The 53,216-nt window shown below is 66.6% G+C and carries 62 protein-coding genes, 2 tRNA genes and 3 pseudogenes (1 of these 67 running past the window's edge); 29 read left to right on the top strand and 38 right to left on the bottom strand.

From position 1 onward, the window contains the following. Both ACFQI8_RS18450 and ACFQI8_RS18445 read left to right on the top strand, forming a co-directional pair. Positions 1–439, top strand: partial view of a lipoate--protein ligase family protein gene (locus tag ACFQI8_RS18450; RefSeq protein WP_390247411.1) — the 3' portion only. It extends 248 nt beyond the left edge of the window; the window shows 439 of its 687 coding nt (coding positions 249–687); the start codon falls outside the window, past its left edge; its stop codon occupies positions 437–439. An 88-nt stretch (positions 440–527) separates the two neighbouring features. After that, positions 528–1,817 carry a dihydroorotase gene (locus ACFQI8_RS18445; protein WP_390247409.1) on the top strand — a complete coding sequence of 430 codons (1,290 nt, stop codon included), beginning with the start codon at positions 528–530 and terminating at the stop codon, positions 1,815–1,817. 33 nt (positions 1,818–1,850) lie between these two features. Here the strand turns inward: ACFQI8_RS18445 and ACFQI8_RS18440 are convergent, their stop codons facing one another. After that, on the bottom strand, positions 1,851–2,303 hold the full coding sequence (locus ACFQI8_RS18440; protein WP_390247407.1) for a hypothetical protein: 453 nt from the start codon (positions 2,301–2,303) through the stop codon (positions 1,851–1,853). Positions 2,304–2,434: 131 nt separating this feature from the next. Between ACFQI8_RS18440 and ACFQI8_RS18435 the strand changes: the two genes are divergently transcribed. Continuing rightward, complete coding sequence (locus ACFQI8_RS18435) at positions 2,435–2,956, top strand: DUF7529 family protein (RefSeq protein WP_390247405.1); 522 nt, start codon at positions 2,435–2,437, stop codon at positions 2,954–2,956. Between the two features lie 66 nt (positions 2,957–3,022). On the opposite strand, the gene ACFQI8_RS18430 is transcribed toward ACFQI8_RS18435, so the two are convergent. Then, positions 3,023–3,844: a DUF5806 family protein gene (locus ACFQI8_RS18430; RefSeq protein WP_390247403.1), complete on the bottom strand. Its 822-nt coding sequence runs from the start codon at positions 3,842–3,844 to the stop codon at positions 3,023–3,025. A gap of 120 nt (positions 3,845–3,964) precedes the next feature. On the opposite strand from ACFQI8_RS18430, the gene ACFQI8_RS18425 reads away from it, so the two are divergent. Together ACFQI8_RS18425 and ACFQI8_RS18420 are read left to right on the top strand one after the other, a co-directional pair. Beyond that, entirely contained in the window at positions 3,965–4,333 is a 369-nt protein-coding gene (locus ACFQI8_RS18425) for a universal stress protein (RefSeq protein WP_390247401.1), read from the top strand. Continuing rightward, complete coding sequence (locus tag ACFQI8_RS18420; protein WP_390247400.1) at positions 4,330–4,884, top strand: GNAT family N-acetyltransferase; 555 nt, start codon at positions 4,330–4,332, stop codon at positions 4,882–4,884. The genes ACFQI8_RS18425 and ACFQI8_RS18420 overlap by 4 nt, the downstream gene beginning before the upstream one ends. 36 nt (positions 4,885–4,920) lie before the next feature. Here the strand turns inward: ACFQI8_RS18420 and ACFQI8_RS18415 are convergent, their stop codons facing one another. Next, positions 4,921–5,376, bottom strand: a complete 456-nt coding sequence (locus ACFQI8_RS18415) for a universal stress protein (protein ID WP_390247398.1) — start codon at positions 5,374–5,376, stop codon at positions 4,921–4,923. 101 nt (positions 5,377–5,477) lie between these two features. On the opposite strand from ACFQI8_RS18415, the gene ACFQI8_RS18410 reads away from it, so the two are divergent. Continuing rightward, positions 5,478–5,939, top strand: a complete 462-nt coding sequence (locus ACFQI8_RS18410; RefSeq protein ID WP_390247396.1) for a universal stress protein — start codon at positions 5,478–5,480, stop codon at positions 5,937–5,939. Between the two features lie 99 nt (positions 5,940–6,038). Continuing rightward, positions 6,039–7,277 (top strand): DHH family phosphoesterase, encoded by a 1,239-nt coding sequence (locus tag ACFQI8_RS18405; protein ID WP_390247394.1) that lies wholly within the window; start codon positions 6,039–6,041, stop codon positions 7,275–7,277. A 76-nt stretch (positions 7,278–7,353) separates the two neighbouring features. On the opposite strand, the gene ACFQI8_RS18400 is transcribed toward ACFQI8_RS18405, so the two are convergent. From ACFQI8_RS18400 to ACFQI8_RS18390, 3 genes are read right to left on the bottom strand one after another with little or no spacing between them, the layout of a single operon-like run. Further along, on the bottom strand, positions 7,354–7,782 hold the full coding sequence (locus tag ACFQI8_RS18400) for a DUF5807 family protein (protein WP_390247392.1): 429 nt from the start codon (positions 7,780–7,782) through the stop codon (positions 7,354–7,356). Between the two features lie 54 nt (positions 7,783–7,836). After that, complete coding sequence (locus tag ACFQI8_RS18395) at positions 7,837–8,274, bottom strand: DUF7112 family protein (RefSeq protein ID WP_390247390.1); 438 nt, start codon at positions 8,272–8,274, stop codon at positions 7,837–7,839. A gap of 24 nt (positions 8,275–8,298) precedes the next feature. After that, positions 8,299–8,700, bottom strand: coding sequence for a 30S ribosomal protein S6e (locus tag ACFQI8_RS18390; RefSeq protein WP_390247388.1), 402 nt, complete (start codon positions 8,698–8,700; stop codon positions 8,299–8,301). A gap of 154 nt (positions 8,701–8,854) precedes the next feature. On the opposite strand from ACFQI8_RS18390, the gene ACFQI8_RS18385 reads away from it, so the two are divergent. Then, complete coding sequence (locus tag ACFQI8_RS18385; protein ID WP_390247386.1) at positions 8,855–9,133, top strand: rubrerythrin-like domain-containing protein; 279 nt, start codon at positions 8,855–8,857, stop codon at positions 9,131–9,133. Positions 9,134–9,136: 3 nt separating this feature from the next. Here ACFQI8_RS18385 and ACFQI8_RS18380 read toward each other — a convergent pair. Beyond that, positions 9,137–9,361, bottom strand: a pseudogene (locus ACFQI8_RS18380) (high-potential iron-sulfur protein); the annotation flags it as partial. 173 nt (positions 9,362–9,534) lie between these two features. Beyond that, positions 9,535–10,629 carry an aminopeptidase gene (locus tag ACFQI8_RS18375; protein ID WP_390247384.1) on the bottom strand — a complete coding sequence of 365 codons (1,095 nt, stop codon included), beginning with the start codon at positions 10,627–10,629 and terminating at the stop codon, positions 9,535–9,537. Positions 10,630–10,798: 169 nt separating this feature from the next. On the opposite strand from ACFQI8_RS18375, the gene gnd reads away from it, so the two are divergent. The 10 genes and pseudogenes from gnd (at position 10,799) to ACFQI8_RS18325 (ending at position 17,931) form a co-directional block, all read left to right on the top strand. Beyond that, entirely contained in the window at positions 10,799–11,698 is a 900-nt protein-coding gene (gnd, locus tag ACFQI8_RS18370) for a phosphogluconate dehydrogenase (NAD(+)-dependent, decarboxylating) (RefSeq protein WP_390247382.1), read from the top strand. A gap of 231 nt (positions 11,699–11,929) precedes the next feature. Continuing rightward, positions 11,930–12,511, top strand: coding sequence for a 2Fe-2S iron-sulfur cluster-binding protein (locus tag ACFQI8_RS18365; RefSeq protein ID WP_390247380.1), 582 nt, complete (start codon positions 11,930–11,932; stop codon positions 12,509–12,511). 183 nt (positions 12,512–12,694) lie between these two features. Further along, positions 12,695–14,161, top strand: coding sequence for an MATE family efflux transporter (locus ACFQI8_RS18360; RefSeq protein WP_390247378.1), 1,467 nt, complete (start codon positions 12,695–12,697; stop codon positions 14,159–14,161). 62 nt (positions 14,162–14,223) lie between these two features. Beyond that, positions 14,224–14,296: transfer RNA gene (locus ACFQI8_RS18355), tRNA-Arg, on the top strand. 165 nt (positions 14,297–14,461) lie between these two features. After that, positions 14,462–14,833: a hypothetical protein gene (locus tag ACFQI8_RS18350; RefSeq protein WP_390247376.1), complete on the top strand. Its 372-nt coding sequence runs from the start codon at positions 14,462–14,464 to the stop codon at positions 14,831–14,833. Further along, on the top strand, positions 14,834–15,163 hold the full coding sequence (locus tag ACFQI8_RS18345; protein ID WP_390247374.1) for a hypothetical protein: 330 nt from the start codon (positions 14,834–14,836) through the stop codon (positions 15,161–15,163). A gap of 245 nt (positions 15,164–15,408) precedes the next feature. Continuing rightward, complete coding sequence (locus ACFQI8_RS18340; protein WP_390247372.1) at positions 15,409–16,026, top strand: DUF7437 domain-containing protein; 618 nt, start codon at positions 15,409–15,411, stop codon at positions 16,024–16,026. Further along, positions 16,016–16,537 carry a hypothetical protein gene (locus tag ACFQI8_RS18335; RefSeq protein WP_390247370.1) on the top strand — a complete coding sequence of 174 codons (522 nt, stop codon included), beginning with the start codon at positions 16,016–16,018 and terminating at the stop codon, positions 16,535–16,537. The genes ACFQI8_RS18340 and ACFQI8_RS18335 overlap by 11 nt, the downstream gene beginning before the upstream one ends. Positions 16,538–16,762: 225 nt before the next feature. After that, positions 16,763–17,452, top strand: a complete 690-nt coding sequence (locus tag ACFQI8_RS18330) for a nucleotidyltransferase domain-containing protein (protein WP_390247368.1) — start codon at positions 16,763–16,765, stop codon at positions 17,450–17,452. Beyond that, positions 17,445–17,931: pseudogene (locus ACFQI8_RS18325) on the top strand (DUF8154 family protein). Before ACFQI8_RS18330 ends, ACFQI8_RS18325 begins: the two are co-directional and overlap by 8 nt. A gap of 427 nt (positions 17,932–18,358) precedes the next feature. On the opposite strand, the gene ACFQI8_RS18320 reads toward ACFQI8_RS18325, so the two are convergent. Together ACFQI8_RS18320 and ACFQI8_RS18315 are read right to left on the bottom strand one after the other, a co-directional pair. Next, on the bottom strand, positions 18,359–19,075 hold the full coding sequence (locus tag ACFQI8_RS18320) for an ABC transporter permease (protein ID WP_390247366.1): 717 nt from the start codon (positions 19,073–19,075) through the stop codon (positions 18,359–18,361). Continuing rightward, positions 19,072–19,800, bottom strand: coding sequence for an ABC transporter ATP-binding protein (locus ACFQI8_RS18315; RefSeq protein ID WP_390247364.1), 729 nt, complete (start codon positions 19,798–19,800; stop codon positions 19,072–19,074). Before ACFQI8_RS18315 ends, ACFQI8_RS18320 begins: the two co-directional genes overlap by 4 nt. A 64-nt stretch (positions 19,801–19,864) precedes the next feature. Here ACFQI8_RS18315 and ACFQI8_RS18310 point away from each other — a divergent pair, with 64 nt between their 5' ends. Beyond that, positions 19,865–19,987 (top strand): hypothetical protein, encoded by a 123-nt coding sequence (locus ACFQI8_RS18310; RefSeq protein WP_390247491.1) that lies wholly within the window; start codon positions 19,865–19,867, stop codon positions 19,985–19,987. A gap of 185 nt (positions 19,988–20,172) precedes the next feature. On the opposite strand, the gene katG is transcribed toward ACFQI8_RS18310, so the two are convergent. Further along, a complete protein-coding gene (katG, locus tag ACFQI8_RS18305; RefSeq protein ID WP_390247362.1) occupies positions 20,173–22,329 on the bottom strand; it encodes a catalase/peroxidase HPI in 2,157 nt (718 codons plus the stop codon). Between the two features lie 438 nt (positions 22,330–22,767). Here katG and ACFQI8_RS18300 point away from each other — a divergent pair, with 438 nt between their 5' ends. Beyond that, a complete protein-coding gene (locus tag ACFQI8_RS18300; protein ID WP_390247360.1) occupies positions 22,768–23,013 on the top strand; it encodes a hypothetical protein in 246 nt (81 codons plus the stop codon). Between the two features lie 50 nt (positions 23,014–23,063). Here ACFQI8_RS18300 and ACFQI8_RS18295 read toward each other — a convergent pair whose 3' ends face one another. Then, positions 23,064–23,861 (bottom strand): TrmB family transcriptional regulator, encoded by a 798-nt coding sequence (locus ACFQI8_RS18295; RefSeq protein ID WP_390247358.1) that lies wholly within the window; start codon positions 23,859–23,861, stop codon positions 23,064–23,066. 387 nt (positions 23,862–24,248) lie between these two features. On the opposite strand from ACFQI8_RS18295, the gene ACFQI8_RS18290 reads away from it, so the two are divergent. Continuing rightward, entirely contained in the window at positions 24,249–25,046 is a 798-nt protein-coding gene (locus tag ACFQI8_RS18290) for a TrmB family transcriptional regulator (RefSeq protein ID WP_390247356.1), read from the top strand. A 177-nt stretch (positions 25,047–25,223) separates the two neighbouring features. On the opposite strand, the gene ACFQI8_RS18285 is transcribed toward ACFQI8_RS18290, so the two are convergent. The 13 genes from ACFQI8_RS18285 to ACFQI8_RS18225 all read right to left on the bottom strand — a co-directional run bounded on the left by ACFQI8_RS18285 (position 25,224) and on the right by ACFQI8_RS18225 (position 37,555). Further along, positions 25,224–25,880 (bottom strand): aspartate/glutamate racemase family protein, encoded by a 657-nt coding sequence (locus ACFQI8_RS18285; protein ID WP_390247354.1) that lies wholly within the window; start codon positions 25,878–25,880, stop codon positions 25,224–25,226. Beyond that, positions 25,880–26,839 (bottom strand): nitroreductase family protein, encoded by a 960-nt coding sequence (locus ACFQI8_RS18280; RefSeq protein ID WP_390247352.1) that lies wholly within the window; start codon positions 26,837–26,839, stop codon positions 25,880–25,882. Before ACFQI8_RS18280 ends, ACFQI8_RS18285 begins: the two co-directional genes overlap by 1 nt. Continuing rightward, the gene (locus tag ACFQI8_RS18275) at positions 26,836–27,783 is read right to left on the bottom strand and encodes an aminopeptidase (protein WP_390247350.1); all 948 of its coding nucleotides are present in this window, start codon (positions 27,781–27,783) and stop codon (positions 26,836–26,838) included. Before ACFQI8_RS18275 ends, ACFQI8_RS18280 begins: the two co-directional genes overlap by 4 nt. A 1-nt stretch (position 27,784) precedes the next feature. After that, entirely contained in the window at positions 27,785–28,444 is a 660-nt protein-coding gene (locus ACFQI8_RS18270; RefSeq protein ID WP_390247348.1) for an AroM family protein, read from the bottom strand. Position 28,445: 1 nt separating this feature from the next. Then, on the bottom strand, positions 28,446–29,363 hold the full coding sequence (locus tag ACFQI8_RS18265) for a DUF1177 domain-containing protein (RefSeq protein ID WP_390247346.1): 918 nt from the start codon (positions 29,361–29,363) through the stop codon (positions 28,446–28,448). An 8-nt stretch (positions 29,364–29,371) separates the two neighbouring features. Beyond that, positions 29,372–30,547 (bottom strand): DUF917 domain-containing protein, encoded by a 1,176-nt coding sequence (locus ACFQI8_RS18260; RefSeq protein WP_390247344.1) that lies wholly within the window; start codon positions 30,545–30,547, stop codon positions 29,372–29,374. Next, a complete protein-coding gene (locus tag ACFQI8_RS18255; protein ID WP_390247342.1) occupies positions 30,544–30,906 on the bottom strand; it encodes a hypothetical protein in 363 nt (120 codons plus the stop codon). The genes ACFQI8_RS18260 and ACFQI8_RS18255 overlap by 4 nt, the downstream gene beginning before the upstream one ends. Then, positions 30,903–31,967: an ABC transporter ATP-binding protein gene (locus tag ACFQI8_RS18250; protein ID WP_390247340.1), complete on the bottom strand. Its 1,065-nt coding sequence runs from the start codon at positions 31,965–31,967 to the stop codon at positions 30,903–30,905. The genes ACFQI8_RS18255 and ACFQI8_RS18250 overlap by 4 nt, the downstream gene beginning before the upstream one ends. After that, positions 31,964–33,091, bottom strand: a complete 1,128-nt coding sequence (locus ACFQI8_RS18245) for an ABC transporter ATP-binding protein (RefSeq protein ID WP_390247338.1) — start codon at positions 33,089–33,091, stop codon at positions 31,964–31,966. The genes ACFQI8_RS18250 and ACFQI8_RS18245 overlap by 4 nt, the downstream gene beginning before the upstream one ends. A 1-nt stretch (position 33,092) precedes the next feature. Beyond that, on the bottom strand, positions 33,093–33,998 hold the full coding sequence (locus tag ACFQI8_RS18240; protein WP_390247336.1) for an ABC transporter permease: 906 nt from the start codon (positions 33,996–33,998) through the stop codon (positions 33,093–33,095). A 2-nt stretch (positions 33,999–34,000) separates the two neighbouring features. Further along, complete coding sequence (locus tag ACFQI8_RS18235; protein ID WP_390247334.1) at positions 34,001–35,020, bottom strand: ABC transporter permease; 1,020 nt, start codon at positions 35,018–35,020, stop codon at positions 34,001–34,003. Positions 35,021–35,071: 51 nt separating this feature from the next. After that, positions 35,072–36,769: an ABC transporter substrate-binding protein gene (locus ACFQI8_RS18230; RefSeq protein ID WP_390247332.1), complete on the bottom strand. Its 1,698-nt coding sequence runs from the start codon at positions 36,767–36,769 to the stop codon at positions 35,072–35,074. A 303-nt stretch (positions 36,770–37,072) separates the two neighbouring features. Then, complete coding sequence (locus ACFQI8_RS18225; RefSeq protein WP_390247330.1) at positions 37,073–37,555, bottom strand: DUF7529 family protein; 483 nt, start codon at positions 37,553–37,555, stop codon at positions 37,073–37,075. Positions 37,556–37,747: 192 nt separating this feature from the next. On the opposite strand from ACFQI8_RS18225, the gene ACFQI8_RS18220 reads away from it, so the two are divergent. Then, the gene (locus ACFQI8_RS18220) at positions 37,748–38,287 is read left to right on the top strand and encodes a winged helix-turn-helix transcriptional regulator (RefSeq protein ID WP_390247328.1); all 540 of its coding nucleotides are present in this window, start codon (positions 37,748–37,750) and stop codon (positions 38,285–38,287) included. A gap of 361 nt (positions 38,288–38,648) precedes the next feature. On the opposite strand, the gene ACFQI8_RS18215 is transcribed toward ACFQI8_RS18220, so the two are convergent. From ACFQI8_RS18215 to ACFQI8_RS18205, 3 genes are read right to left on the bottom strand one after another with little or no spacing between them, the layout of a single operon-like run. Then, positions 38,649–38,882 (bottom strand): DUF7123 family protein, encoded by a 234-nt coding sequence (locus tag ACFQI8_RS18215; RefSeq protein ID WP_390247326.1) that lies wholly within the window; start codon positions 38,880–38,882, stop codon positions 38,649–38,651. Further along, positions 38,879–39,145: a DUF8036 family membrane protein gene (locus ACFQI8_RS18210; protein WP_390247324.1), complete on the bottom strand. Its 267-nt coding sequence runs from the start codon at positions 39,143–39,145 to the stop codon at positions 38,879–38,881. The genes ACFQI8_RS18215 and ACFQI8_RS18210 overlap by 4 nt, the downstream gene beginning before the upstream one ends. Further along, on the bottom strand, positions 39,138–39,431 hold the full coding sequence (locus tag ACFQI8_RS18205) for an ArsR/SmtB family transcription factor (RefSeq protein WP_390247322.1): 294 nt from the start codon (positions 39,429–39,431) through the stop codon (positions 39,138–39,140). The genes ACFQI8_RS18210 and ACFQI8_RS18205 overlap by 8 nt, the downstream gene beginning before the upstream one ends. A gap of 516 nt (positions 39,432–39,947) precedes the next feature. Here ACFQI8_RS18205 and ACFQI8_RS18200 point away from each other — a divergent pair. Further along, entirely contained in the window at positions 39,948–40,922 is a 975-nt protein-coding gene (locus ACFQI8_RS18200; protein WP_390247320.1) for a DUF7551 domain-containing protein, read from the top strand. A 61-nt stretch (positions 40,923–40,983) separates the two neighbouring features. Here the strand turns inward: ACFQI8_RS18200 and ACFQI8_RS18195 are convergent, their stop codons facing one another. Further along, a complete protein-coding gene (locus tag ACFQI8_RS18195; RefSeq protein WP_390247318.1) occupies positions 40,984–41,985 on the bottom strand; it encodes a lysylphosphatidylglycerol synthase domain-containing protein in 1,002 nt (333 codons plus the stop codon). Positions 41,986–42,134: 149 nt separating this feature from the next. Between ACFQI8_RS18195 and fer the strand changes: the two genes are divergently transcribed. Together fer and ACFQI8_RS18185 are read left to right on the top strand one after the other, a co-directional pair. Beyond that, entirely contained in the window at positions 42,135–42,899 is a 765-nt protein-coding gene (fer, locus tag ACFQI8_RS18190) for a ferredoxin Fer (protein ID WP_390247316.1), read from the top strand. A gap of 63 nt (positions 42,900–42,962) precedes the next feature. Next, entirely contained in the window at positions 42,963–43,436 is a 474-nt protein-coding gene (locus ACFQI8_RS18185) for an FKBP-type peptidyl-prolyl cis-trans isomerase (RefSeq protein ID WP_390247314.1), read from the top strand. Positions 43,437–43,535: 99 nt separating this feature from the next. On the opposite strand, the gene ACFQI8_RS18180 is transcribed toward ACFQI8_RS18185, so the two are convergent. The 7 genes and pseudogenes from ACFQI8_RS18180 to ACFQI8_RS18150 all read right to left on the bottom strand — a co-directional run bounded on the left by ACFQI8_RS18180 (position 43,536) and on the right by ACFQI8_RS18150 (position 47,693). Beyond that, the gene (locus ACFQI8_RS18180; protein ID WP_390247312.1) at positions 43,536–44,417 is read right to left on the bottom strand and encodes an ABC transporter ATP-binding protein; all 882 of its coding nucleotides are present in this window, start codon (positions 44,415–44,417) and stop codon (positions 43,536–43,538) included. Continuing rightward, positions 44,417–45,532 (bottom strand): FecCD family ABC transporter permease, encoded by a 1,116-nt coding sequence (locus ACFQI8_RS18175; protein WP_390247310.1) that lies wholly within the window; start codon positions 45,530–45,532, stop codon positions 44,417–44,419. The genes ACFQI8_RS18180 and ACFQI8_RS18175 overlap by 1 nt, the downstream gene beginning before the upstream one ends. Positions 45,533–45,639: 107 nt before the next feature. Continuing rightward, positions 45,640–45,807, bottom strand: a pseudogene (locus ACFQI8_RS18170) (NAD(P)-binding protein); the annotation flags it as partial. Between the two features lie 227 nt (positions 45,808–46,034). Further along, the gene (locus tag ACFQI8_RS18165) at positions 46,035–46,571 is read right to left on the bottom strand and encodes a quinol oxidase (protein WP_390247308.1); all 537 of its coding nucleotides are present in this window, start codon (positions 46,569–46,571) and stop codon (positions 46,035–46,037) included. A gap of 135 nt (positions 46,572–46,706) precedes the next feature. Then, complete coding sequence (locus ACFQI8_RS18160) at positions 46,707–47,066, bottom strand: hypothetical protein (RefSeq protein ID WP_390247306.1); 360 nt, start codon at positions 47,064–47,066, stop codon at positions 46,707–46,709. Positions 47,067–47,176: 110 nt separating this feature from the next. After that, positions 47,177–47,359 carry a DUF8073 family membrane protein gene (locus ACFQI8_RS18155; RefSeq protein ID WP_390247304.1) on the bottom strand — a complete coding sequence of 61 codons (183 nt, stop codon included), beginning with the start codon at positions 47,357–47,359 and terminating at the stop codon, positions 47,177–47,179. Positions 47,360–47,495: 136 nt separating this feature from the next. After that, positions 47,496–47,693, bottom strand: coding sequence for a CopZ family metallochaperone (locus tag ACFQI8_RS18150; protein ID WP_004976528.1), 198 nt, complete (start codon positions 47,691–47,693; stop codon positions 47,496–47,498). Positions 47,694–47,824: 131 nt separating this feature from the next. On the opposite strand from ACFQI8_RS18150, the gene ACFQI8_RS18145 reads away from it, so the two are divergent. From ACFQI8_RS18145 to ACFQI8_RS19545, 3 genes are all read left to right on the top strand, one after another. Beyond that, a complete protein-coding gene (locus ACFQI8_RS18145) occupies positions 47,825–48,424 on the top strand; it encodes an AsnC family transcriptional regulator (protein ID WP_390247301.1) in 600 nt (199 codons plus the stop codon). Positions 48,425–48,565: 141 nt separating this feature from the next. Beyond that, complete coding sequence (locus ACFQI8_RS18140) at positions 48,566–51,148, top strand: heavy metal translocating P-type ATPase (protein ID WP_390247299.1); 2,583 nt, start codon at positions 48,566–48,568, stop codon at positions 51,146–51,148. A 57-nt stretch (positions 51,149–51,205) separates the two neighbouring features. Then, on the top strand, positions 51,206–51,376 hold the full coding sequence (locus ACFQI8_RS19545; protein WP_465261728.1) for a DUF8123 family protein: 171 nt from the start codon (positions 51,206–51,208) through the stop codon (positions 51,374–51,376). A gap of 12 nt (positions 51,377–51,388) precedes the next feature. On the opposite strand, the gene ACFQI8_RS18135 is transcribed toward ACFQI8_RS19545, so the two are convergent. Continuing rightward, entirely contained in the window at positions 51,389–52,243 is an 855-nt protein-coding gene (locus tag ACFQI8_RS18135; protein ID WP_390247297.1) for a hypothetical protein, read from the bottom strand. Positions 52,244–52,406: 163 nt separating this feature from the next. On the opposite strand from ACFQI8_RS18135, the gene ACFQI8_RS18130 reads away from it, so the two are divergent. Then, positions 52,407–52,586, top strand: a complete 180-nt coding sequence (locus tag ACFQI8_RS18130; RefSeq protein WP_390247295.1) for a hypothetical protein — start codon at positions 52,407–52,409, stop codon at positions 52,584–52,586. Between the two features lie 306 nt (positions 52,587–52,892). On the opposite strand, the gene ACFQI8_RS18125 is transcribed toward ACFQI8_RS18130, so the two are convergent. After that, positions 52,893–52,969 (bottom strand) — tRNA-Cys (locus ACFQI8_RS18125). Positions 52,970–53,216 lie beyond the last annotated feature (247 nt).

Here is a 53,216-nt window from a genome sequence, read left to right as displayed (position 1 = left end):
CACCGTCGCGTTCGCCCACGCGCTCCCGCTCGACGACGCCCGGGCCGGGCTGGACGCGCGGTACGAGGCCGGAACGACCGCCGTCGTCCGCGCCCTCCGAACGCTCGGCGTCCCCGCGCATCGAGGCGAGCCCCCGGCGTCGTACTGCCCCGGCGACCACTCGGTCCAAGCGGGCGGGAAGCTCTGCGGCCTCGCCCAGCGGGTCCGTAGGGAGAGCGCGCTTGTCTCCGGCGTGGTCGTCGTCGCCGACCGGGACGAGATAGCCGACGTGCTCGCGCCCGTCTACGAGGCCATCGACGTCCCCTTCGACCCGAAATCGGTGGGGAGCGTCGCCGACGCCGGCGGCCCGGCGAGTCCGGACGCGGTCTGCGACGCCCTCGAAGCCGTCTTCGTCGGCGACGCGGACATCCGAGTCGAAGACGCGGCCGACCTCGCGTGAGCGACTGACCCCGACCACTTCACGAACCGCCGGACCCTTCACTCCACGAACCGCCGGACTTAGCACCCGGCGCGTCGCACCCCCTCGTATGCGAATCGAGAACGCGACGCTGGCCGACGGCCGCGCCGTCGACGTCCGCGTCGAGGACGGGACCGTCGAGGCGGTCGGCGACCTCGACCCCGTCGCCGACGAGGAGACCGTCGACGCCGAAGGGAACCTGCTTCTGCCGGGCGCTATCGACGTGCACGTCCACTTCCGCGAACCGGGCTTCGAACACAAAGAAACGTGGGAGACGGGCGCGCGGAGCGCCGCCGCCGGCGGCGTGACGACCGTCGCCGACCAGCCGAACACCGACCCGACCACGACCGACGGCGCGGGCTTCGACGCGAAGGCCGAACGCGCCGCGACGTCCTGTATCGACTACGGCATCAACGGCGGCGTCACCGCCGACTGGGACCCCGACAGCCTGTTCGAGCGCCCGCTTTTCGCCCTCGGCGAGGTGTTCCTCGCCGACTCGACCGGCGACATGGGCATCGAGGCCGACCTGTTTTCCGAGGCCGCGGCGCGCGCCGGCGAGGCGGGCGTTCCCGTCACGGTCCACGCCGAGGACGCCGACCTGTTCGACGAGTCCGCAATCGAAGGCGACCTCGGCGGGGTCGGCCGCGACGCCGACGCCGACGCGTGGAGCGCCTACCGGACCGCCGAGGCCGAGGCGGTCGCCGTCGAGCGCGCCGTCAGCGTCGGCGGCGAGACCGGCGCGCAGATTCACATCGCCCACACGAGCACGCCCGAGGGCGTCGACGCCGCCCGCGACGGCGGCGCGACCTGCGAGGCGACGCCGCACCACCTGTTTCTGTCCCGCGACGACCTCGCCGAGTTGGGCACCTACGGCCGGATGAACCCGCCGCTTCGCTCCGAGGCGCGCCGCGAGGCCATGTTCGAGCGCCTCGCCGACGGCCGCATCGACATGGTCGCCACGGACCACGCGCCGCACACGCGCGAGGAGAAAGAACAGTCGCTCCTCGACGCCCCGAGCGGCGTCCCCGGCGTCGAGACGATGGTGCCCCTGCTTCTCGGCGCGGTCGTCGCAGGCGACCTCACCGCCGAGCGCGTCCGCGACGTGGTCGCCGCGAACCCCGCCGAGGTGTTCGACCTGCCGCGCAAGGGCCGCGTCGAGGCGGGCGCTGACGCCGATCTCGCGCTGTACGACCTCAACGCCGCCCGCGAGATTCGCGGTGCGGACCTCCACTCGAACTGTGAGTGGACGCCGTTCGAGGGCCACACCGGCGTCTTCCCCGAGTGGACGATGCTCCGCGGCGAGTTCGTCTGGGACGGCGAGGGTTTCGGCGAGGTCGCGGGCGAGAACGTCCGCGACTGACCGGAGACGGGAACCGACCGAGGACCGACCCGCTCAGAACCGCGCGGCCGCGACTTGCGCGCCCCTCCAGCCGACGCCGACGAGCACCGCGAGCGGCGCGGTCAGGGCGACCAGCGAAACTGCCGACCCGGCGAGGCCGCCGAGTCCGCCGACTGCGGCCGACAGGACGACGGTCGCGAGGAAGCCGCCCACGGCGAGGACCGGCGCGACCAGCGCGTAGGCAAACAGCCAGCGCTGTCTGCGAGTGAAGTGGATGCCGTATCCCGGCCCGGGCGGGATGAGCAGGCCGCCGGCGAGGAGGACGAACCCGGCGACCCCGAACACGAGGAGGAAAAAGCCGGCGAGTCCGTGGGCGAAGCCGTCGCTTCCGGGCGGCGGCGGCGGCATCGTGACGGCGGTCCGCCAGACGAACGCGAGGAGGACGGTCCCGGCACCGGCGACGGGGAGCTGGAGCGACCCGAGGACCGCGCGAAGTGACCAGCGCATCGGGCCGACTGTCGGCGGGGAGACAGATAGCAGTTCCGTCGTCACCGGGGGTCAGGGTGTCGGTCGGGAGCCGGACGACCCCGATGCAAGCGAATCCTTTTCCCGTTCGACACCCCGAGTGAGTGACACACATGACCGACGAGCGGACGCCACCGCGAGACCGCGACCCGGAGGCGGACGAGTCACCCGAACTCACGGGGTTGCTATCGTTCTGGGAGACGGTCGTAGAGGACGCCGAGGCGACCGCGGCCGAGTACGAAGCCGAGGGGTGGGAGACGCTCGTGGTACACCCCGGCGACGTGACGGTGTTGCCGCCGGCGAACCTACCCGAGGCGACGGAGCGCGTCGGCTTCGACGTGCTCGTCCCCGGACGCGAGTTCGAGTCGCTGTCGTCGTGGGTCGAGTCGGCCGCGTTCGACCGCTACGACGTCTACCGCGCCCGCGAAGGCGACACCGCGTTCGTCGTCTCGGTCGTACAGGACGCCGCGTCGTCGAAGGCCGTCGTCGTCCCGCTGTACTACGGACTCGACGAGGTGGACGCGATGGCGACGAAGGCGCGAGAACGGGGCGAACTCCGACTCTACGTCCGTCCGGTCGAGGCCGACCGACGCGTCGAGTTAGTCCAGTCGGAACCAGAGCCGCTTTTCCCCTGAATTCGAGTCGGCGCGGCATCGGTTCGGGAAGTCAGAGCCGGTGCGGAGTCGTACGGGCCGCGGGCGTCACTCCTCGTCCGACAGCTCTTCTTTCCGCAGGTCGGTGCTCGCCTCGCGCACCTCGCGCATGACGCTCGAAATGCGCTCTTCGGCCTCCAGTTCCTCTTCGACCGAGAGGTCCACGCCCTCGACTTCGAGCAGGAACTTGGCGATTTCCGTCACCTCGTACATCATCTCGTCGAGCTCCTCGGCCGTGAAGAAGCCCGACATCGCGCCGTAGAGGAACGTCGCGCCCGACTTCCGGACCTTATCGCGGAACGCAGAGCGGGCCTGATTGACCGCCTGCGGCGTGTAGGTGTCGGTCATGAAGGGGACGAGTTCGGGGAGGTTGTTCCCGATTTTCGTCATCTCGACGCCCGTCTCGGTCCGGAAGTCGGCGCAGAGTCGCGCGATTGCCCACTCGCGGGCGGTCACGTAGGTCCGCTCGCGGAGGAAGTCGTTGACGCGGTCGTACTGCGCGCCGTCGACCTTCTTGAACCGGGCGTACTTCTGGACGTCCTCGGGAACCGCGTCGTCGGCGTCCGGGCCGGCGTCTTCGGTGTCTGCTCCGACGTCATCGGCGTCGTCGGCGTCCGGGCCGGCGTCTTCGGTGTCTGCTCCGACGTCATCGGCGTCGTCGGCGTCCGGGCCGGCATCACCTCCGGCCGCGTCCGTTGATTCCGCACCCGTCGATTCCGCGTCTGCCGATGCCGAAGTTTCGGTCTCCGCGTCTACCGCCGTCGCGTCCCCCGCCGCTTCGTCCGCTCCCGCTTTCGGATCCGCGTCGGGGCGAGCCGTCTCCTCGGCGTCGCTCGCGCCCGTTTCGAACTCGTCGGACTCGTCTGTCATACCGCGGGCTACCGCGGCACGGCCGAAAAGGGTTCCGCGACGTTCGGTCCCCTGCCGACGGGGGTATCACCCCCCGTTTCCGGGTAAGGGTTTTCTATCGCGCCCGCGAGATTGGGAATCATGAAGGTACTGCTCGGAATCGGTGGCAGCGACGATTCCATGCGGGCGCTCGAAACGACGGTCGAACGGACGGCCGAGGTCGGCGACGACCTCACGGTCGCCATCGTCGACAACCCGTCCGGCGAGCGCTCGCGCGAGGAGATGGAAGCGCGGGTGACGGAACTGCTCGACGAGCGCGGCGTCGACGCGACCGTCCGCGCGCTCGACGGCGAGCCGGGGAGCGCCCTCGTGGACCTCGCCGAGAACGAGGGGTTCGACCAACTGGTGCTCGGCGGCGGCGAGACGAGCCCGATGGGGAAGATACAGATCGGCAACATCGCGGAGTTCGTCCTCCTGAACTCCCACGTGACCGTCACCCTAGTACGATGAGCGACCGAACGTTCTCCGACGCCGTCGCCGACCCGTACGACGCGCCGCCGCTGTCGTTCACCGACAAGGAAGACCGTACCATCGAGGTGCGCGCGCACGACGGCTCCGACGAGGAACAGGAGGCGCTCGTCGAGATGTACGACGCGTTCGACCCCTCAGACCGCGCGCAGGGCATCCCGCCGGGCCGCGAGGACCGCATCCGCGACTGGCTGGAGAACATCCTCGACGAGGACTGCCTGAACGTCATCGCGTGGGACGGCGACGAGGTGGCCGGCCACGCGACGCTCGTCCCCGACGGCGACGCCTACGAACTCGCCATCTTCGTCCACCAGACCTACCAGCGCGCCGGCATCGGCACGCGGCTCATCAAGGCGCTTCTCGGCTACGGCCGAGTGTCCGGCATCGAGAAGGTGTGGCTCACGGTCGAGCGCTGGAACCGCGCGGCGGTCGGCCTCTACCAGACCGTCGGCTTCGAGACGAGCGACGCCGAGAGCTTCGAACTGGAGATGACCATCCGGCTCGCCGAACCGCCGGACGAGGAAGGCGGCTGAGGGCGGCGGCGAGTCACGACGACACCGACCCGCGATTCAGACCGAGAGGACGGGCTGGCTGGCGTACAGGAGGACGTACTCGGCGGCCTTGGCGAGGACTTCGCCGGGGTCGCCCGAGACCGGCTCTCGGGGCACGACGATGAAGTCCGCGTCGAGTTCTTCTGCGGTGTCGAGGACGACGCTCCCGGGGTGGCGGAGCTTGCTCGTCCGCGAGAAGCCGTAGGCGACCGACGTGGTGACGGGAACGTCGGCGGTTTCGGCGAGGGCCGACACCGTGTCGGTGACGGCCTTGCTGTCTTCGGCGACGGCGTCCTCGTCGACGACGCCCTGCTCTATGGCGCGGACGACGTCCTCGCCGAGGACGTGGACGGCGTGGACCGCGGCGTCGTACTCGGCCGCGACGGCGGCGGCGTACTCCGCCGCGCGCGTCGCCTCCTCGCTTTGGTCGACCGGCACGAGGACGAGGTCGATAGAGAGCGGGCGCGATGACATGTCCCCACCTGCGTCGGGGGACGACAAAAAACTCACCCCACGGTCCCGGCGGCCGGCCGCCTCAGACTGGTTTTATGCCGCCGCGCCGTGAACCCGAGGATATGTTCGACACTATCGTCATCGCCACCGACGGCTCGGCGAGCGTCCGCCGGGGGGTCAGCGTCGCCGTCGACCTCGCAGAGCGGTTCGACGCGTCGGTCCACGCGCTGTACGTCGTCGACGCCGGCGACGTTGAGACCGCGCCGGAGCGACTCCGCGACGAGATGCGCGACGCGCTCACCGAGCGCGGCGAGGAGGCACTCGCCGAAGTCGAGGCCGCGACCGACCGCGAGGTGACCGTCGCGGTGCGAGAGGGCCGCCCCGCGGCCGAGATTTCGAACTACGCCCGCGAGGTGGACGCCGACGCCGTCGCCATGGGCACCCGCGGCCGACACGGCGAGAACCGCTTTCTCATCGGGAGCGTCGCCGAGCGCGTCGTCCGGACCTGTCCGGTGCCGGTGCTGACGGTCCGCCAGTTGGAAGCGGGGACGGCGGACTCCCTGCTGAGCGACGAGGCCGCCTGAGCGGTCAGCGGTCCGTCGGCGACAGGTCGGCGACCAACGGGCCACCGGCGAGGCGACCGAATCGGGAGGAGTTTTCCCCGTCGCGCCCGAGTTCGGCGTATGGAAGACGAGCTCATCGACAGTTCTCGGCTCTCGCTCCCCCGCAAGTCCGTGCTCCCCGGAGCCGGATTCTTCTACCCCGAGTCGTTCGACGAGGAACGCGCCGAAGAGCGCGCCAAGGAGAAACTCGAAGACGCCTCGGTCGCGGTCGTCACCGACACCGACGCCGACGGCCTCGGCTGTGTCGCTCTCCTCCGGGAAGCGTACGACGCCGCCCTCGACGTGGCCGACTTCGAGGACCGAATCGAGGAGAGACTCGGCGACGACGAAGGCGACGAGGACGAAGACGGCGAAGACGAACCCGCCCTCGCCGAGGAGGACGAGGACGAACGCCCGAAATCGCCGGTCGCGCTGATGGGGTCGAGCCCGTACTCGCTCGAAGACGACCTCCAGCGCGTCGCCGACTACGCACCCGAGGGCATCGAGGTGTACGTCTGCGACCTCTGTCCGGACAAGTTCGAGTACGTCGAGGAGGAGCTCGCCGCGCTCGTCGAGACGGCGGGCGAGATTCACTGGTACGACCACCACCAGTGGAAGCCCGAGGTGGCCGAAGCGGTCCGCGAGGCCGGCGTCGACCTCGTCGTCGGCGAGTCCGACGAGGAGTGTTCGACCGACGTGACGCTCCGCGAACTCGACTACGCGTTCGACGAGCGGTTCTCGGAACTCGCGGCCGTCACCCGCGACCACGACCTCTGGCTGAACGAAGACGAGCGGAGTCAGGACCTCGCGGACTACGCCTACTGGACCTCGAAAGAGGAGTACGTCGCCGTCGTCGGCGCGTACGGCGCGGACCTCCCGCCGGTCGTCGAGGAGTACATCGCCCACCGCCGCGTCGAAAAGGAGAACCTCATTCAGGCGGCCGTCGACCGCGCCGAACTGAAGACCGTCGGCGACTGGACGGTCGGCGTCACCTACGGCCGATGCTCGCAGAACGAGGTCGCGGACGCCCTCCGCGAGGCGGGCGCGGACGCGGCGGTCGTCGTCAAGCCCGCCGGGAGCGCCTCCATCCGCGGCTCCGACGACTTCGAGCGCTGTCACGAGGTCGCGGACCTCGTCAACGGCGGCGGCCACCCGAAGGCCGCCGGCTGTAAGCCCGACATCTACGACGACATGCTCGACTACGCCCACCACTGGACGACGCAGGGCGCGACGACGAAGCGCGTCATCCTCCGGGCGTTCGAGCAGGTCGCCGACGCGGTCGCGGACGCGGACGACGAAGGCGTCGAGACCGAGCGCTAACGTCGAACGCGAAGGCGAATCTGAATCCGAATCCGAACCTGAATCGGAAAACCAGCGCTGAACCCGAATCGGGCGGTTACGCGTCGTCGACGACCCAGCGGTCGGAGTACGTCGTGCCGCAGGTACATTTGGCGTAGGCGTGGACCACGTCGCCGTCCTCGTAGATGCCGCCGACCTCCTCGTTTTGCGCCTCGGCGAACGAGAAGATGAACTTCACCTCGTGGGTCTCCTCGGTGGCCACCTCGGGGCAGGTGCCGCCGCTGAGGTCGTCGTCGATGTCGCCGTCGTTGCCCATGGCGGTCTGGGCGAACTCCATGGCGTCCATGCCCGTGCCGGCCGCGAAGGCCCGACGGCCGTCGTCGCCGGGGACGACGAGGACGTAGCCGTTTTCGACTTCGACGCCCATGTTCGGGAGCTTGCCTTGGCTGTCGAGGTACTCGTGGGTGAGATAGAGCGCCACGTCGTCGAGGCGCTCGCCTGCGAGGTACTCCGTTACCTTGCTCATACCCCGCCTAGTGCGGTCGGCGCGTAAAAGCGGCGTGTCTCGGAGCCCGACCGGTCACTCGTCGGACAGGCCGAACTGCTCGGCGATGCTCGAAAGCGAGTCGTTCGGGCGCTCGGTGATGCGGTACACCTGTCGGACCCCGGGAACCCGGAGGCCGTACTGGTAGCCGTCGTCCAGTTCGTCGAGTTCGACGGCGTCGCCGTCGGCCCGGTCGTGTTCGTGGCACCACTCGACGAGTCGGTTCTCGCCGTTGTTCGGGGTGCGGGCGAGGCGCTTGTTGTCGTACGCGCCGCGAATCACGAGCCCCGAGGCATCGGCCGAGAGGCGGGCGTGATAGGCGGTGCCGCCGAGATGGAGGCGGACGAAGTCGCCGTCGGCGGCGGTCACGTCGTCGGGGACGCGCAGGCAGGGACGGCGGGTGCCGCCGCTGCGGGCGATGTTCGCGCGGAACGTCTGGACCGACGGATGGTCGGAGGGCAGTTGCTCTGGCACGGGAAAGAGAGGAGTGAGACGGCGTTATTCGTCGGCTTCTTCGTCGTCGCCCTCGCCGAAGGCGGCGGCGACGTCGCCCTCGCCGGCGACGACCTTCGCGTTGATCTGGACGGTCTCGCCGGAGACCTCGCGGCCGCGAACGGTGACGCGCTTGCGCTCGCCGTCGCGGGACGGCTTGTAGCCGATGCCGTCTTTGGCGAGGATTTCCTTGAGCGAGCCGCCGGGCACCTTGGGGTGCATCGGTCGGCCGGCCTTGTCCGAACCGCCCGTCAGTTCGATGGTGAAACCGTCGAGACCGACGGCCGCGCCGTCGACCTCGTCACCGAGGTCGCGGCCGAGGAATCGGTTTGCGTCCTGTCCTTCGACGTCGACTTGGTAGGTCGCACCGGAGTCGGGGTCGGCGACGACGACCATGAATTCTGCCATGCGCGGATGAAAACGGTCGCGGATAAAAAGTACGTCGAAAGCGCGTCTCGGGACCGCACCCACCGAATCGGGGTGAAACGGCCGAATTCGGCGTCGTCAGGGAGAACGGAGTGCACTGATAAGAGTTAACATTCAACACGACATACACTGTAGCATGAGCAAAGATATCGCCACACGCGGTCCCGTAGACCTCGTCAAAGCCAAATCCAGGGCGCTGGTCGGCCCCGAGCCGACGGAGTTGGTCGAACGACGCCCGGCGGAGTTGGTCGAACGTCGAACCGAGGCGCTTGTCGAGGCCGAACCGACGACGCTCGTCGAGCGCGCGCGGTACGAGTGTGCCGCGTGCGGCTACCGCTCGGGTCACGGTGTCTACGAACAGGTCTGTCCGCGGTGCGGCGGGTCGTTGAAGAACATCGGCGTGGCTCAGGAGTGAGCCTCAGGCGACGGGTGCGGTCTCGCCTCCGTCCTCGACTTCGTCGGCTTCGGACTCGACCGCCTCGATGGACTCCCAGAGCGAACACCAGTCTTCGGGCCCGACGTAACCCTCGACCTTCGCGCAGGCACCGAAGCCGTCGCCGTTCTTGTCGGGGATGTACTCCGCGCAGTTGCCGCAGTTCCGTCCGGCTTCGGTGAGCCACGCCTCGACGGCGTCGTCCGCCGCGTCGATTGTCGTCGCCGTCTCCTGTTGACCCCCGCCTCGTTCGGACGAATCGTGCCATAGCCGGAGCTACGTCACCACGCAGTTGTAGTACGCCCAGGGTTACCGCGTGTCGTGGTATCTTAATCGTCCCAACCCCCACCGCAGTCCGCGTCAGGGGACGGCGCTGGACGGGGTCAGAACCCGTCTTCCCACCGGAACGTGCCGTTCCGCTGGACGACCTCGCCGTCGACTTCGATGCGCGAGTCCTCGCTCATGTCGGTTATCATGTCCGTGTGGACCGCGGACTGGTTGCCGTCTTCGCCCTCGGGGAGACACGCGCCGTAGGCCCGGCCGACCGCGAGGTGGACGGTGTCGCCCATCTTCTCGTCGAAGAGGATGCTGTCGGTAAAGCGGTCGATGCCGCGGTTCATGCCGATGCCGAGCTCGCCGAGTCGGCGCGCGCCCTCGTCGGTGTCGAGGATGCCGGCGAGCGCGTCCTCGCCCGCGTCCGCGGAGAAGTCGACGACCTCGCCGCCCTCGAACGTCAGGTGAACGTTCTCGACGCGCTGGCCCTCCAGCGTCATCGGCACGTCGAAGAACACCTCTCCCTCGACGGCGTCCTCGAGGGGTGCGGTGAACACCTCGCCCGACGGCAGGTTGTGGGAGTCGTAGGCGACCGACGCCGCGGAGTTGACAGCGGTACGGCCCTCGATGGACATCGTGAGGTCGGTGTCGGCCTTGACGATGCGGACCTCCGACCCGGCGTCGAGCACGTCTTTCATGTTCGCCATCTCGTCGGCGAGCGCCGCCCAGTCGCGGAGAATCGCGTCGTAGACGAAGTCGGCGTACGCCTCGAAGGACATGCCCGCCTGCTGGGCCGCCGCGCGGGTGGGGTGAACCGTCGAGACCCAGTCGGTGTCCATGCGCGCCTCTTTGACCTCGCTCGTGGCGCGGCCGTAGGCCTGCCGCGTCTCGGTCGGCACGTCGGCGGTCGCCGCCGTGTTGCGGGTGCCGCCGAGAAAGAGCACCGAGTCGGCGGCCTCGTAGAGGGCGAGTTCGTGTTCGGGGAGGTCGAAGTCGCCGTCGTGCGCGCGGAGGTACGCCCGCTGGACCTCCTCGGAGGCGTAGGTCGTGACGACGTTCGCGCCGCGCTCGCCGAGGGCGTCGGCGACGGCGACCGCGAGGTCGTGGGCCCCCTCGCCGACGGAGACGACCACGTCGTCGCCGGCCTCGATTCGCGCGCTCCAGTCGACGAGCACCGCGGCGTGCTCGTGGATGCGTTCGTCCATACGCGACTCTCGCACGCGGCGGTGAAAACGTCGGCGTCTGCGGGCGCGAGGCCGGCCGACTTCGCCCGCAGTCTCCCGAAGCCGGGCGGGGGAACGCGAGTCGCCGCGACGACGCCCGCACACGCGCCAAACCACAACCACTACCACCCCCCGCGGACGATGCCGACGCATGCAACTAGGCGTCATCGGCCTCGGCCGGATGGGGCGCATCGTAGTCGACCGAGTGCTCGATGCCGGGCACGAGGTCGTGGCCTTCGACCTCTCGGCGGAAGCCGTCGCGGCGGCCGCCGACGCGGGTGCGGAACCCGCGGACAGCGTCGCCGACCTCGCCGACCGACTCGGCGACGACAAGCGAATCTGGCTCATGGTCCCCGCGGGCGACGCGGTGGACGCGACGCTCGACGACCTCGACCCGCACCTCGACGGGGACGACGTGGTCGTCGACGGCGGCAACTCCCACTTCGAGGAGTCCGTGCGGCGCGCCGAGGCGTGCTCGGCGGCCTACCTCGACTGCGGGACCTCCGGCGGCCCCGCCGGTGCCGACCTCGGCTTCTCGCTCATGGTCGGCGGCCCGCAGTGGGCCTACGACGAGCTGTCACCCGTCTTCGACGCCGTGGCGACCGGCCCCGACGGCCACGGCCACATGGGCGACTCCGGCTCCGGCCACTACGTGAAGATGGTCCACAACGGCGTCGAGTACGCGCTGATGCAGGCGTACGGCGAGGGCTTCGAACTGCTCGCCGAGGGCCGCTACGACCTCGACCTCGAATCGGTCGCCAAGACGTGGAACAACGGCGCAGTCATCCGCTCGTGGCTCCTCGAACTCTGCGAGGAGGCGTTCCGCGAGGAGGGAAGCGACCTCGGCGACGTGGACGACCACGTCGCGGGCGGCTCGACGGGCACGTGGACGGTCCAAGAGGCGCTCGAACAGGAGGTCCCGGTCCCGCTCATCTACCAGTCGCTCGCCGAGCGGTTCGGCTCCCGCGCCGACGACCGCTTTTCTCGCCGCCTCGCCAACCGACTCCGCTACGGCTTCGGCCGCCACGAGGTCGCGCGGAAGGACGACTGACTCGGTCGCGAACGGACGTACTGCGAGGTCGTGAACTGACCCACTGCCGCGGTCGTGAACTGCCGCGGTCGTCCCCGTCGAACCGGCTCCGGGTCGGCCGCGGCGGACGCCGTGCGCGCCCTCGATAGTGTGGGAACCTCCGCGAAACCCGCGTTTCGGGGGCGAAATCGACCGCCCGCGGGTGCCGCCACAATCACAATTTCCTTAACCCCTCCCTCCATATCCGCCCTTATGGCAGTCATCAGTCTGGTGGGTGTCGGGGCCGGTTTGGTCCTGGTACTCCTCGTCGTCGCCCTGCACTACTCGAAGGGCACCGGCTGGGAGCCGACCGCCGACATCACACAGGAGGTCCTCGAACGCCGCGCGGCGACCGTCGCAGAGACCGACTTCCCCGAGCCGATGAACCGCTCTATCGGCGGCGGCGGTGGCGTCGCCGCGGTCGGGGCCGGCGAAGAGGGCGCCGAACTCGAAGGCGAGGAAGCCGAAGCAGAGCCAAGCCCTGCCGACATGCCCGAAGACGAGGTCGAGTACTTCGAAGTCGAGTTCGTCAAGCAAGGCGAGACCATCGAGCTGGCGAGCAACGAGACGGTGCTCGACCAGGGCGAAGACGCCGGGATGGACCTCCCCTACGCGTGCCGACAGGGTTCGTGCGTCTCCTGTGCCGCGAAGATTACCGACGGCCCGGCCGGAGAGTACATCACCCACCACACCCAGGAGACGCTCTCCGACGAGGAGATGGACAACGGCTACACGCTCACCTGCGTCGCCTACCCGAAAGCCGACTTCACCATCGAGACCGGCGAAGCGCCGTAACGCGCCGAATCGCAACCACCCACCGTTTCTCGCGACGCCGTTCACCCTCCGAGCCGCGCCCGTCCCGTTTGCGCCCGCCTGTCTGCTCGCGGGTGGCGGGTGTCACTCCAACTCGCCGGGGGTCCCTCGACCGACGACGCTAATCGACGGTTTCAAACGGTCTCCGCGAGTCTCACCAGTTCAGTGTCCCTCCCCGAAGGCGGTTCCCTCACCGAAGGCGACCTCAAACGCCCGATGTTCGAACTGGCGTGGCCGATTATCGTCACCGAACTCCTCCAAGTGGCGTACAACCTCGCCGACACCGTCTGGCTCGGCCGACTCTCGACCGACGCCGTCGCCGCCATCAGCCTCGCGTTTCCGCTCATCTTCCTCCTCATCTCCGTCGGCGGCGGGTTCACCGTCGCGGGGAGCACGCTCGTCGCCCAGTACACCGGCGCGAAAAGCGAGGGCTCCGCCGGAACTGTCGCCGGACAGACGCTCACGTTCATCACCGTCATCGCCGTCGTCGTCGGCGTCATCGGCTTTTTCGCCACCGACGGGATGCTCGCCGTCCTCCCGAGTTCGGAGGCGACCGCCGGGCAGGTCATCCCCCTCGCCGGCGACTACATGCGGGTGTTCTTCCTCGGACTGCCGTTTCTCTTCGGCTTTTTCGTCTTCTCCGCGCTCATGCGCGGCTACGGCAACACCCGCGCCCCGATGGTCGTGATGTTCATCAGCGTCCTCATCAACGTCGTCATCGACCCGGTGTTCATCTTCGGCTTCGACGCCAACCCGCTGTTTTCGATGCTCGGACTGGAGGGACTGCAAGCGAGCCTCTTCACCGCCACGGGCTTCGACGGCTTCCAAGTCGCCGGCGCGGCGTACGCGACGGTGCTCTCGCGCGCCGTCGCCACCGTCATCGGCATCTACGTCATCTTCGGGACGAGCGCCGGCCCCGACGTGCAACTGGCCGACTTCCGCCCGCAGTTCGAGTACATCAAGCAAATCGTCGACATCGGCGTCCCGAGCGCCATCGAGCAGTCCGCCACCGCCCTCGGCTTCATCACCCTCACCGCGATGGTCGTCACGTTCAAGCCCGAAGTCGTCGCCGCGTTCGGCCTCGGCAACCGCCTCACGTCACTGGTGTTCCTCCCGGCGCTCGGCCTCGGCCGGGCGACGAACACCATCGTCGGCCAGAACCTCGGCGCGCAGAAACCGGAGCGCGCCGAGAGCGCCGTCTGGCTCGCCGCCAAGGTCGGCGCGAGCGTCATGCTCGTCACCGGCGTCCTCGCGTACGTCTTCGCCGAACCCGTCGTTGGGTTCTTCCTCCAGACCGGGACGGCCTCGGCCGCCCAAACCATCGACCTCGGCGTCGAGTACATCCGCATCCGGGCGTTCGAGTTCGGCTTCATCGGCGTCCTCCAGGTCGTCCTCGGCGCGTACCGCGGCGCGGGGAACACGAAGACCGCCCTCGGCTTCTCACTTTTCGCGCTCTGGTTGGGCCGGGTGCCCATCGTCTACCTGCTTTCGTTCCAGTTCGGCTTCGCCGAGACCGGCATCTGGCTGGGGATGGCCGTCGGACAGATCCTCGGCGCGATTGCGGCCACGGCGTGGTTCACCCGCGGGACGTGGAAACACAGCGTCGTCGACGCCGACGCGACCGGAACGTAATCGACCGCCTGCGCGGGTTCCACAACGGTTTTACGTCGGTGTCGTGTAGCTCTCTCCGCTGAGGGCCCGTAGCTCAGTGGACAGAGTGCTTGGTTCCGGACCAAGATGTCGCGGGTTCAAATCCCGTCGGGTCCGTACAGTTCTGGAACGGTGTAGAGCCAAAGAGCAGGCGCTGTAGCCGCCGATTTGGCATATTTTCCCGCCAGCCGGTTTCGTCACACATCGTGACGAACTCACGACAATATTCAGCACACAGAGTACAGCAGTACACTCATTACATCAGCACACATACTTCAGAATATGCCCGTGAGTATCGACGACTTCGAGGCCGGTGACCTCCCGAGAGGCCCGAGCGTCCCCGAACAGGTGGTCACGTACCTCTACACCCACAGTAATCAAGCATTCACCCGCTCCGAGATTGTGACTGCCATAAGCGGGAACCCAAATACTGTCGGAACTGCACTCTCCCGCTTGAAGGACCGCAATCTCGTTCGCCACAAGGGGGAGTTCTGGGCAATCACGGACGACGAAGAACGCGTCGCCGCCGCCTACGACATCCACACCACGAGCGAGCGACTCGACGACGAAGACGGCGGCATCGACGCCGACGAATGGGACTCGGTAGCCCCGGAGACACCGCATCCAAGCGAACGAGACGAGGACGCGCAGTAGATGCAGCCAGAGCGTGGTGATGTTGTCCGAAGTTCTGACCCCTTCAAATTCGGTGACGACAGGCAACGACCGTGGCTCATCGTCAACAACGACTCCCACCCGTTCGGTGACCAGCAGTACATCGCTGTCGCCATCTCGACGAAAGAGTACGACGACTCACTCCCGCTCACCGATGGCCTCTGGGAAATCGGTGGTGTTCCGCGAGAATCGTTCGTCTCTCCGTGGGCGGTTCATTCGCCTCGCAAAGAGGACTTGGTCGCTTGGCAGGGTCGAGTCGAAGAGGAATTTGTAGACAGAGTCGTCGAGGAAACCGAAGGCTATCTGAGATAGCTCGGTGATGAGTATCTAATCGCCAGACTGCGCCCCGATTAAACCATTTCTGTCACACCGGATGACGCATTCCCTTCGGGTCCGTACAGTTCTGGAACGCTTTAGGACCAAAGAGCGAGGGCCCTAACCGTCGAATCGCATATTTCCTCACCGATAGGTTTCGTCACGCAGCGTGACGAACTCGCATTCCGGAGGACTGGTATCGCCAGCATAAATCTAAAATACATAGATTTCGTACTTAGAGTATGCCCACCCTCTCTGACCGTGGTGACGCCCCGCCAATCGACGACGATGCCACCCCACAGTCGTTCGATGATTTCGACGGTCTGTTGGCTGCCACGACGTTGCTCCAGAACCCACGTCTCGCCCGCGAGTACGTCTATCTCTGCTACTACGGGCCTGCAACGATTCAAGACCTCATCGACGAACTGGACCTCGCTCGTGCGACTGCCTACGACGACGTCGAACGACTCGAACGGCTCGGCGTCGTCGAGCGCGACGAGAGCACGCGTCCACACCAACTCACTGCAGAGCCGTTCGCGTTCGTCGACGGCCGCGAAGTCGCAATCACCCCGACGCTGCTCCACGCAGTCGCCCTCACGGAGTTCGACGACGACGCCGAGTACTTCCACAATCGGTACGGCGTCGGACGACTCGTGAGAGCAGTTCGGGCGGCAGCAGCGTACTACGCAGGGAACCTCACCCAGCGGATGGCGGCCAAAGAGATGGGTGTCCAGCCAGTCGAGGGAATGGCCATCATCTACGCCATTCGGCCGGTCCTCGAAGCTGGTCGAAAGCACGACCCCTACTTCGAACAGCTAATCTCGTCTGACCCTGACGAATTGGAGTTCGATGGGGAGTAGCAATCTTGACTCTGACGACTTCGTCCTCGCCGACACGAACCTCTTCGTCGCGGTGGGGGGCCCAGAGAATTCAAAGTTCCAGAAGCTTCGGAAGTTCGCTGCACGACATCAGGTCACCTTGCAGGTTCCCCAGCGTGTCGTCGGAGAACTGAGCACGGTGCACGTCGCTGACCGAGTTGAGACAGCCATCGAGGAAGGATGGGCTACCAAAATCAACCCACCATCGCCGACCGATTCCGATGCAGTCGCGGCGATGGATTACGTTCGGAGAGAGATTGCTCGAAAGTCCGGCAAGAACGAACACCAAGTCGAGAAAGCTGATACTGTATTCGCTGGGTTAGCAATCGAGTTTCTTCGGAACGGTCATCCACGAGTCGTCGTTCTCACTGACGACAAGATTGCAGCAGCAGCGATAGAAGGTGCAGTCGAACAACAGGGGTACGACGAATCGATTTTCGTGCTTCGTCGAAGCGACATCATGGACGATGGTGGCGACGTCCGAGTTATTTGAGAGAGGTTTGAACCAAACCGCCAGATGACGCGCCGATTAAACCAGTTCTGTCACACACTTTGACGCATTCCCGTCGGGTCCGTTACTCTTCTAATCGACAGACAGCGTCTGCCTGAACTGTCCGTATGACGAACTCGCGTAGATTTCGTTCGGCTACGTATTCGCACCCAGGAGATACAGCGAACGGGCTAATACTTATTATATCTCGTTGCGCACAATCAAACAGTGTCCGACGAAGCGAAACAACGTATAAATATTTGCCTTCCAGTCACCCCGGGTGACGACTCGAAGATATTCAGACTCCACGCGGCCGACGACGTGCTTCGACTGCTCGTCGACGCCCATCAGTCGGAGTTCACACTGAAGGAACTGTCCGAGATGACCGACCGGAGCCGGTCGACAGTCTGGCGAGCAGTCGAGTTCCTCGACGAACTCTGCGTCGTACAAGTGCGAGAGACGACACAGCGAAAGTACGTCTCTATCGACCCCGCACGACTCCAGAAAGGCGACCCGATACTCGGCATCGAACAGACAGAGTATCACGCTCCGGTCCGTGCGTTCGTAGAGCGTGTTGAGATGGCGGTCGAGAATTCGGACGATATCGACCGGTTACTCGGCATCCTCGTGTTTGGGAGCGTCGCTCGCGGTGAGGCCGACCGGAAGAGCGATATCGACGTGTTCGTCCTCGTCGGCGGCGACCGAACGACCGCCCGCCGCGTGGTCTCGAACGTGGCCAGTGAACTCGGCGAAGAACGATTCGACGGCGACCGGTACACGTTCGAACCGTTCGTCGAGAACGAGGAGAGTGCGCTCCGAGCAGGCGAAAAGCTCCGAGAGATATTCCGGGAGGGAGTCACCGTCTACGGCGGCGACGAGTTCCAACGAATCCGGACGAAGGTGATGAGTAGTGAGTAGTACCCGAATCGAGACGTTGATAGACGAGGTGCAGGCTGCCTTCGACTATCGACCCAAGGATATCGAGGACGGCCTGGAGACGAACGAGGCGGACGTCCTCCAACTCCGAAAGTCGTGTCGACTGCTCGCGGGCGCAGAGGCGCTGTTGAAGCGAGGATTCTACACGTTGGTCATCGAGGCGTCGTTCGTCGCCATCGAGCGCGTCGTCGAGTTCAAACTCCTCGAAGGCGGCGTCGAACCACGGAACTTGCCCGGAACACATCCTGGCGTGTACACGGAAGCAACGAGGCGTGGTATCCTCTCGGAACACGTCGCCGACAATCTTCAGGACCTCTGGCGGAATCATCGTGCGGAAGACGTACTATCAGGACGGGCTCGCCGCGAGAGACCGTGCAGAGAAGCTGTACGAACTCGCGTCGGAGACCCACGAGTACGTCGTCAATCAGTCGACGAAGAGACACGAGTGTATCTGCGAATGAAGTCGCGCAGTAGGTGACTGGACTGTTCCAATCTTGCGTAGTACCGATTACCCGCTAATCGCCAGATAGCGCGCCGATTAAAACACAACAGTCACACGCGATGACGCATTCCCGTCGGGTCCGTTCGGCCTTCGGCCTCACTCCCCCGACGTAGTCACGTTCGCTGACGCTCACGTGACTCCCGTCGGGTCCGTTTTGTGGAGTTTACGTGTGAACGAGATTTGTCTCGCTTCGTACCGAATCCCCGCCGAGTCCGCCGTGTGGAACGCACCCAAAAGTTGTCACACGCATTCAGGCCCAGGCTATTCGACGGGAAGCCCGAGCAGGCGATAAGCGACTGCCTCAGCGAACAGCAATCGAGCCGAGACGGCAACCCAGAGACGCGAGCAGTCGAACGCAACGGCGACACGTGAGCGAACGCAGTGGACTACCGAACTCGCCGGAGAGTCTCGTTGGCGGCAATCGCGGACAGTTCGGCGAAAAACAGGAGCGCCACGACCGCAATCCAGAAGTCACTCGCGCTCCCCTCGTCGAGAACGACGTAGTTCATCCCCTGAATCAGGTAGGTAAGCGGCATGATCCGTGCAAGAACTTCGAGTGCGAACGGCAGGTCTTCCACGGGCATGAACGTACCACCGAGGATTATCTGCGGAGAGATGACGATGGGGATGAACTGCATCACTTGGAACTCGTTTTGGGCAAACAACGACAGGAGAATACCGATGGCCAGCGCCGACAGTGCGCCGAGCCATTCGACGAGAAAGAAGAGCACAACCCCGTGTTCGAACTCGAGTTCGAAGAAGTGAACCGACGCACCGAGCAGCACGAGCGACAGCGCAGTCGCCAGCAACCCGTACCCGAGAACATATCCCAGGACCAGTTCCAGCCGTGAGATGGGTGAGACGAGGACGCGTTCGAACGTCCCCGCTTGACGCTCTCGCAGGAACCCGATTGCGGTGAGAATGTAGGTCAGCATGAACACGAACACCGCGAGCAGTACCGGCGCGACTTCGGTTGGGCGCTCGAACACCTCGCTCAACAAGTAGATGAGTACCACGGGGACGACGAGAATCAATCCGAGTGTCCGTTTGTCTCCCCGAAGCGTCATGAGGATTCGGAGCGAGACCGCCTGTGCCCCGTTCATCCCTCCTCCAACAGTTCGAGGAAGGCGCTCTCGAGGTCGGCGGCCCCCGTCGACGCGAGGAACGCGTCGGGCGTGTCGACCGCGAGAGTGCGCCCGTCTCGCAAGAACAACACGCGGTCGCAGTTCGTCGCTTCGCCGAGGTAGTGCGTCGACACGATGACGATGGCACCGTCGTCACGCCGCTCGCGGAATCCGCGCCACATCGACGCCCGAAGCACCGGATCGACCCCGACAGTGGGTTCGTCGAGGACGATGACGTCGGGGTCGTGGACGAGCGTGCACGCGAGACTCACTCGGCGAATCAGGCCGCCCGATAACGTGCGCAGACGGTCGTCAGCCCGGTCACCGAGTTCGACGAACGAGAGCGCCCGTTCGACCGCCTCACGTCGGTTCGAGAGGCCGTACAAGCGCGCGAAGAAGGCAACGTTTTGGCGGACCGTGAGGTCAGAGTACACGGCTTCCCGCTGCGGCATGAACCCGATTCGCCCGCGCGTCGCTAGCCCGAGTTCGAGTGAAGGGACGCCGTTGATGGCACTCGTCCCCGCGGAGGGGGCGAGCAGTCCGAGCAGACAGCGGATGAGCGTTGTCTTACCGGAACCGTTCGGTCCCGCGAGGCCGAGAATCTCGGGTTCGTCGAGGCGGATATCGACACCGTCGAGCGCGACAGTGGGTCCGAACTTACGGGAGAGTCCAACACAGTCGACCGAGACGTCACCGCCATCCATATCAGTGAGAGGACAGCCAACTGAAAAAATACGATGGTCCGAACAGTGCAGGTTCCACCGTCGTGTGACCGAAGACATCGTCGAGAGCGTCGATATGTCGGTCGACGAGGTCGCCACGGCGACCGACGACGGCGCGCGGACGACCGAGGAAGTGGTTGACGCGATTATCGGCGTCGCCGGCGACTGAGTCGGGTCGAGGTGGGGGCGTCCGGCCGAATCGAAACCGCCCGAGAACTCGATGTGGCGGTCGCTCGGGGAGCGAGAGAACGCGAGCGAAAAAGTCAGCCCGCGGCGGCGACCGCGACCGCAGACGCCGCGGCGGGAACCGACTTCGCGCGCCTCAACCGCGACCGAAAGCGGCGGGCGGCGCGGTTATTCGAGGTCGAAGCGGTCGTGGCTCATGACCGTGTGCCACGTCTCGACGAAGTCCTCGACGAACTCTTCTTCGCCGTCGTCGCCGCCGTACACTTCCGCGATGGCTCGAAGCCGGGAGTTCGACCCGAAGACGAGGTCGAAGCGGGTGGCCTCCCACTCGACGTCGCCCGTCTCGCGGTCGCGGACTTCGTACAGGTACCCGTCGTCCGAGACCGGCTCCCACTCGTAGTCCATATCGAGCAGGTTCACGAAGAAGTCGTTCGTGAGCGTCTCGGGTTCGTCGGTGAGGACGCCCAGATCGGAGTCCTGGTAGTTCGCGCCCAGCGCGCGCATGCCGCCGACGAGGACGGTCATCTCGTGCGCCGAGAGGGCGAGCAGGTCCGCCTTGTCGACGAGCAGGTCCTCGGGGCGCTCCTCGACGTCGTCCGCGATGTAGTTCCGGAAGCCGTCGGCGTCCGGCTTGAGCATCTCGAACGACTCCACGTCGGTCTGTTCCTGCGACGCGTCGGTCCGACCGGGCTCGAACGGAACCTCGACGTCGTAGCCGGCGTCGGCCGCCGCCTGCTCGACGGCCGCAGTGCCGCCCAGCACGATGAGGTCCGCGAGCGAGACGCGGGTGTCGTCGGACTGCGCGTCGTTGAACGACGCCTGAATCGCTTCGAGGGTGCCGAGCACGTCATCGAGCTGGGCGGGCTCGTTGACCTCCCAGTTACGCTGGGGTTCGAGGCGGATGCGCGCGCCGTTCGCGCCGCCGCGCTTGTCGCTGTCGCGGTACGTGGACGCCGCGGCCCACGCGGTCTTGACCAACTGGGAGACCGAGAGGCCCGAGTCGAGAAGCTCGGCCTTGAGCTCCTCGACGTCCTCGTCGTCGATGAGGTCGTAGTCGGCGTCCGGGATGGGGTCCTGCCACAGCATCGCTTCGTCCGGGACCTCGGGACCGACGAGCCGGGACGGCGGGCCCATGTCGCGGTGGAGGAGCTTGTACCACGCCTTGGCGAACGACTCCTGGAACTCCGCGGGGTCCTCTTGGAACTCCTCGAGCACCGCGCGGAAGTCGGGGTCCTTCTTCAGCGCGATGTCGGTGGTGAGCATCATCGGGTCGACGAACTGGTCGGGGAGGTGCGCGTCCGGCACCGCGTCCGGAATCTCGTCCGCGGGCGAATCGCCGGCCGGCCGCCACTGCCACGCGCCGCCGGGGCCCTTGTGCGCTTCCCACTCGTAGTCGAGCAGGTTGTCGACGTAGCCCATGTCCCACTGGGTGGGCGCGCTGGTCCACGGACCCTCGATACCGCTGGTGATGGTGTCGGGACCCTTCCCGGAGCCGTGGTTGTTCTTCCAGCCGAGGCCCTGTTCCTCGACGGGAGCCGCCTCGGGCTCCGCTTCGAGGTTGTCTCCGGAATCCGCGCCGTGGACCTTCCCGAACGTGTGGCCGCCGGCGATGAGCGCGACGGTCTCCTTGTCGTTCATCGCCATGCCGCTGAACGTCTGGCGGATGTTCTTCGCGGAGCCTTCGAGGTCGGGTTCGCCGTTGGGACCCTCGGGGTTGACGTAGATGAGGCCCATGACGGTGTTGCCGAGCGGCTCTTTGAGGTTGCCCTCCTCGTCGAAGCGGTCGGGGGAGGTCGTCTCCCACTCTTCTTCGGGGCCCCAACTGGGGGCCTTGTCGCCCACGTAGTCGTCGGCGCGGCCGCCCGCGAAGCCGAACGTCTCGAAGCCCATCGATTCGAGGGCGACGTTACCGGCGAGGACGATGAGGTCGCCCCACGAGAGCTGGTTACCGTACTTCTTCTTGACGGGCCAGAGGAGGCGTCGCGCCTTGTCGAGGTTCACGTTGTCCGGCCAACTGCTGATCGGCGGGAGGCGCTGGTGCCCGCCGGACGCGCCGCCGCGGCCGTCGTGGGCGCGGTACGTCCCGGCGCTGTGCCACGCCATCCGGATAAAGAGGGGCCCGTAGTGACCGTAGTCCGCCGGCCACCAGTCCTGCGAGGAGGCCATCAGCTCTTCGAGGTCGGCTTTCACCTGCTCGTAGTCGAGATTCTGGAACTCCTCGGCGTAGTCGAACTCCTCGCCCATCGGGTCGGTCTGTTGTGCGTTCTGGTCGAGGATTTCGAGGTCTAACTGGTTCGGCCACCAGTCATGGTCGGAGCCATTCATACGCGAACGGTTACCGCTTTTGGGTGATAAAATTGACTGATTTTGAATTAACTCTTGGCTATAGCCAAAGCAATCTTTTTACTTTATGAATAATTTCGGGAGAGGCCGCTCCCGAGGAGAGACACCAGTTTCGCAACCGAGCAGGTAGCGTGGAACGACGCGCGGTTCGCCTGCGCGCTCGTGAACGTCGGTGCAACTGGTCCGTCATTCGGCGCGACGCGACGCCGTCAGTCAACGCCGAGTCAGGTCGAGCCGAACCATACCAGAAAGTGACCGACAATCACTCAGATAATCAAAAAAGATACGAGCGTGAATTTATACCACATTGAGGCCCGTGACGGTTGTGTACCCTGTACGATGTGCTACGAAGCGTCTGGACTCTCCTTTGACTCACAGCTCACGGCGATACAACACGTCGAACGACGACGAGTCCTCCTCATGCTTCTCAGGTCGACTGCCAACGACGCCGCGTTCGACGACGGCCGCGCGCCGACCGAGACCGACGTTCGGAAGCTGAAACTGCAGATGTATCACGTACACCTTCCGAAGCTCGAACGGATGGGACTTATCGAGTCAACCGATGGCTGGTACGACATCCGCAGGGGTCCGCGCTTCGACGACATCGCGCCGTTGTTGCGCGTCATCGACGACCACCGAGACGAACTGCCGACCGACCTGTTGTAGTCGCCGTCGAACGAACCGGCTTGCCGAAGGACGGAAGCGCCGCCAGCGCGTCAGTTCGAGTCCCGAGAAGGGAGCAGTCCCTGGGACAGCAACCGGCGAGAGATGACGATGAGGCCGTTCTGGAATCCACTACCGAAAATCGCGTGTTCTTCGCCCGTGTCGGGGACAATCGTGCTGACGAGAATCGACGAGCGGTCGACGAGTAACAGCCGGCCGATGGCGAGGTTCTCGGCGACGTTCTCGCCGCGGAGCCATTCGAGGCCGGAAACGAACGTCGTCGCGTCCGGGATGGCCGCTCGAATCCGTTGTTGCAGGGATTCGGTCGCCGCCCCGATGACGACGTCCACGTCATTGTCGCGGGAGTTCAGGTCCTCGACGAGACGGTCGGTCAGAAGCGAGTCGTCACCGAGGACGAGGACGATTTCGTCGTCCGCGTCCGAGAGGAGTTTGCGCGTCCGGTTCGCGATGGCGTCCGTTCCGGACATCGCCCAGACCTCTTGAACCGAGCCCTGTTCGTCCGAGTCGATTCTGTCGGTCCGTTCCAGTGCGTTCGTGAGCCGGTCGATTCGGTTTTGGTACTGGGCACGGAGCGTCTCGGTCGCTTCCAAGAGGGGCACAGACCGAAACCGCTGTGGACTCGAGTGCTGGACCTCGACGAGCCCCTGTGCCTCCAGCACGCGAACCGCATCGTAGACGCGGGTCCGTGGGACGTCAGTAATCTCACTGAGTTGTTTCGCCGTGCCCGTCGAGACGCGACTGAGTCCGACGAAACACTTTGCCTCGTACTCTTTGAGTCCGAGTTGCTGAAGGACGTCGATAGCGTCTTCTTGTGAATTTTCCGTGCTCATGGGTCCCAACCGACATTCCGAGTCGTCTCGGTGCTTCACTAGAAGTTGCATCGGCGAACGGATAACAATTGTTACTTTGTGAGTGAATCAACGGGAGGCCGCCGAAACATCCGCTCTAATACGGGCTGAAAGGCCGATTAACTGCGTGTTTGTGACGCCGAGGCTGTAATCTTCTCAGTGACAAAATAACGAGGGCTCGCAGTAGCCCGAGTTGTCCGGGAATCTCGTCTATTGCGTATTTACTCAGTTAATCACAAAATGTTATATTGTTCGGAATCGAACACCGGGTGCGGCACACAGTGAAGTACTGTGTCCCAACCACAATCGACACGTGCCGCCTCAGCCACGTGTCGTGGCTGAGTTTCGGAGACAACGAGGCACCCCACTATGAGTACTGACTCGGCGGAAGATACCCGCTCTGTCGCAATCGAACAACTGGAACAGTTCGGCCTCAGCGCGTACGCCGCGCGGACGTTCGTCGCGCTCACCGGTCTGGGCATCGGCACGGCAACGGACGTCAGCGAGGTCTCCGACGTTCCTCGAACCCGGGTATACGATGCGGTCGACGAGCTACACGAGCGGGGGCTCGTCGACATCCAACAGTCCTCGCCGAAGAAGTTCTGGGCGGCGTCCGCGGGGACGACGTGCCAGAAGTTCGAACAGGAGATGAGACAGCGGAGAGACCTCTTGATGGCGTCGCTTCGGGAACTCGGGAGCACACAGCGCAAGCAAGAGCGCGGCGTCTGGACGGTCAACGGCCAGTCCGCGGTCACGGACCGCGTCCTCGAATTCATCGAACGGGCGGAAGACGAAATCGTCTACATGATCGTCGAGGAACTGCTCACCGAGGACGTCACGGAGGCGCTGAGGGAGGCGGCACACCGCGGGGTCTCGATTCGGCTCGCGGGTGTCTCACCGGACGTTCAGGAGACGCTCCGCGACGAAATCCCCGACGCGGAGCTGTTCGACACGCTGTGGATGTGGTCGGACACGCCGGCGGGCCGCCTCATGATGGTCGATAGAACGCAAACGCTCGTGAGCGTACTCGTCAACGACGACGACGCGGCTCTGTCGGACCCTCGCTCGGAGACGGCGATTTGGGGGGCTGGCGAGACGAACAGCCTCGTCGCGGTGCTCCGGGCGATATTCACGTGGCGGCTCGAAAACGACGGCCTCGACGACTGAGACGAGGACCGCTCGACTCGTTGGGCGGTTCGAAACACGGAGACAGAAGCGTTCGAAGTCGAAAACTCATTACTGCGGCTCGTTACAATCTCGAGGACTGTCGAGAAAATCGCTCGCGCGTGACCCCGAGCGCGGCGCGAGCGGCGCGGAATGCCATCGGGGTGGTCCGGCGACGTACTACCGTGGTGGACGCGGCGGCGCGATAGCGGTCGTCGCCACCGCGCCCATCGCCACGACAGGGTCGACGATGGGTATCGGAACGTCGGCCCGCACGTCGGGAATCGCGCCCGACGAGGAGATGCCGGTACAGCTCGGCGCGACGACGTCGCACCCGGCGTCGACGAGGCGGTCGACCGCCGCGCGAATCGCCGCCCGGCCGTCGTCGGTCGTGAGGTAGTTCGTCGTCGCCGCGCCCTCGACGACTTCCTCGGCCGCGAGCCGGTCGCCGAGCAGGTCACGAATGGCCGACCCGGCCCCGTTTTCGAGGCCGAGCGTCCCGACGCGCTCGCCGCGGGCGGACGCGACGGCCGCCACGCTCGCGCCCGCCCCGACGACCGGGACGTCGAGCGCCTCGTCGAGCGCCTCCACGCCGGGGTCGAGCGCGCAACTGACGCAAAGCGCGTCGACCTCGGTCGCCAGCTCGCGGCCGAGCGCCTCGATATACGGGAGGGCGTCGGCCTCGGCGGCCGCGTTCGGAATCCCATCGGGGTGGTCGGGGATGCACCGCGACAGCGTCGAGACCTGCGGGTAGTGCCGCTCGATGACTCGCCCGTGGCGAGCGACCTCCGCGGGGTCGTCGAGGGTGAGCACGCGGAGAACGCCGAGTTCGACCATCAGACGGCACCCCCGCCGTTCCGGTCGGTGTCCGGGTCCGGCGCGTCCGAGTCCGCGTCCAGCGCGTCCGAATCCGCCGGCTCGTCGATGCCGCGGGCCTCGAAGAAGCCCTGCTGGCGGAGCGCGTCGAGCAGTTCGCCCTCGCGGCGGTTCATGAAGCCGCTCGGCCCCCAGTAGCGTTCGAGCGTCTCCTGCCACTCGCGGCGGTCGTCGCCGTAGACGCTGTCGCCGTACATCTCGTTCATCGCGTCGTAGCAGGCGTCGAGTCGCGCCTCGGTGGGGTCGCGGTAGCCGCCCTCGTGGAGCACCGTGTCGAGTGGAACCCGCGGAGCGTTTTCGGTCGCCTCGCCGTGGCGCGGGACGCCGAGACAGAGGCCGAAAATCGGCAGGACGCCCGCGGGAAGGTCGGCCGTCGCGGCGACGTCGGTGAGGTTGTTCAGGATGTTGCCGATGGGACAGACGCCGTAGCCGCGGCTTTCGGCGGCCAGCATCACGCCCATCGCGGCCAGCGAGGCGTCTATCGACCCCTCCAACAGCCCCATCGCGGGCGTCGTCCGGAACTCCCGGTCGCGGTGCTCCAACAGCAGTCGAATCCGGCGGACGTCGACGCAGACGAGGAGGAAGTGGCTCGCCTCCTCGACCTGCACGGTGCCGCGGCTACACAGCTCGTGAATCCGCTCGCGGCGGTCGGGGTCGCGTATCCAGACGAAGCTGTACATCTGGGTCGTCCCGCTGGTCGGGGCCTTCCGTCCGGCGTCGACCATCGCGCGAACCTCGTCGTCGGGAACCTCGGCGTCGGTCTCGAACTGGCGGACCGTGGCGCGGCGCGCCAGCCACGGGGCGAGGTCGGGGACGTCAGCGGCCGCCGCGTCGAGCGCGGGGCGGTCCGCGTGGTCTGCGTGCTCCGTGTGGTCCGCGCGGCCCTCGTGGCCACCGGGCGCGGGCGTGCGGTCGCTCACACGAGCACCTCGCCGTCGTCGACGACGACCTCGCCGTCGAGAGAGACCGTCGGTTCGAGGACGACGCCGTCGAGATGCGAGTCGCAGTCGATAGTGCCGCCGAAGCCGAGGTTGTCGCCGAAGGCGACGTGGCAGGTGCCGTACACCTTCTCGTCTTCGAGGACGGTCCCGATGATGCTCGCCGCCGGGTTCGTCCCGAGGCCGAGTTCGCACACTCGCCGGGCGCAGTCGTCGCCGCTCGTCGCGTCGAGGAACTCGTCGGCGGCCGCGCCCTCGACGGACGCGACGCGCCCCCCGTCGAGTTCGACCGTCAGCGGCTCGTCGAGGACGCCGACGCCCGCGAGACCGCCGTCGAAGACGAGCGTGCCGGTGGCCGTCCCCTCGACCGGCGCGATGTAGCTCTCGCCGGACGGGAGGTTACCGGAGTCGCCGGGGTCGGCGATGATACCGTCGCTCGGGATGCCGTCGCGACCTGAAAGCGACATCGTCGCCGACGCGTCGCCGACCTCGATGCGGGCCTCGTCGGCCGCGGTGAGCTTCTCCGTGAGCGCCGCCGTCAGTCGCTCGACCTCCCCGTAGTCGGCCGTAATCGCGCCCTCGCCGAACATCTGGTCCGTGATGCCGGGCATCGTAGCGACGCGAGCGCCGGCCTCGGTCGCGGCCTCTCGCGCTCGCGTGTGGGTCAGCGACGCGGTGGTCGGACAGACCACGACATCGGCCGATTCCATGGCGCGGGCGACCGACTTCGGCGGTTCCATCCCGTTTCGCTCCATCGGCGGAATCTCGAACAGGCCGGACTCCAAGCCGAGTTCGACCCCCGCTTCGAACAGCGCCCGGCCGATGTGGTTCGTGTCGGTGTCGGTCACGACGAGGAGCGACTCGCCGGGGGTGGCGTCCATGTTCTCGGCGAGGAGTCGCGTCGCCACGGCGCGGTGGTCGACCACGTCAGAGCACCTCCTCGGCGGTCTTCGCCAGCACCGACCGCCCGAGCAGAACGCTCGTGTCCGTTACCTCGCGGACGGTCGCTTTCATCTCGGGCGTGTACCCCATGCAGTCCATCACGATGAGGTCGGCGTCGGTGCCGATGTCGGCCGCCGCGGCCGACACCTCGTCTTCGTCGGCGTACGGCGACCCCGCGGCGGTGACGAGGTCGTAGTCGGCCCACTTCTCGAACGTCATGGCCTCCTGTTCTTCCTTGGGCATGATGACGCCGAGAGTGCCCCCGTCGAGGATGGTCGAGACCCACGCCGAAAGCAGGTCGCTCGGCTCGAAGACGGGGACGCTGACGTCGAACGGCGGGAAGTGACCCGTACAGAGGACGCCGATGGCCGTGACCTCAGATTCGAGGTCGCGGATGCGCTCCCCGAGGAGTTCGACGACCGACTCGCGGTCGACGGTGACGGCCGTGCCGTCGGCGAGTCGCGAGACGTACACCGGCTCTCCCTCGCGCGGGCCGACCGCGGCCTCGACCGCGGCCGCCGAGTCGAACCGGTCGAGCGCGCCGACTTCGACGATGTCCACCTCGGGCGAGAGGGTCGCCGCGATGTCGGGCGTCACGTCGCTCCGGGGTGCCTGCCCGATGGTCACGAGTCCGAGCGTCGACATCTCAAACGCCCTCACCCAGCGTCTGGAGGCGGCCCATCGAGCCGTACAGCGACGTGAGGCGGTCGTACTCGGCCTCGTCGTAGAACGACGCCCGGCCGCGGGTGAAGTCCTTGGCCGTCTCGACGACGAACCCGGTCGCGTCGAGCAGGTCGGTGAGGTAGTTCGCACCGGTCCCACAGCCGGGGACGGGCGAGACGCTCGTCGTCGCCACGCCCACGACGGGCGCGTCTGTCGCCGTCGCCGGCTGGAGGATGCTGTTGATGTGGTGCACGTCGTTGCCGTAGGGGGTGATGTCCTGCATCGTGAGCGTGAGCGTGCTCGGCGGGCGGCCTGTCGCCCGCTCTTGGATGTCGAGGAGGCTGTCGCTCACCTTGAGCACCCACCCCTCTTTGACCGTGGGCGTGATGGCGAAGCCGCGCTCGCAGTGGACGCGGTTCCCCTTCGTGGCGTCGACGGAGACGACGGCGTCCATCTCCTCGTCCACCTCGTGTTCGTTCATCGTACGCGTATCGACCGGACTGCCCATGAAGGGCACCGGGTCGTGCGGGGAGGTCGGCGCGTCGGGACAGACGTGCGTGGCGATGCGAACGTCGCCGGCGAGCACGTCGCCGCGGGCGCGCATCTCGCCGAGGTGGAGCGCGACCGCGAGGGCGACGATGGCCCCGTCGGCGTCGGAGACCGGACCGAGCTCGGCCGGCCGCGCGGCGACGCCGCCGAGGCGACCGACGACGCCGAGCGTCGGCGCGTCCGGGTCGCGGCCGGGGACGACCGTCTTGACGAAGTCGGTCGACCCCTCGTCGGTCGAGATGGTCGTCACCTCGGTTTCGAGACCGTGCGTTTCGAGCGCGTCGCGTACCAGTTCGCCGTCCGCGTCGGGACGGCTGAGAATGTCGTAGGCTTGCTGAATCTTGTCGAACATGAGTGTCGTTAGTTGAATACGTGTGATTTGACCGCTTTTCCGACCGCCTGTTCCACCGAATCGAAGAGCGCCGGGTCGGCCATCCCCGCGCCCAGAGAGAGGTTCGCCGCGGGCGCGACGACGACCGCCACCGACCGACCCTCCGCGAGTTCCGCCGTCGAGACGGGCATCCCCGTCTCGGCGTCGAGCGTCGTGATGAGGTCCGGGAACGTCGCGAGGCGCTCGCCGTCGAGTTCGAGCGTCATGTACTCGTTCCAGAAGGTGAGCTCGCGCCCCTCGATTTCGACCTCGCCCACGTCGAAGCCGCCGGTCGTCTCGAGCGCGAACGACTCGACGGGACCGACGAGCGAGACCTCGCCGCCGAGAACGTCGGCGACGCGGTCCGCGGCGTCGCGGCCGTCGTCCGCGAGCCTGACCGCGCGACCGACCGCCTCGGCACGGTCGTACGTGTCGAGCGCCGCGTGCGCCTCGGCGTAGCTCGCGGGAACGGGATTGCGGGCGACGGCGACGAGGCCGCCGGCGTCTTCGGCCGCGTGCCGGACGAGCGACGCCGCCGTGCCGAGTTCCGCCTCGACGACCGTCTCCAGTCGGCTGGCGGTTCCCGGCACGCCGCCGACCGCCGCCTGCACCGACTCGGCGTCCTGCGACAGCCCGATAGAGCCCATCGGCCCGGTGGGGTGTGCCCGCCCGTTGCAGGCCGCGTCGACGAGCGGGAGGCCCGTCACGGCCGACTGGAGCAGGCCGTTGACGGTGGCGAACCCGCCCATCTCGTTCGTCATCAGCGCGCCGACGGTCGTCCCGTCGGCCGCGAGTCGGTCGACCAGTAGCTCCACCGCGCGCACGTAGTCCGCGGGGTCGACGTGGCTCTCCGTCGCGGCGGGCGCGCCCACGCCGCTGACGGTCACCACCACGTCCGTCGGGTCGAGGTCGGCGACCGAGACGATGGTCGGCCGGCCGTACTCGACGGCGAGTTCGCCGAACTCGATGCCCTCCGCCAGCGAGCCGCCGCCCCCGCCGCCGAGGACCGCACCGCCGACCGCGACGTCTTCGACCCATTCCGCCGTTATCGTCCGCTCGCCGTCCGTCGGCGCGGGCCGTGTGTCGTCTGTGGGTGCGGGCTGTGCGTCGTCTCTTGCCGCGCTCTGCGTTCCGTCCGTCTGTGTCCGCGTGTCGTCTGTCGTCATTGGGATGTCTCGGGGGAGTCTCCGTCGTCGGCCGTCACGCTGAGGAAGGCGTTCGGCCGCTGTCTGTCGGCGTTGCGAAGCGTCGCGGTCCCCCGCGCCCGGAGTCGCTTCATGCCCGCCGCGAGCAGGTGGTACGTCTGGTCGCGGCCCATCGATTCGAACAGCCCGTCGGACTTCGCCACCGCCGTGGCGCAGACCTCGTCGTCGCGGCACGGTCGGTCGCAGGCCGAACACGCCGGCTGGTCGGCCTTGAACGCCGCCGGGTCGGACGCGCACGACCGGAGCAGTTCGTCGGTCCACGGGCGGTTCCGTCGCGCCCGCCGGAGGGCGGCGAGGCGCTCTGCGCGCTCTGCGGTCATTCCCACTCCGCGCCCTCCTCGAACCGGTCGTCGTGGAGGAAACACCGCGCGACCTGGTCCGGCCCGCGCTCGTACAGTTCGGGTTCCTCGACCGCGCAGGCGTCGAACTCGTGGGCACAGCGCGACCGGAAAGCACAGCCGCTGGGCTTTTCTCTCGGGTCCGGCACCTCGCCGTCGAGCGTGATTCGGTCGGGTTTCGCCAGTTCGTCCTCCTCGCTGATGGTCGAGATGGCGGACAGGAGCGCCCGGCTGTAGGGGTGTTGCGGCGACCCGAACACCGAGTTCACGTCGCCGACCTCCACGAGCCGCCCGAGGTACATGACGCCGATGCGGTCGGCGACGTTCTTCAGGAGCGAGAGGTCGTGGGTGATAAACAGGTAGGTGATGCCGAACTCCTCCTGTATCTCTTCGAGGATGTTGATGATGCGGGCCTGCACGCTCACGTCGAGCGCGCTCGTCGGCTCGTCGAGGACGACGAACTTCGGGTTGAGCGCGACCGCGCGGGCGATGCCGACGCGCTGTTTCTGGCCGCCCGAGAGCTGTCCGGGGTAGCGGTACATGAACTCCCGCGGGAGGTCCACCATGTCCAAGAGTTCCTCGACCCGTTCGAGCCGGGCCTCGGAGTCGCCGTAGTCGTGAATCTTCAGGGGAGCCTCGATAATCGACTTGACGCGGTGGCGGGGGTTGAGGCTCGAAGACGGGTCCTGATGGACGATTTGCATATTCCGACGGAACCGCTTGAGCTCGCCGTCGGAGAGGTCGACGACGTTCTGGCCGTCGATTTCGACCCGCCCGCTCGTCGGCTCCGTCAGGCGGAGCATCGACCGGCCGGTCGTCGTCTTGCCGGAGCCGGACTCGCCGACGAGACCGAACGTCTCGCCCTCCGCGATGGAGAAGCTCACGCCGTCGACGGCGCGGACCTCCCCCGCCTTCTTCTGGAGGATGCCCTCGAAAAGCGGGAAGTGCTTCTTGAGGTTCTCGACCGTGACCATCGGGTCGTCGAGGTCCCGGTCGCGCTGTGCCGCCGCCGTCGAGTCGGTCGTGTACGCTGAGTCGTTCATTGGTCCGTCCCCCCGTCTGCTGAGACGTCTCCGAGGGCGTCGCCACCGGCGGACAGCCACGGCGCGGTGCCGATATCGACCGGGTCGGCGGCGAGCGACTCGTGACGCTCGCGGGCCGGCGTTCCGCTGAACAGGTGGCACGCGGTCGCGTGGTCGGAGCCGGTCTGTCGCGGGTACGGGTACGCGTCGTGACAGGCCGGCTCCGCGTGCGGACAGCGGTCGGCGAACCGACAGCCGGCCGGCGGGTCCGTGTAGTCGGGCAGGTGCCCTTCGATGCCGTCGCCGATGCCGGTCGACAGCGTCGGGATGCTCTCCAACAGCCCGCGGGTGTAGGGGTGCTGGGGGTTCGCAAACAGGTCGGCGGTCGGCGCTTGCTCGACGATTTCGCCCGCGTACATCACGTTGATGCGGTCGCTGACCTCGCGGGCGACGCCGAGGTCGTGGGTGATGTAGAGGACGCTCGTGTCGCGCTCCTCGACGAGTTCGTCGAGGAGGTCGAGCACCTTCGCCTCGGTCGTCACGTCGAGGGCGGTGCCCGGTTCGTCGGCGATGAGCAGGTCCGGCTCCGACAGGAGCGCGATGGCGATGAGGACGCGCTGGCGCATCCCCCCGGAGAGTTCGACCGGGTAGCTCTCGAAGACGCGCTCGGGGGCCGAGATTTCGACCTCGCGGAGCATCTCGATGGCCCGCCTCCTGTGTTCGGCCTTCCCGCCGGTCGACAGCGCGTCGCGGACGAGCTTCGACAGCGACAGCCGCGGCCGCCCCTGCCACTTCAGCACGTCCATCATCTGCTCGCCGACCGTCAGGACGGGGTTGAGACTCGTCATCGGGTCCTGCATTATCATGCTCATCTCCTTGCCGCGCCGCGAGTGGCGCTCGGCGTCGGAAAGCGAGAGCACGTCCTCGCCCTTGTAGCGAATCTCGCCCTCGGGGATGGTCGCCGAGGGGAGCAGTCCCATAATGGACTTCACGGTGACGCTCTTGCCACAGCCCGTCTCGCCGACGAGCGCCGCGGTCTCGCCGCGCTCGATGGTGAAATCGATGCCGTTTATCACTTCGGCCGTCCCGTCGTGGGTCTCGAAGTGGACGTGGAGGTTCTTCACCTCCAAGATGGGGTCAGCCATCTCAGTCCACCTCCACGTCGAGCACGTCGCGCAGGCCGTCGCCGATGAAGTTGAACCCGAGGACGGCGAAGGAAATCGCCAGTCCGGGGAACACGGCGATCCACCAGAAGCTCGTGACGTAGTTGCGGCCCTGTGCAATCATCGCGCCCCACGTCGGCGTCGGCGGTTGCGCGCCGAGGCCGAGGAACGACAGGCCCGCGCCGACGAGGATGACGAAGCCCATGTCGAGGGTCGCCTTGACCGTGATGGGGCTGACGACGTTCGGGAGAATCTCCCTGAACGTCGTCCGCACCCACCCCGACCCGAGCGCCCGGCTCGATTCGATGAACTCGTCTTCCTTTATCGAGAGCACCTCGCCCTGCACGAGGCGGGCGTACCACGACCACCACGAGAAGGCGATGGCGACCATGACGTTGAACAGCGACGCGCCGGTCGCGGCGACCACCGCCATGGCGAGGAGCGTGGGCGGGATGGCGAGGAAGATGTCCGTCACCCGCATGATGACGGTGTTCGTCGTTCCGCCGAGGTAGCCCGCGATGAGCCCGAGCGTCACGCCGATGGAGATGGCGATAGAGAGGACGATGCCGCTCATCAGGAGCGACAGGCGCGCGCCGAACAGGACGCGGCTGAAGATGTCGCGGCCGGTCGTGTCGGTGCCCATCAGGTGCGTCGCGCTCGGCGGCTCGCTCGCCTGGTCGAAGTAGACACCCGCGCCGGCGTGTTCGGGGAACGGCGCGATGTAGGGCGCGAGGAGCGCCGCGGCGACGAGCGTCAGAATCATCGCCAGTCCGACGAGCGAGAGCTTGTTGCCCGCGAAGGTCCGAAAGCCGCGTTTGAGCTGTCGAATCCGCTCTTTTCTGGCGGCGCTCTCGGTGTCGAGAAACGGGATGGAGGTCTTCGTGGACACGGCTATCCCTCCTCCAGCCGCACCCGCGGGTCGAGGTAGCCGTACAGCAGGTCAACCACGAAGTTGGCGGTCACGAAGCCGATACCGACCACGATGGTGACGCCGACGATGGCGTTGAAGTCCTGATAGAGGATGGCCTGGACGCCGTAGCGCGCCATCCCCGGCCACGCGAAGACGATTTCCACGAGGAACGCGTTCCCGAGGAGGAAGCCGAAGGCGAGGCCGACCACCGTGAGTGAACTCGTAAAGGCGTTTTGGAGCATGTACTTGTATTCGATGAGGGTGTTCGGAAGGCCGTAGGCCCGCGCGGCGAGGACGTAGTCCTTGCGCTGTTCATCGATCATGTCCGAGCGGATGAGCCGCATCACCTGCGCCAGCGTGGCGAGGCCGAGCGCGACGGTCGGCAACAGGAGGTGCGTGGCCGCGTCGAGGAACGTCCCGAACTGGCCGGCGATGAGGCTGTCGACCAGATACAGGCGCGTCACCGCCGGCGGGGGTGCCACGCCGTCGCTGAGTCGCCCCGAGAGAGGCAACAGTCCGAGGCTGACGACGAAGACGATTTGCAGGACGATAGCGACCCAAAACCGCGGCATCGACACGCCGAACAGGGCGGTAATCCGCGAGAGGTGGTCCTGCCAGCGGTCCTTGTTGGTGCCGGCGACGACGCCGAACGGAATCGCCAACAGGACGGCGCAAAACAGCGTGACGACGGTCAGTTCGAGCGTCGCGGGCAGGCGAGCGACGATGTCCGAAAAGACGTTGTTGTTCGTCCGGAGCGACATCCCCCAGTCGCCCTGTACGACGCCGACGAGCCAGTCGACGTACTGCATCGGCAGGGGCTGGTCGAGGCCCATCTCGGCCCGGAGTGCCGCGACTTGCTGGTCAGTTGCTTCCGGTCCGAGCGCCAACCGAACGGGGTCGCCCGGAATCACGCGGGATATCAGGAAGATGAGCACTGACAGCCCGAAGATGACGGGGACCGAGTGGATTGCGCGCCGAACCAGGTAATCTACGTATGACATTGGTGAGTTGGAAAGACGGCCCGAGGCGGGGCGTCGGAAGTCGTCGGGCGGCTACTTCGCGCGACCCTCGCCGCTCCGAGTCATCGAGTGGACGTCCCAGTCGAACGACATCACGCCGCGGTACTGCCAGCCCTCGACGTTCTCGTTGATGCCGATGCGGTACGGCGGGTTGGCGATGTAGACGCTGGGCATGCCCTCGATGATGAGCGCCTGCGCCTCCTCGTACTTCTCCAGCCGCGACTGGAGGTCGGTGGTCTGGCGCGCCTCTTCGAGGGTGGCCGCGATTTCGTCGGTGGAGTACCACGACTGGGAGATGTACGACCCGAACGAGGAGGGGTGGTACATCAGGTAGGTGTGGCTGTCCGGCGACGGCATCTTCGCCGTGTGGAAGATGTTCGTCAGGTGGGCGGTCGACTCGACGCTCGTCGCGCGGTCGGTGAGGCGGGCCCACTGAAGCGGGTTGATTTCGAGGTCGATGCCGAGTTCGTTCAGCCCGGCCTGATTGAGAAGCCCCATCTGGCGCTGGAGTTCGGTGCCGGCGATGACGACGTGTTCGAGGCCGATTTCGTTGATTTCGTCGACGGAGTAGTCCGCCTTATCGAGGAACTCCTTGGCCTTGTCGAGGTCCTGTTCCATCGGGGCGAGGTCGCCGTTGTGACCCGCCATCTGACGGGGGACCGGCCCGGCCGCGACGCCGCCGCCGCCGATGATGTCGTTGACGGCGCTGTCGTAGTCGAAGGCGTAGGCGATGGCCTTCCGGACGTTGATGTCGTCGGTCGGTGCCTTCTGGCAGTTCATCGGGAAGTGGAACAACTGCAGTTGCGGCACCTCGGGGACGCGGACGTTAGAGTACGAGTCCATCTCGGCGTACGCCTGCGTGCCCATGTACTGGTCGGTCATGTCGCCTTCGCCCTGTTGCATCGTCGTCTTGATGGTGGACTCCTCGGTGATGACCGTCGAGCGGAACGTGTCGAAACTGTCCTCGCTCCAGCCCTTCCAGTAGTCCTCGTAGGCCGACGCCTCGATGGAGTTGCCCTGCTCCCAGTCGTCGAGGACGTACGCGCCCGACCCGGCGGAGTTGCTCTGGAGGTAGGCGTTCCCGTAGTCGCCGTCCTGCTCGTTCTCCTGAACGACGGTGCTGTTGACGATGTAGAACTGGACGAACGTCGCCAGCGCCGGCCCGTACGCCTGATTGAACTCGAAGGCGACCGTCTGCTCGTCGCGGACGGTGATGTTCGAGGGGTCGAGGTAGTCGAGCCAGAACGACGAGTAACCGCGCTGGAGTTCCAGCATCCGGGTGAGCGAGTACGCCACGTCGTCGGCGGTCAGCGGCGTGCCGTCGGAGAACGTCACGTCGTCGCGAAGGGTGAACACCCAGGTCTGGCCCCCGTCTTCGGTGTCCCAACTCTCGGCGATGTGGGCGGTCGGCTGGAGCGTCTCGGCGTCGACGGTGATGAGTTCGTCGTAGAGGTTCTGGGCGGCGAGCCCCTGCGTGTAGTCGACCTGCTCTGCGGGGTCGAGCGTCCCGAACACCTGCCCGGCGATGAAGTGGAAGTCGTTGCCGCCGCTTCCTCCGTCCCCACCGCTTCCGCCGTCGCTCGTCTGTTCGGTCGCGGTCGAGTCGCTCCCCGAACTCCCGTCGGTCGTCTCGGTCTGCTGGGTCCCCTGACAGCCCGCGAGCGCGACACTCGTCGCTCCCGCACCGATGAGTTTCAGCAGTTTTCTGCGTTCTATGTTGCCGGTTGGCATGGAGGGTTGTGGATACCCCATTCGTATAAAGTTTTCCCAGAGATTTAACATATCGTTGTCTGAGAAAGTTGATTCATCTAATGCTATATTTGAAATAATATTGTAGAGCGTTCGAGGAGTACAGAAATAGAGGGACAGGGTACGGAGCCCCAGACACACCGACAAACACCACAATATTCGTCAATTTACCTGATACATACACACCAATTACGGAAAATAGTGAACAGTATTCGTGTCACATACGGCGGGGACGACGGGGAAGAGAACAGGCGAAGTCCGGGCGAAGCCAGCGGTTCGCGACGGCTACTGCGGCAGAAACAAGGCGGGTTCGGCGTGCCGAAACGAACAGCGACGTTCGTTCCCGAGGTCGCTCACCGTCGTCCAAATCACGGATTCGGTCCGTAGCGTTTCGACGAACGCGCGGTCGGTGTCCGAATCGTAAAACACGGGGAAGAGGACGGCATCCGTCATTTCTTCGGATTTCACGACGACGACGAAGATGCGCACGTTTGTATCGCGGGCGCGGTAGACTTCGAACTGGTCGAACGCCGCTTCAGACGCTGAAACGGTCGAATAAAGCGCTTCGAACTCCGAGTTCGGCACGAGGAGCCGAAATCCGGGGTTGCCCGTCGCCGACGCGTCCGTCGTCGCGACGTCGCCCGGATGTAAGACGAGCGTCTCCCAGCCGGCGTCTTCGAGCGCCGCCGCGACCTCGTCGATTTCAGTGAGGATGTCGGCCCAATCGACGAGCACCTTGTTCGTTCGATTGATTTTTCCGCGAACCATGACGTCATCCTCCGTGAACGGGGAGCAAAAGTGTTTGGGACCGAAAGTCCGTGTTCGTCCGACGGCCGGCGATTTCGAAACTCGGCGCACACAGCACGATTAAACGATTCGTTTACATTGTGTATCCGATTCGGAGATTTTCCAGAAACATTCATATATATGAAGCGAAGCGGTATAACCGTGAGACTAGCAATGCCCGATTCGCAGGAGTGGATAGAGGACCCGCGCGTTGTCGAGCTTCTCGAAGACCAGATGGACAAGAAGGACGTCCTCATCTTCCGCGAGTTGAACAAAGACGGGCGAATTTCGGACACGGAGCTGGCCGACCGCGTCGGGCTCTCCCGGACGGCCGCGCGGCGGCGGCGCAAGATGCTCCAAGAAGACGGCATTCTCGAAGTCTTCGCGCTGTTGGTCTTTCGGGCGGCCAACTACCCCTATGCGGAGGTCCACATCTCCTACGACAACCACGCCACGAACGACGAGATTACGGCGTTCATCGAGCGACTCCTCGACGAGGGGCTGGTGTACGAGGTTGCCGAATGTATCGGCGAGTACGACCTGCTGATTCGCGTCTGGCAGTCCTCGCTGAGCAGTATCAACAGCTACGTGCGCGAACTCCTCCAAGACAGCGACATGGTCGACACCTACACTATCGTCCCCATCACCGACTCCTACAAGATGTTCCACCGGACGTTCTACAGACCGGGCGAAGACGCCGACGACGCGTCGTGACCGGCTCGCGGGTCGCCGCCGAGAAAGTTGGGTCTAATCCGAACGGAGTTCGGTCGGAGTTCGGTCGGAGTTCGGTCGGTGTTGTCCCGAAGTTCGGAAAACCGCTATCCCCCCGTCGGATCGTTCGATAGACGGGGAGACAGAGGCCCCCACTCTGCGACGGACACCGTCGACGGCGCGTCGCGCCCGCGGAGCGTCACCGGTTGTCGCTCGGCCACCGGCCGACCGCCGCGTTCCCCACCCCCTCCCCCTCCGGCCCGACGCAACGCAACGCACCGCCTCGGACACGGTTGCCCCTGCCCCGGGTCGGAACCTCACCAACGGGTTCTTTTGCGGACAGTCGGTCGAGTCGTTCCACGGTTCAGTCGGCGCGCTCGACGTACCACGTGGTGCCGCGGGTGTACCCCCACTGGGAGATGCGGATGGCCTCCGCCTCGCGCTGGAGCGTCCCGACGAGCGACCCGATCTCCTTCGGCGACAGTCCCACCTCGTCGGTGATGTGTCTGCTCTTGAAGTAGAACGCGCCCTCCGAGGCGCGCGCCGAGAGGTACTGTTCGAGTCGGTCTCGCTTGGACGGGGCACTACCGGAGCTCATAGTTCGGGGTGCGGGTCGCGAGTGAAGCGGTTCGGGAACTCGCGGTAGACGCGGCCGTACGTCGCGAGCAGGACGAGCAGTAAGAGCGTCGTGAACGTCGAGAAGAACAGCTTCGTCTGCACGAGCGCGCCGAAAAGCGGGGTCCACGGGTCGAGGAACGTCGGGAGCCCCGCCTCGGGGAGCGAGAACACGACGCCCAGCGAGGCGGCGACCGCGACCGCGGTGTACCCGGCAGTTCGCCGGAGCGCCGCGGTTTCATGCATCCTCGACCTCGATATCGGTCTGTTCCGCGATGTCGTCGAGGAGGTCGAGGTTGTCGTCCATCTTGGGCGTCAAGAAGAACAGTTTGCCGTACTCCTCGCCGCTGGTGGTGAGGACGCCGTTCTCCGTAAGCATCTCCAAGTGGTGCTGGACGGTCTTGTAGTTCAAGTCGAGTTCGTTCGAGAGCTGGTTCGTGTTCATCGGGCGCTCGTTCAGCGCGCGGATGAGTCTGAGGCGGTTCTTCCCCCCGCGGGTCCCGCCGACGAGCCACCACAACAACTGCCTCATCTGGGCTCCCGTTTTGCTCCGCCGGTGTTCGTGACGTGCATCTGTCGTCGTCTGCTGGAGCGCCTGCGCTCTCGTGGTGTTGTTGTGGGTCGTCATTGTCGCGTGCCCGTCACGGTCGTCCCGCGGCCAGTCATCGAGGGCGTGTTCATCTCGCAGTTCGTCGAGTGCGTCATCTATCGAATCTACCCGCGTAACGGCGGATAATGATTCGCCGAACTCGACGCAGAGTTGCCCCCGAGACGGGCACAAATTAGGCCCAAATTCGAATCGAAACCGACCGACTCGGGACCGATACCACGGGCAGTCGACCGGGGGAAAGCACGTCTTTGGCGGCCTCTCGAAACAGGGCCCGCCGGGTCACGGCGCGGGACCGAACGCCGCGACGAGCAACCCGAACCCCCTCCCGACCGACCGCTCGAACCGACACTTTTTAGGCCGGCCTAAACAATGTGTCGAGCGAGCGACGAACGGACCGCGGCGTCGGCGACGACCCGCGAACAGACACACTGACACGTCATGGTCGGCACGACACTCACCCAGATACGAACCCACATCGAATCGCTCGCGAGCGACGACGGGAGCTACGAGCTCGTCTGCGGACGGACCGGGGAGCGACCCGTTCCGGTCGACGGCCTCCGGTTCGAGGACCGCGCGACCGCCGAGGCCGCCGCGCGCGAGGCGAGGAAGTACCGCTCCGCGCTCCGGCGGTACGACCCGAAGGTCCCGTACTACGACCTCATCGTCTCGGAGCGCGAGGCGCAGTCGAGATTCAGCGGCGCGAGCACGACCGCATCCGCGGAGGGGTGGGCGACCGCCGGGGCGACGCCGGGGCTCCCGAAGCCGCCCTGCGAGCTCGGCCTCGGACCCGACGCGGACGGCGGCGCGGAGTGTGCGGACGGCGGCGACCGCGCCGAGCGGGTCGAGTTCTGCCACCGGGTCGCGGCGGCGGTGTTCGAGGCGCTCGTGGAAGCCGACCACCGGGCGGTCGAGACCGCGGTGATGGACGCGTACTTCGACCTCGCGGAGACGATGTCCAGCGCGGACGACCTCTGTCTGCGCCTGTTGGAGAGCATGGCGACCGCGCTCCACGTGCACCTCGCGTCGGCCGAGCAGGCGGACGTGCTCGAACGCGCCGCCTCGCACCTCGCGCCGCGGCCCGACTCTGCGGGGGCGCTGGAGGCGACGCTGGTGGAGATGGAACGGCTCGGCCTCGTGGAGTCGTACAGCTGTTCGCCGTGGCGGCCCGGCCCGGACGCCGGTACGAGGTCGGCCGAGTTGACCCTCGAAGGCTACGCCCTCTCGGCGCGCGAGGGCCGGCTCCCGGTACTGCCGGTCGTCGTCGAACTCTACCGCCGGGCGTCGTCGTGGAACCCCGTCTCCCTGCACGTCACGCCGGTCGAGGGGGGCTGGCACGCAACGCTCTCGGTCTCCTCGGAGTCCAACGCGGTCGGGCTGGCGAGCGTCCCCGTCCACGAACGCACCGCCGACTGACTCGTTTTTCTCTCCGCTTCCCTCCTCTCACGCCGCCGCGACGGGTACCGGTAAACTCGCCTCAGGCCCGAAAGCCGCGGAGGAAGCCAGTTGCGACGCCGCCACAGCCGAGCGAGACGAGGAGTTCGAACGTCCGCACGACGAGCACCGCGGCGGCCGCACCCGCGGCCGGCGCGCCCGTCGTGAGGCTGAGCGCGCCCGCGAGAAGCACGTCGTACGCGCCGAGGCTCCCCGGAACGGGGAGGACGCTCGCCGCCTGCGGGAGCGGGATGACGGCGACAATCGGGAGGAACGCCACGGACGTGCCGGTGCCGCCGAGCGCGACCCAGAGCGCGAGCGACGTGAGCAGTTGCTCGAAGACGCCGCTGAGCGCGATGACGACGAGGAGTTCCGGCGCGTCGCGGAAGTGGACGACGCGCGCCCAGAACCGTTCGACCGCGTCGCCGACGGCGTCGCGACCGAGCGGCGTCTCGCGGGTGACGCCGGTGAGGACACGGACGACCGGGGTCAAGACCGCGACGACGACCGCCGACAGCGCGTCCCGGGCCCAGACGAGCGCGGCACCGACGACCAACAGCGCGGCGACCGCGCCAGCAAGCGTCACGAGGACGAACCGCGGCGTCGGCGCATCGAGAAAGAGGACGCCGACGATGGCGACCGACAGGAGGAGCTGTGCCGCGGATTTGACGTACTTGGCGACGCCGCGGACGCCGAGGGCCTCGCTGTAGCTCGTCTCGGTCGCGACGCCGAAGAACTGCGCCATGATGGGCTCCGAACTCACCGGACCGGCGGGGCTGAGCACGTCGAAGAAGTCGCCGGCGAACGCGAACTGGACGCTCGCCCGCGGCGAGAGCCCGTCCCGGAGGGGCCGCACCGACGCCCAGACGCCGAGGCCGTCGACCGTCGCCTCTGCGAGCATCAGACAGCAGACGACGGCGACGGCCCACGGGGCGACGGCCGCGACGCGCGAGCCGACTTCCTCCGGCCCGACGTACCAGAGGTACGCCGCGAGCGCTCCGATGCCGAGTCCCGCGCCGACGACGAACCGAACCCCGCGTCTCACACCCGTAGCAAGCGAGGCCCGCTACAAAACCGCCGCGGCTCGCGGCCGCGCTCGGTCTGGGACGACGGGACCCCGTATTCGAGGACTAAACCGCGACGAGACGGCCGATGGCCGTGGGTTTATGCTCGCGAGTTCCTACTAGCCCCGATGTGGACTCCCCGTTCGAGACGCTCGACATCGACCCGGACGCAGACGACGACGAACTCGTCGACGCGTACCGTCGGCGGGTGAAGTCGGCCCACCCGGACCACGGCGGGTCGGCGGAGGAATTTCAGGCTGTTCGGACGGCCTACGAGGCGATTCGGGACGGCTACGAGCCCGGCGACGAACTCGAACCCGTCGAGACGGACGGCCGCCGCCCGACCGACGAGGGCGCGACCCGAAACGGACAGCACGAGGCCGATTCCGCCCGAAACGGACGGGCCGGAGCCGAGACCGACGACGCGAGTTCCGGTTCCGGTCCCGACTCGGAGCCCGAGCCCGAACGACGGGGGGCGCGAGTCGAGTTCCTCGATTACGACGTGCTCACCGAGCGCGGCTGGTCGCTCACCGACGACGACCTCTTCGAGAAGGCCGCCGAGAGCGACATCGACGGCGACGCCTACGGGCAAGTGTTCGTCGAGCCGCGGACTAACCTCCTGAAAGCGGCCGAGGACGCCGGCCACAGCTGGCCCTTCGCCTGCCGCGGCGGGGCGTGTGCGAACTGCGCGGTGGCGGTCGTCGACGGCGACGTGAAGATGCCCTCGAACCACATCCTCTCGGAGGAGATGCTGGAGCAGGGCGTCCGACTGTCGTGTATCAGCCTCCCGGTGACCGACGACCTGCGGGTCGTCTACAACATCGAACACCTCCCCGGACTCGACGAGCTTCGGCTCCCCCCGCAACACGCCCGGAAGATGAGCGCGGGGCGGTGACGCGAACCCCCGCCGGGATGCCTCGATGACGACTTTTATGCGCGTCCTCCGCCGACCCCCGCTATGGCAATCGAGTCGGGAGACCGCGTCGCACTCGCGTACGTCGGACGCTTCGAAGACGGGACCGTCTTCAACACCTCGCGGTACGAGGTGGCGGTCGAACACGGCCTGTTCGAGGCCCAAGAGAGGGACCGCGACGACTACGCCCCCCAGACGTTCGTCGTCGGCGCGGGCCAGATTATTCCGGGGCTCGACGAGGCCGTCGTCGGGATGTCGGCCGGCGAGGAGGCCACCGTGACCGTCCCGCCGGAAGACGCCTACGGCGAGTTCGACCCCGACCGAATCCGAACCTACGACCCCGAGACGTTCGAGGGGATGGTCGGCGAGACGCCCGAGGTCGGCCTCCACGTCCACGCCGAAAACGGGCTTCACGGCGACGTTATCGCCGTTCGCGACGATGCCGTCGAGGTTGACTTCAACCACGAACTCGCGGGGAAGACGCTCGTCTTCGACATCGAAGTCATCGCCGTCCAGTAGGCGCTCGGGGTCGGGCGGAGCCGCGGCTGTCGGTCGAGCGGGGTTGCGGCCGGACGGTGGCCGGGCGACGGCCGAGCGGCGAGAAGTGGCGTCGAACCGCTACAGCGAGTGCTTCGGGACGATTTCCGGGTCGGGCGAGTAGTCGACCGCGGCCTCGACGCGGAACACGTCGGCGAGGAGTTCCTCGGTGACGACCTCGCGCGGCGGTCCCCAGTCGTACAGTTCGCCGTCCTGCATGGCGACGAGGTAGTCCGCGAACCGCGCGGCCTGCGCGATGTCGTGGAGGACGACCGCGACCGTCACGCCGCGTTCCTCGTTGAGTTGGCGGACCGTCTCCAGCACGCGGAGCTGGTGGTGCAAGTCGAGATAGGTCGTCGGCTCGTCGAGGAGGAGCACGTCGGTGTCCTGTGCGAGCACCATCGCAATCCACGCGAGCTGGCTCTGGCCGCCCGAGAGGTTGCCGATCTGCTTGTCGCGGATGTGCTCGACGCCCGCGAGGTCGATGGCGCGCTCGACCGCCTCGTGGTCGTCCTCGTTGACCTGCTCGAAGAAGTTCCGGTGGGGATACCGGCCGTGGTAGACGAGGTCCTCGACGGTGAGCGACGTGGGCGAGTCGTGCTGTTGAGAGAGCATCCCCAACTCGCGGGCGAACGCCTTGTCGTCGTACTCGCTGATGGACTTCCCGTCGAGGTAGACGCTCCCGCTGTCGGGGGTGAGCTGTTTGGCGAGCGACTTCAGAAGCGTGCTCTTTCCGGAGCCGTTCGGCCCGACGAGCGCCGTGATTTCGCCGCGCGGGATGTCGATGCGGTCGCACTCGACGACCGGGCCCTCGCTCGTCGGATACGAGAGTTCGAGCGCGTCGCCGGTGAGCGCGCTCTCGCGGTCGGTCTCGCCTTCGACGCTCGCGGTTCTGCTGTCGTCAGCGGTCGATTCGCCGTGGCGTGCCATCTGTTGGGGGTTCTCTGGGTGCTGGTTCGACATCACACTTCACCGATGTTCTGTTGTTTGCGCATGAGATAGAGGAAGTACGGCCCGCCGACGAGGCCCGTGACGACCCCGACCGGGAGCTGAATCGGATTGAGCGCGAGACGCGCGCCCACGTCGGCGGCGACCATCAGCGCCGGGCCGGCGAACAGACAGCCGACGACGAGGCGCTTGTAGTCGCTCCCGACCACGTTCCGCACGAGGTGCGGGACGACGAGACCGACGAAGCCGACGATGCCGGCGACGGCGATGCTCGCCGCGGCCGCGAGGACCGCGACGCCCGAAAGGGCGAACCGGACCTTCTCGATGGACATCCCGAGCGAGCGGGCGGTCTGCTCGCCGAGGAGCAAGACGTTGAGCTGGCGAGAGCTCCCGAGCGCGAGGGCGACGGCGATGATGGACCACGGGAGGGCCATGCGCACCTGCTCCCAGTCGGTGCCGGTGAGCGAGCCGGTCGTCCACGCGATGGCCGACTGAACGACGCCGATGTCGTCGACGAAGAAGAACAGCCCCGTCTGGAGGCTCTGGAAGACAGTGCCGACGATGACGCCCGCGAGGACGAGCCTGACCGGCGAGGTGCCGTTTTTCCACGCGATGAGGTAGACGAGGACGAACGCGAACATCCCGCCGAGCGCCGCCAGAAGCGGGAGATACGCCGCGAGCCCCGAGAAGACGACGAGCGTGAGGAGGATGAGCAGTCCGGCCCCCGACGAGACGCCGAGGATGAACGGACTCGCCAGTTCGTTCCGGGTGACCGCCTGGAAAATCGCGCCGGAAATCGCGAGGTTCGCGCCGACGAGGACGGCGACGAACACCCGGGGCAGTCGGATGTTCCAGACGATGAGCGTCCGGCGGCCGAGTTCGGGGAGTTCGCCGCCGAGGAGGAACACCTGCCAGACCCGCGGGTCGAAGATGACCGCGGGGTCGAAGACGGCGCGCCACGCCTCGCCGATGGTCATCGAGAACGCGCCGAAGCTGACCTGCACGAGGCCGCCGGCGACGACGACGACGAGGCTGGCGAGACAAAGCGACAGGAGCGAGCCGTCTATCCAGCCGAACAGCCGGGTCAGCGCCGACCCGGACGAGCGCTCTGTCGGCGTCGTCCCGCTCACTGCTCGACACCTCCGAGTCCGCGCCCGTCGAGGTAGTCAGCGAGCGCCTCGTCGGAGAGCGCGTCGAGGACGCGCTCCGTGCCGATGGTCTCGACGAGTCGTCGGACGCCGAGGTAGTTTTCGAGGGACGCACACCGACGGAGGGCGGCGTTGCCCCGGTCGAAAACGACGGTGTCGAGACCGTACCGCGCGGTGAAGACGGCCGCGGCGCATCCCGAGGGACCGCCGCCGACGACCACGTCCGCCGAGTCGAGTTCGGTGCCTTGGTCGGTCACGGCGCAGACCGCCCCCGTGAGAACAGCCCGCGAGGGACGTGGTCGAAGTCGGCTCCGTCTTCGTTCATACGTTTTAGGCATACCTAATACAATAAACCACTTTCGGATTTTAGGCACCCCTAAATCCATCGACACGCGAAAAACGGTTCGCAGAGACCTGAGTCCGGAGAATCTACGGCAACATTGTCCGAGAGAAAAGACGGTCGAACGCGGCCGGGGCGTCCCCCTCAGCCGAGGAGGTACTTGAGTTTGGGCCGACGGCGGACGAACTCCATCGCTTCGAGATACGCGTCGAGGCCGAGGATGCGGCCCGCCGCGAGCGCGCCGACGACGAGGAACATCACGAGCCCCAGCAGGTCGCCGTTGACCAGCCCGTGGCCCCACTCGGCGTTGCCGAGGTAGAAGAACGTCATGAGGAACGTTCCCCCGGCGGCGGCGAGGCGGACCGCGGCCCCGGTGATGAGCGCGAACCCGATGAGCGTCTCGCCCAACGGAACCATGAAGTTCGTGAACTCGAGCATCAGCGGCGTCTGGCCGACCCACGCGAGGAACGCGTGGACCGGGGCGGGTGCGCCGGTGGTGCCGTTGACGAGCCAGCCGCCCGCGTTAAACGGCTCGGCGGCGAGGTACTTCGTCACCCCCGCGTGGAGGAACCAGTACCCCGTGACGAGGCGGGCGAACACGAGCACGTAGCCGGTGACGCCCTCGGCGTAGTCGAACTCCATCCGGTTCCCCAGCATCTCGATTTCGCCGGTTGCGGCCATCGTCTGTCACCTCACATGTGAAGCGTGGGCCGCCGGGAGATTATAAACCCGGACCGGTTTTCGAATCCTCGGAATCTGGGAATCGGCGGCCCGCCCGCACCCGTCGCACCGCGACCGAGACGACGCCCGACGCGCTCACTCGGGCGTGATGACGACCCCGTCGTCGTCGGCGTGGTCCATCGACACCTCGTGTCGCGTGTGACGGGCGTGCGTGCGGGCCCAGCGGTGGGCGCTGGCCTCGGAGAGGAACTGCTCGCCGTCGGGACACTGCCGACAACTGACGACCCACGGCGAGACGTCGTCCGGGAAGTGGCCGGTGTGGCGGCGGTGGTCGAGCGCGAACTGCTCGACCGACTGGTTCCCCAGCTGTAGCTCGTCCAGTTCGTACGAGAGGTCCCACTCCTCGCCGCACCGCGAACACGAGACGGTGGGCGTGTCGTCTATCGGAGCGGTGGGAGAGTGCGTGCGAAAGTCGTCGTCGCTCGGTGGAGACACAGACGGGGTTGGAACTGCGGCCTCTTGTAACCGCCTACAGCCGAAGTGAAAGACAGACGAGTGACAGTTCACCGCGAGAACGGCGCAACCCCGACTCGCCGCCCGCCGTTTCACTCCGCGCTCGGCTCCCAGTCTCTGACCAGCGCGACGGCGAAAATCGTCAGTAGGGCGGCGATTCCGGTGTTTCTCGCGAAGTCTCCGGTGTCACCGGCGGCGAGTCGAACGACGCCGAGCGCGAGAAGGAGTCCGATGGCGAGCGCGAACAGGACGGCCGCCCACGACCGCGCGTGCATGGTCGCGGGTAGCGGGTCGACGGCTAAAACCGTTCAGGTCGGCGCGTCGAACCGGCTTGTCGGTCGCGCCGTCCGATTCTTCGAGTCTTCGTTCTTCGAACCTTCTCGCGCGGTTCGACCCGTCGCCGCCTCGGGTTCAGGCGCTCGCGTCGTAGCCCGCCTCTTCGACGGCCGCGACGAGGGCGTCGGTGTCGGCGTCGCCCTCGACGGTCGCGCGCTCCGCCTCGCGGTCGGCGGTCGCGTCCTCGACGCCGTCGACGCCGGCGAGGGCGTCGGCGACGCGCTGTTCGCAGTGTTCGCAGGTCATCCCGGTGACGGTAAGCGTGGTCGACATGCGGTCCGAGATAGGGGCTTCTCGATTTAGTGGGTTTCCCTTTCGAGGGTTCGGTGACGTGCCGGCATCTGCTTTCGAATCGAAAGCCGAACACGGGGAACGCCTATGACATCGCGGTTCCAAACGGAACCATGCGCGCGCTCGACGAAACCGACCTCCACATCCTCGAACTCCTCGCCGAAGACGCCCGCCGACCGTTCAGCGACATCTCCGCGGAAGTCGGTCTCTCCGCACCGGCGGTCTCCGACCGCATCGACCGCCTCCGCGAGGAGGGCATCATCCGTCGGTTCACGGTCGACCTCGACCAGTCGACGCTGTCGGGTGGGACGCCCGTCCTCGTCAGACTCACCGTCCGCCCGGAGTTCGTCGACGAGGTCCGCGACGCCCTCCGCGCGGCCGACCCGGTCCAACACCTGTTCGTCGCGGCCGACGGGGAGGTGACCGTCCACGCCCGACTTAACGGGGACTCCGTCCGCGCCCAGTTGGACGACCTCGTCGACCTCTCGCGAGTCCGCTCCTACGAGGTGAGCCTCGTGGAGTCCGCCGAGTGGACGCCGACGGTCAACGGGACCGGCTTCGCTCTCGAATGCGCCGAGTGCGGCAACACGGTGACGAGCGAGGGCGAGAGCGCCCACATCGGCGGGTCGCTCTACCACTTCTGCTGTTCGTCCTGTCTCGGCCGGTTCGAAGACCGATACGACCGCCTCGAAGCCGGCGCGAACGAGGACTGAGCGGGCGGGCGACGGTCGGGTGGTGCGGGCGGCGACCGAACGTCGGTGGCGATGGTTTCGAATCCAAAGTTCCGCCCCTCGATGACGTTCGGTTCTGAAGGGGCAACTGAGGTAAGCGAGGGGCACGTACGTCTAGGTGAGATGAGTAGCCGAACGGCCCACTTAGACATCCGCGGGATGAGTTGCGCGAACTGCTCGCGCACCGTCGGCGAGGCGTTGGAGGCGCTCGACGGCGTGACGAGCGCCAGCGTCAACTTCGCCACCGACGAGGGCTCCGTGGAGTACGACCCCGAGGAAGTATCGCTCGGCGAACTGTACGACGCCATCGAGGACGCCGGCTACGAGGCGCTCTCGGAGAGCCGGACCATCGGTATCACCGGGATGAGCTGTGCGAACTGCGCCGACGCGAACCGGAAGTCCTTGGAGTCGGTGCCGGGCGTCGTCGCCGCCGAGGTGAACTTCGCCACCGACGAGGCGCACGTCACCTACAACCCCGCCGACGCGAGCCTCGACGACATGTACCGGGCGGTCGAAGACGCCGGCTACACGCCCATCCGCGAGAACGGTGACGACGAGGAGTCGTCCGAAGACGCCCGCGACGCCGCCCGCAACGAGGAGATTCGCCGGCAGAAACGCCTGACGCTGGTCGGTGCGGCGCTGTCGCTCCCGCTTTTGGCGATGCTCGCGGTCGAACTGTTCGGCGGCGGCCTCCCCGAAGCGATTCCCGGCACCGGCATCCCCATCGGCTGGGTCGGCTTCGCGTTCGCCACGCCGGTGCAGGTCTTTCTCGGCCGCGAGTTCTACGAGAACTCCTACACGGCGCTCGTCCGGAACCGCACCGCCAACATGGACGTGCTCATCGCCATGGGGTCGTCCACGGCGTACGTCTACTCGGTCGCCGTCCTCAGCGGCCTGCTCGCGGGGAGCCTCTACTTCGACACCGCCGCGCTCATCTTGGTGTTCATCACGCTCGGGAACTACCTCGAAGCGCGCTCGAAGGGACAGGCCTCCGAGGCGCTCCGGACGCTCCTCGAACTCGAAGCCGACACCGCGACGCTCGTCGACGACGACGGAACCGAACGCGAGGTACCCCTCGACGAGGTCGAGGTCGGCGACTACATGAAAGTCCGCCCCGGCGAGAGGATTCCGACCGACGGCGTCGTCGTCGACGGCGACTCCGCGGTCGACGAGTCCATGGTCACCGGCGAGTCCGTCCCCGTCTCGAAGGCCGAAGGCGACGAGGTCGTCGGCTCGACGGTGAACCAAAACGGCGTCCTCGTGGTCGAAGCGACCAAGGTCGGCTCCGAGACGGCCATCCAGCAGATCGTCTCGCTCGTCAAGGAGGCACAGGGCCGCCAGCCCGAGATTCAGAACCTCGCCGACCGCATCTCGGCGTACTTCGTGCCCGCGGTCATCGCCAACGCCCTCCTGTGGGGCGTCGTCTGGTTCCTCTTCCCCGAAGCGCTCGCGGGCTTCATCCGGTCGCTCCCGCTTTGGGGCCTCGTCGCGGGCGGCCCCGCCGCCGCTGGCGGCGCGGTCTCGACGTTCGAGTTCGCCGTCGTCGTCTTCGCGTCGGCCGTGCTCATCGCCTGCCCCTGCGCGCTCGGCCTCGCCACCCCCGCCGCGACGATGGTCGGGACGACAATCGGCGCACAAAACGGCGTCCTGTTCAAGGGCGGCGACGTGCTCGAACGCGTCAGAGACGTCGAGACCGTCGTCTTCGACAAGACCGGCACGCTCACCAAAGGCGAGATGACGCTGACCGACGTAGTCGCCGTCGGCCCCGCCGCCGACGGCTCCGGCGTCGTCACCGCCGACGACGAGACACTCGACGAAGACGCGGTGCTCCGGTACGCCGCCTCGGCCGAGCGCAACAGCGAACACCCGCTCGCCCGCGCCATCGTCTCCGGCGCGGAGAACCGCGGCCTCGAGCTCGCGGAGCCGAACGACTTCGAGAACGTCCCCGGCCACGGGATTCGCGCAACCGTCGACGAGAAATCCGTCCTCGTCGGCAACCGCAAACTCCTCTCGGAGGCGGGCGTCGACCCCACTCCGGCCGAGGACGCGCTCCGGGACCTCGAAGGCGACGGGAAGACCGCGATGCTCGTCGCGGTCGACGGCGACCTCGCGGGCGTCGTCGCCGACGCGGACGAAATCAAGGAGTCGGCCGCCGAGGCCGTCGCCGCGCTCCGCGACCGCGACGTGACCGTCCACATGATTACCGGCGACAACGAGCGCACCGCCCGCGCCGTCGCCCAGCAGGTCGGCATCGACCCCGAGAACGTCAGCGCCGGCGTCCTCCCCGAGGACAAGGCCGACGCCGTCGACTCCCTGCAGGCCGACGGCACGAGAGTCATGATGGTCGGCGACGGCGTCAACGACGCGCCCGCGCTCGCCGCCGCGTACGTCGGGACGGCGCTCGGCTCCGGGACCGACGTGGCCATCGAGGCCGCCGACGTGACGCTCATGCGCGACGACCCGCTCGACGTGGTGAAGGCCATCCGCATCTCCGCGGGGACGCTCGCCAAAATCAAACAGAACCTGTTTTGGGCGCTCGGCTACAACACCGCGATGATTCCGCTCGCGTCGCTCGGCCTTCTCCAGCCGGTGTTCGCCGCGGGCGCGATGGCGCTGTCGTCGGTGTCCGTCCTCACGAACAGCCTCCTGTTTCGGACCTACACGCCGGACCACGACTACCACTTCCTCGACTTCCTCCGCCGGTAGTCGGCCGGTCCAGTCGACGCTCCCCGACCGCCTCCCGGCGTTTCTGTTTCGTCTCCGATTCGTGCCGGCCGCCGTGTCGCCGCATCGGGGTTCTCCTCGCGGCGCGACGCACCCAGTAATTCGGTTCTCACGGTCGCCGCACTCCAGATACTCGGGGCGCTGTCGGCCGTCGCTATCGGAATCGGAATCGCGTGGCTCGAAGCGAGAACTGCGCGCGAAAAGCGGTGACTGACGCGGTGTTCAGTACCGCGACGGGAGGAACGCCATGCCGACGAGGAGAAGGCCCGTGGCGAACGAAACGATGGCGATACCCCAGAGGCCGTTTTCCGTCTCGTGGTAGTGCTCGATTTCGGACAGTTGGGTCTGATAGCTGTCGTAGTTCTGCGTCAAGACGAGGGTCTCGCCGTCCGGGAAGTACGCGAGGTACTGCTGTCCCGAGAGAGACAGGTTTGCCTCGTTGTCGACGGTGACGGTGTTCTCCTCGGGGGCGAACCACTCGACGGTCACGCCGGAAGTCTCGACGGCGGCGACGGTGACAGACTGGTTGTTGTAGCCGAAGGAGTCGCCCTCGGCGACGGTGCGCGTCTCGTTGGCCGGGAAGTACTCGTCGACCGAGACGAGCGTCGAGCCGTTGACGACGACGTAGCGCTCGCCGTCACGGGTGACGGTCTCGTTGTCGACGTTCGAGTCGGCCTGGAGAATCGCGGTCTCGTTGTACAGTTCGACCAGCGTCGCCTCGGAGGGGTCCGAGACGTTGGCGATTTCGACACGGTAGTCGGTGCCGTCGAGCGTGACGGTGCTCTCGTTGTCCCACGTTTCCGTGTAACGGGCCGAGTCGTTCACGTACGTGAGTTCACCGGAACGGACCAGCGTGGTGCCGCCACCGTGGCCGCCCGATTCCTCCTCTTCGGTTATCGACGATACTGTGTACGCCTGGTCGCTACCGGGGACGGAGAACTCGTCTCCCTGTGCCAGCGAGTACTCAGGGTTCTCGAAACTGACCGACGGCGTCGATGCAGTCGCGATAAGCGAGTATGCACCGGCACCGATGACCAGGAAGAACACGACGGAGATGACCGCGGCGCGTCGTTGCATGGTTTCGGCATGGGCCACGCGGCGTATAACGATTACTTTTCCTCGGAGCGTGTCACCGCGTCGCGCGCCCGCCGGCGGCGACTCCAACCCTCAATACGGCGGGCGGAAGCGCGGTCGCGGTCGCAGATTGACGAGACTTTTTGAATCTGTCGGCCGAGCGGACGTGTCATGCGTTACGGACCAGTCGCGCGACGGCACCGCATCGGGGTGGGTCGTGACGCGCGCGGACGACCGCATCAGAGAACAGTTGGAACTCGTCTCCGACCGGTTCGACTTCCTCGACGCGCTCGACGGCGCGAACGGTCGCAGAACGAGCCCACGAACGAGCGGCGGCGCTCGATGACGAACCGAAGACGCTCACGCAGATGACTCTCGGAGACGTGTACGTGCGGTCGGGTGAGACTGACGACGGGCTCTCGCTTCTCGCGGCGGTAATCGAGTCCGCGCCGACAGCGGCCCTCGAAGGTCGATGCCGCGACAGTACGCCGGTGCACTCCGCGAAGTCGGCCACGCGACCGAGGCGCTCGCCGAACTACGGCGCGCTACGGCGTGCTTTTCGCCCGTCGAAGCACGACTCGTGCGATAGCATCGTCACTCGCTGATTCGATTCCGGGACGCGCCGCTCACGGGAGCAACGTTCGAAGCAAAAAGCCAAGGGCCGGATTTGAACCGGCGGGGGTTCCGCTCTGCAGGCGGATGCGTTGGGCCGAACTCTGCCACCTTGGCGCAGTTACTTATATCCCGGTCTTGTGCTTAAGCCTGACGGTGTGCGACCTGAGTCGGGCGTTTTCGGTGTCTCAACCGGAAGGCGGTCGCTCCGTGTCTGTGCGTGCGAGCGGGCTCTCTGCTCCCGCTCGTCATAAATGAAAAAAGCCCACTGGACTGTAGTCCAGTGGGCTTCGTATGAGTGGGGGGCGGCGAACTGGATTTCCCAGAGGATCGCTCACTCCAGTACTGACCAGAACGCAGGTGA

It is taken from the genome of Haloferax chudinovii (genome assembly GCF_042663345.1).
Classification (GTDB): Archaea; Halobacteriota; Halobacteria; order Halobacteriales; family Haloferacaceae; genus Haloferax; species Haloferax chudinovii.
Note: the sequence above shows the minus strand (reverse complement) of the source record. Positions and strands in the feature narration are given on the sequence as shown.

Bases quoted from the DNA above. Each gene is read 5' to 3' on its own strand.
- ACFQI8_RS18390 (WP_390247388.1), bottom strand. From the start codon at position 8,700: ATGGCAGAATTCATGGTCGTCGTCGCCGACCCCGACTCCGGTGCGACC.
- ACFQI8_RS18440 (WP_390247407.1), bottom strand. From the start codon at position 2,303: ATGCGCTGGTCACTTCGCGCGGTCCTCGGGTCGCTCCAGCTCCCCGTC.
- ACFQI8_RS18315 (WP_390247364.1), bottom strand. From the start codon at position 19,800: ATGGATGGCGGTGACGTCTCGGTCGACTGTGTTGGACTCTCCCGTAAG.
- ACFQI8_RS18285 (WP_390247354.1), bottom strand. From the start codon at position 25,880: ATGGTCGAACTCGGCGTTCTCCGCGTGCTCACCCTCGACGACCCCGCG.
- ACFQI8_RS18445 (WP_390247409.1), top strand. From the start codon at position 528: ATGCGAATCGAGAACGCGACGCTGGCCGACGGCCGCGCCGTCGACGTC.
- ACFQI8_RS18135 (WP_390247297.1), bottom strand. From the start codon at position 52,243: ATGCAACGACGCGCCGCGGTCATCTCCGTCGTGTTCTTCCTGGTCATC.
- ACFQI8_RS18365 (WP_390247380.1), top strand. From the start codon at position 11,930: ATGGCAGTCATCAGTCTGGTGGGTGTCGGGGCCGGTTTGGTCCTGGTA.
- ACFQI8_RS18205 (WP_390247322.1), bottom strand. From the start codon at position 39,431: ATGAGGCAGTTGTTGTGGTGGCTCGTCGGCGGGACCCGCGGGGGGAAG.
- ACFQI8_RS18165 (WP_390247308.1), bottom strand. From the start codon at position 46,571: ATGGCCGCAACCGGCGAAATCGAGATGCTGGGGAACCGGATGGAGTTC.
- ACFQI8_RS18235 (WP_390247334.1), bottom strand. From the start codon at position 35,020: ATGTCATACGTAGATTACCTGGTTCGGCGCGCAATCCACTCGGTCCCC.
- ACFQI8_RS18265 (WP_390247346.1), bottom strand. From the start codon at position 29,363: ATGTTCGACAAGATTCAGCAAGCCTACGACATTCTCAGCCGTCCCGAC.
- ACFQI8_RS18180 (WP_390247312.1), bottom strand. From the start codon at position 44,417: ATGTCGAACCAGCACCCAGAGAACCCCCAACAGATGGCACGCCACGGC.
- gnd (WP_390247382.1), top strand. From the start codon at position 10,799: ATGCAACTAGGCGTCATCGGCCTCGGCCGGATGGGGCGCATCGTAGTC.
- ACFQI8_RS18255 (WP_390247342.1), bottom strand. From the start codon at position 30,906: ATGACCGCAGAGCGCGCAGAGCGCCTCGCCGCCCTCCGGCGGGCGCGA.
- ACFQI8_RS18140 (WP_390247299.1), top strand. From the start codon at position 48,566: ATGAGTAGCCGAACGGCCCACTTAGACATCCGCGGGATGAGTTGCGCG.
- ACFQI8_RS18420 (WP_390247400.1), top strand. From the start codon at position 4,330: ATGAGCGACCGAACGTTCTCCGACGCCGTCGCCGACCCGTACGACGCG.
- ACFQI8_RS18260 (WP_390247344.1), bottom strand. From the start codon at position 30,547: ATGACGACAGACGACACGCGGACACAGACGGACGGAACGCAGAGCGCG.
- ACFQI8_RS18215 (WP_390247326.1), bottom strand. From the start codon at position 38,882: ATGAGCTCCGGTAGTGCCCCGTCCAAGCGAGACCGACTCGAACAGTAC.
- ACFQI8_RS18350 (WP_390247376.1), top strand. From the start codon at position 14,462: ATGCCCGTGAGTATCGACGACTTCGAGGCCGGTGACCTCCCGAGAGGC.
- ACFQI8_RS18185 (WP_390247314.1), top strand. From the start codon at position 42,963: ATGGCAATCGAGTCGGGAGACCGCGTCGCACTCGCGTACGTCGGACGC.
- ACFQI8_RS18435 (WP_390247405.1), top strand. From the start codon at position 2,435: ATGACCGACGAGCGGACGCCACCGCGAGACCGCGACCCGGAGGCGGAC.
- ACFQI8_RS18430 (WP_390247403.1), bottom strand. From the start codon at position 3,844: ATGACAGACGAGTCCGACGAGTTCGAAACGGGCGCGAGCGACGCCGAG.
- ACFQI8_RS18155 (WP_390247304.1), bottom strand. From the start codon at position 47,359: ATGCACGCGCGGTCGTGGGCGGCCGTCCTGTTCGCGCTCGCCATCGGA.
- ACFQI8_RS18335 (WP_390247370.1), top strand. From the start codon at position 16,016: ATGGGGAGTAGCAATCTTGACTCTGACGACTTCGTCCTCGCCGACACG.
- ACFQI8_RS18410 (WP_390247396.1), top strand. From the start codon at position 5,478: ATGTTCGACACTATCGTCATCGCCACCGACGGCTCGGCGAGCGTCCGC.
- ACFQI8_RS18290 (WP_390247356.1), top strand. From the start codon at position 24,249: ATGAGTACTGACTCGGCGGAAGATACCCGCTCTGTCGCAATCGAACAA.
- ACFQI8_RS18345 (WP_390247374.1), top strand. From the start codon at position 14,834: ATGCAGCCAGAGCGTGGTGATGTTGTCCGAAGTTCTGACCCCTTCAAA.
- ACFQI8_RS18405 (WP_390247394.1), top strand. From the start codon at position 6,039: ATGGAAGACGAGCTCATCGACAGTTCTCGGCTCTCGCTCCCCCGCAAG.
- ACFQI8_RS18425 (WP_390247401.1), top strand. From the start codon at position 3,965: ATGAAGGTACTGCTCGGAATCGGTGGCAGCGACGATTCCATGCGGGCG.
- ACFQI8_RS18385 (WP_390247386.1), top strand. From the start codon at position 8,855: ATGAGCAAAGATATCGCCACACGCGGTCCCGTAGACCTCGTCAAAGCC.
- ACFQI8_RS18340 (WP_390247372.1), top strand. From the start codon at position 15,409: ATGCCCACCCTCTCTGACCGTGGTGACGCCCCGCCAATCGACGACGAT.
- ACFQI8_RS18295 (WP_390247358.1), bottom strand. From the start codon at position 23,861: ATGAGCACGGAAAATTCACAAGAAGACGCTATCGACGTCCTTCAGCAA.
- ACFQI8_RS18200 (WP_390247320.1), top strand. From the start codon at position 39,948: ATGGTCGGCACGACACTCACCCAGATACGAACCCACATCGAATCGCTC.
- katG (WP_390247362.1), bottom strand. From the start codon at position 22,329: ATGAATGGCTCCGACCATGACTGGTGGCCGAACCAGTTAGACCTCGAA.
- ACFQI8_RS18300 (WP_390247360.1), top strand. From the start codon at position 22,768: ATGCTTCTCAGGTCGACTGCCAACGACGCCGCGTTCGACGACGGCCGC.
- ACFQI8_RS18225 (WP_390247330.1), bottom strand. From the start codon at position 37,555: ATGGTTCGCGGAAAAATCAATCGAACGAACAAGGTGCTCGTCGATTGG.
- ACFQI8_RS18230 (WP_390247332.1), bottom strand. From the start codon at position 36,769: ATGCCAACCGGCAACATAGAACGCAGAAAACTGCTGAAACTCATCGGT.
- ACFQI8_RS18270 (WP_390247348.1), bottom strand. From the start codon at position 28,444: ATGTCGACGCTCGGACTCGTGACCATCGGGCAGGCACCCCGGAGCGAC.
- ACFQI8_RS18245 (WP_390247338.1), bottom strand. From the start codon at position 33,091: ATGGCTGACCCCATCTTGGAGGTGAAGAACCTCCACGTCCACTTCGAG.
- ACFQI8_RS18375 (WP_390247384.1), bottom strand. From the start codon at position 10,629: ATGGACGAACGCATCCACGAGCACGCCGCGGTGCTCGTCGACTGGAGC.
- ACFQI8_RS18415 (WP_390247398.1), bottom strand. From the start codon at position 5,376: ATGTCATCGCGCCCGCTCTCTATCGACCTCGTCCTCGTGCCGGTCGAC.
- ACFQI8_RS18145 (WP_390247301.1), top strand. From the start codon at position 47,825: ATGCGCGCGCTCGACGAAACCGACCTCCACATCCTCGAACTCCTCGCC.
- ACFQI8_RS18150 (WP_004976528.1), bottom strand. From the start codon at position 47,693: ATGTCGACCACGCTTACCGTCACCGGGATGACCTGCGAACACTGCGAA.
- ACFQI8_RS18320 (WP_390247366.1), bottom strand. From the start codon at position 19,075: ATGAACGGGGCACAGGCGGTCTCGCTCCGAATCCTCATGACGCTTCGG.
- ACFQI8_RS18250 (WP_390247340.1), bottom strand. From the start codon at position 31,967: ATGAACGACTCAGCGTACACGACCGACTCGACGGCGGCGGCACAGCGC.
- ACFQI8_RS18220 (WP_390247328.1), top strand. From the start codon at position 37,748: ATGCCCGATTCGCAGGAGTGGATAGAGGACCCGCGCGTTGTCGAGCTT.
- ACFQI8_RS18210 (WP_390247324.1), bottom strand. From the start codon at position 39,145: ATGCATGAAACCGCGGCGCTCCGGCGAACTGCCGGGTACACCGCGGTC.
- ACFQI8_RS18400 (WP_390247392.1), bottom strand. From the start codon at position 7,782: ATGAGCAAGGTAACGGAGTACCTCGCAGGCGAGCGCCTCGACGACGTG.